Annotated in this window: 53 protein-coding genes, 2 tRNA genes and 1 pseudogene (2 of these 56 cut by a window edge); 40 read left to right on the forward strand and 16 right to left on the reverse strand. The window is 71.6% G+C overall.

The features are described 5' to 3' along the window. The 3 genes in view from ACSUPV_RS33430 to ACSUPV_RS33440 are tightly spaced (at most 58 nt apart) and all read left to right on the forward strand, a layout consistent with a single transcriptional unit that may run on beyond the window. On the forward strand, positions 1-15 hold the final stretch of the coding sequence (locus ACSUPV_RS33430; RefSeq protein ID WP_031114766.1) for a chorismate-binding protein. The gene continues 1,029 nt to the left of window position 1, outside the view; the window shows 15 of its 1,044 coding nt (coding positions 1,030-1,044); its start codon lies off the left edge, out of view; the stop codon is at positions 13-15. Next, positions 12-833: an aminotransferase class IV gene (locus tag ACSUPV_RS33435; protein WP_031114768.1), complete on the forward strand. Its 822-nt coding sequence runs from the start codon at positions 12-14 to the stop codon at positions 831-833. Before ACSUPV_RS33430 ends, ACSUPV_RS33435 begins: the two co-directional genes overlap by 4 nt. 58 nt (positions 834-891) lie before the next feature. Beyond that, positions 892-1,716, forward strand: a complete 825-nt coding sequence (locus ACSUPV_RS33440) for a GNAT family N-acetyltransferase (RefSeq protein ID WP_031114769.1) — start codon at positions 892-894, stop codon at positions 1,714-1,716. Positions 1,717-1,754: 38 nt separating this feature from the next. On the opposite strand, the gene ACSUPV_RS33445 is transcribed toward ACSUPV_RS33440, so the two are convergent. Beyond that, positions 1,755-2,279 carry a DsbA family protein gene (locus tag ACSUPV_RS33445; RefSeq protein WP_031114770.1) on the reverse strand — a complete coding sequence of 175 codons (525 nt, stop codon included), beginning with the start codon at positions 2,277-2,279 and terminating at the stop codon, positions 1,755-1,757. 232 nt (positions 2,280-2,511) lie between these two features. On the opposite strand from ACSUPV_RS33445, the gene ACSUPV_RS33450 reads away from it, so the two are divergent. After that, positions 2,512-2,952: a hypothetical protein gene (locus ACSUPV_RS33450; protein ID WP_359794889.1), complete on the forward strand. Its 441-nt coding sequence runs from the start codon at positions 2,512-2,514 to the stop codon at positions 2,950-2,952. 152 nt (positions 2,953-3,104) lie between these two features. Further along, on the forward strand, positions 3,105-3,281 hold the full coding sequence (locus ACSUPV_RS33455) for a hypothetical protein (protein WP_198678102.1): 177 nt from the start codon (positions 3,105-3,107) through the stop codon (positions 3,279-3,281). Between the two features lie 73 nt (positions 3,282-3,354). On the opposite strand, the gene ACSUPV_RS33460 is transcribed toward ACSUPV_RS33455, so the two are convergent. Both ACSUPV_RS33460 and ACSUPV_RS33465 read right to left on the reverse strand, forming a co-directional pair. After that, on the reverse strand, positions 3,355-3,915 hold the full coding sequence (locus ACSUPV_RS33460) for a CGNR zinc finger domain-containing protein (protein WP_359794891.1): 561 nt from the start codon (positions 3,913-3,915) through the stop codon (positions 3,355-3,357). A 287-nt stretch (positions 3,916-4,202) separates the two neighbouring features. Then, positions 4,203-4,616 carry an SsgA family sporulation/cell division regulator gene (locus ACSUPV_RS33465; protein ID WP_004002642.1) on the reverse strand — a complete coding sequence of 138 codons (414 nt, stop codon included), beginning with the start codon at positions 4,614-4,616 and terminating at the stop codon, positions 4,203-4,205. Between the two features lie 191 nt (positions 4,617-4,807). Between ACSUPV_RS33465 and ACSUPV_RS33470 the strand changes: the two genes are divergently transcribed. The 7 genes from ACSUPV_RS33470 (at position 4,808) to ACSUPV_RS33500 (ending at position 12,705) form a co-directional block, all read left to right on the forward strand. After that, positions 4,808-5,266, forward strand: a complete 459-nt coding sequence (locus tag ACSUPV_RS33470; RefSeq protein WP_031114774.1) for a TIGR02611 family protein — start codon at positions 4,808-4,810, stop codon at positions 5,264-5,266. Between the two features lie 67 nt (positions 5,267-5,333). Continuing rightward, a tRNA-Val gene (locus ACSUPV_RS33475) sits at positions 5,334-5,405 on the forward strand. 643 nt (positions 5,406-6,048) lie between these two features. Beyond that, a complete protein-coding gene (locus ACSUPV_RS33480) occupies positions 6,049-7,338 on the forward strand; it encodes an ABC transporter substrate-binding protein (RefSeq protein WP_436949122.1) in 1,290 nt (429 codons plus the stop codon). Then, entirely contained in the window at positions 7,338-8,339 is a 1,002-nt protein-coding gene (locus ACSUPV_RS33485; protein ID WP_031114778.1) for a carbohydrate ABC transporter permease, read from the forward strand. Before ACSUPV_RS33480 ends, ACSUPV_RS33485 begins: the two co-directional genes overlap by 1 nt. Further along, a complete protein-coding gene (locus ACSUPV_RS33490) occupies positions 8,336-9,217 on the forward strand; it encodes a carbohydrate ABC transporter permease (RefSeq protein ID WP_031114779.1) in 882 nt (293 codons plus the stop codon). The genes ACSUPV_RS33485 and ACSUPV_RS33490 overlap by 4 nt, the downstream gene beginning before the upstream one ends. Before the next feature lie 7 nt (positions 9,218-9,224). Further along, complete coding sequence (locus ACSUPV_RS33495; RefSeq protein WP_031114780.1) at positions 9,225-9,854, forward strand: hypothetical protein; 630 nt, start codon at positions 9,225-9,227, stop codon at positions 9,852-9,854. 115 nt (positions 9,855-9,969) lie between these two features. After that, positions 9,970-12,705 (forward strand): hypothetical protein, encoded by a 2,736-nt coding sequence (locus ACSUPV_RS33500; protein ID WP_037769065.1) that lies wholly within the window; start codon positions 9,970-9,972, stop codon positions 12,703-12,705. A gap of 98 nt (positions 12,706-12,803) precedes the next feature. Here the strand turns inward: ACSUPV_RS33500 and ACSUPV_RS33505 are convergent, their stop codons facing one another. The 4 genes from ACSUPV_RS33505 to ACSUPV_RS33520 form a co-directional block, all read right to left on the reverse strand. Next, positions 12,804-13,010, reverse strand: coding sequence for a hypothetical protein (locus tag ACSUPV_RS33505; protein ID WP_051649384.1), 207 nt, complete (start codon positions 13,008-13,010; stop codon positions 12,804-12,806). A gap of 11 nt (positions 13,011-13,021) precedes the next feature. Then, positions 13,022-14,374, reverse strand: a complete 1,353-nt coding sequence (locus ACSUPV_RS33510) for a diaminopimelate decarboxylase (protein WP_382617530.1) — start codon at positions 14,372-14,374, stop codon at positions 13,022-13,024. A 246-nt stretch (positions 14,375-14,620) separates the two neighbouring features. Further along, positions 14,621-16,282, reverse strand: coding sequence for a helix-turn-helix domain-containing protein (locus ACSUPV_RS33515; protein ID WP_382617532.1), 1,662 nt, complete (start codon positions 16,280-16,282; stop codon positions 14,621-14,623). 95 nt (positions 16,283-16,377) lie between these two features. After that, positions 16,378-18,798, reverse strand: a complete 2,421-nt coding sequence (locus tag ACSUPV_RS33520) for an SCO7613 C-terminal domain-containing membrane protein (RefSeq protein ID WP_436949123.1) — start codon at positions 18,796-18,798, stop codon at positions 16,378-16,380. 61 nt (positions 18,799-18,859) lie between these two features. On the opposite strand from ACSUPV_RS33520, the pseudogene ACSUPV_RS33525 reads away from it, so the two are divergent. Next, positions 18,860-19,305: pseudogene (locus ACSUPV_RS33525) on the forward strand (SRPBCC family protein). A 39-nt stretch (positions 19,306-19,344) separates the two neighbouring features. Further along, positions 19,345-19,416: transfer RNA gene (locus ACSUPV_RS33530), tRNA-Val, on the forward strand. Positions 19,417-19,474: 58 nt separating this feature from the next. On the opposite strand, the gene ACSUPV_RS33535 is transcribed toward ACSUPV_RS33530, so the two are convergent. Further along, positions 19,475-20,203: a 3'-5' exonuclease gene (locus ACSUPV_RS33535; RefSeq protein ID WP_359795125.1), complete on the reverse strand. Its 729-nt coding sequence runs from the start codon at positions 20,201-20,203 to the stop codon at positions 19,475-19,477. Between the two features lie 169 nt (positions 20,204-20,372). Here ACSUPV_RS33535 and ACSUPV_RS33540 point away from each other — a divergent pair, with 169 nt between their 5' ends. The 4 genes from ACSUPV_RS33540 (at position 20,373) to ACSUPV_RS33555 (ending at position 24,856) form a co-directional block, all read left to right on the forward strand. Then, entirely contained in the window at positions 20,373-20,939 is a 567-nt protein-coding gene (locus tag ACSUPV_RS33540; protein ID WP_436949124.1) for a DUF4365 domain-containing protein, read from the forward strand. Then, on the forward strand, positions 20,936-22,162 hold the full coding sequence (locus tag ACSUPV_RS33545) for a hypothetical protein (RefSeq protein WP_436949125.1): 1,227 nt from the start codon (positions 20,936-20,938) through the stop codon (positions 22,160-22,162). The genes ACSUPV_RS33540 and ACSUPV_RS33545 overlap by 4 nt, the downstream gene beginning before the upstream one ends. A gap of 94 nt (positions 22,163-22,256) precedes the next feature. Further along, positions 22,257-24,233: a threonine--tRNA ligase gene (thrS, locus tag ACSUPV_RS33550; protein WP_436949126.1), complete on the forward strand. Its 1,977-nt coding sequence runs from the start codon at positions 22,257-22,259 to the stop codon at positions 24,231-24,233. A gap of 65 nt (positions 24,234-24,298) precedes the next feature. Beyond that, positions 24,299-24,856 carry an HIT family protein gene (locus tag ACSUPV_RS33555; RefSeq protein ID WP_031116577.1) on the forward strand — a complete coding sequence of 186 codons (558 nt, stop codon included), beginning with the start codon at positions 24,299-24,301 and terminating at the stop codon, positions 24,854-24,856. Positions 24,857-24,947: 91 nt separating this feature from the next. Here ACSUPV_RS33555 and ACSUPV_RS33560 read toward each other — a convergent pair whose 3' ends face one another. Together ACSUPV_RS33560 and ACSUPV_RS33565 are read right to left on the reverse strand one after the other, a co-directional pair. Beyond that, positions 24,948-26,615: a hypothetical protein gene (locus ACSUPV_RS33560; RefSeq protein WP_037769080.1), complete on the reverse strand. Its 1,668-nt coding sequence runs from the start codon at positions 26,613-26,615 to the stop codon at positions 24,948-24,950. Positions 26,616-26,785: 170 nt separating this feature from the next. Further along, a complete protein-coding gene (locus ACSUPV_RS33565) occupies positions 26,786-28,984 on the reverse strand; it encodes an elongation factor G-like protein EF-G2 (RefSeq protein WP_037769083.1) in 2,199 nt (732 codons plus the stop codon). 217 nt (positions 28,985-29,201) lie between these two features. Between ACSUPV_RS33565 and pgsA the strand changes: the two genes are divergently transcribed. The 19 genes from pgsA (at position 29,202) to relA (ending at position 47,493) form a co-directional block, all read left to right on the forward strand. Further along, on the forward strand, positions 29,202-29,975 hold the full coding sequence (gene pgsA, locus ACSUPV_RS33570; protein ID WP_078651119.1) for a phosphatidylinositol phosphate synthase: 774 nt from the start codon (positions 29,202-29,204) through the stop codon (positions 29,973-29,975). Beyond that, positions 29,972-30,880 (forward strand): phosphatidylinositol mannoside acyltransferase, encoded by a 909-nt coding sequence (locus ACSUPV_RS33575; protein WP_037769086.1) that lies wholly within the window; start codon positions 29,972-29,974, stop codon positions 30,878-30,880. Before pgsA ends, ACSUPV_RS33575 begins: the two co-directional genes overlap by 4 nt. Beyond that, positions 30,877-32,088, forward strand: coding sequence for a glycosyltransferase family 4 protein (locus ACSUPV_RS33580; RefSeq protein WP_436949127.1), 1,212 nt, complete (start codon positions 30,877-30,879; stop codon positions 32,086-32,088). The genes ACSUPV_RS33575 and ACSUPV_RS33580 overlap by 4 nt, the downstream gene beginning before the upstream one ends. Positions 32,089-32,298: 210 nt before the next feature. Next, entirely contained in the window at positions 32,299-32,439 is a 141-nt protein-coding gene (locus tag ACSUPV_RS33585; RefSeq protein ID WP_359792544.1) for a lasso RiPP family leader peptide-containing protein, read from the forward strand. A 34-nt stretch (positions 32,440-32,473) separates the two neighbouring features. Then, positions 32,474-34,309 carry a lasso peptide isopeptide bond-forming cyclase gene (locus ACSUPV_RS33590; protein ID WP_382617550.1) on the forward strand — a complete coding sequence of 612 codons (1,836 nt, stop codon included), beginning with the start codon at positions 32,474-32,476 and terminating at the stop codon, positions 34,307-34,309. Between the two features lies 1 nt (position 34,310). Further along, complete coding sequence (locus ACSUPV_RS33595; protein WP_382617553.1) at positions 34,311-34,544, forward strand: lasso peptide biosynthesis PqqD family chaperone; 234 nt, start codon at positions 34,311-34,313, stop codon at positions 34,542-34,544. Then, entirely contained in the window at positions 34,541-34,972 is a 432-nt protein-coding gene (locus ACSUPV_RS33600; protein ID WP_031116586.1) for a lasso peptide biosynthesis B2 protein, read from the forward strand. The genes ACSUPV_RS33595 and ACSUPV_RS33600 overlap by 4 nt, the downstream gene beginning before the upstream one ends. Before the next feature lie 79 nt (positions 34,973-35,051). Then, entirely contained in the window at positions 35,052-35,594 is a 543-nt protein-coding gene (locus ACSUPV_RS33605; RefSeq protein WP_031116587.1) for a membrane protein, read from the forward strand. A gap of 139 nt (positions 35,595-35,733) precedes the next feature. Further along, positions 35,734-36,639, forward strand: coding sequence for a pyridoxal 5'-phosphate synthase lyase subunit PdxS (gene pdxS, locus ACSUPV_RS33610; RefSeq protein WP_030243693.1), 906 nt, complete (start codon positions 35,734-35,736; stop codon positions 36,637-36,639). 13 nt (positions 36,640-36,652) lie between these two features. Beyond that, positions 36,653-37,261, forward strand: coding sequence for a pyridoxal 5'-phosphate synthase glutaminase subunit PdxT (pdxT, locus tag ACSUPV_RS33615; protein WP_031116588.1), 609 nt, complete (start codon positions 36,653-36,655; stop codon positions 37,259-37,261). Between the two features lie 48 nt (positions 37,262-37,309). After that, positions 37,310-38,062, forward strand: coding sequence for a YebC/PmpR family DNA-binding transcriptional regulator (locus ACSUPV_RS33620; RefSeq protein WP_031116589.1), 753 nt, complete (start codon positions 37,310-37,312; stop codon positions 38,060-38,062). 199 nt (positions 38,063-38,261) lie between these two features. After that, positions 38,262-38,801: a crossover junction endodeoxyribonuclease RuvC gene (gene ruvC / locus ACSUPV_RS33625; protein WP_031116590.1), complete on the forward strand. Its 540-nt coding sequence runs from the start codon at positions 38,262-38,264 to the stop codon at positions 38,799-38,801. Beyond that, positions 38,798-39,403 carry a Holliday junction branch migration protein RuvA gene (gene ruvA, locus ACSUPV_RS33630; RefSeq protein ID WP_031116591.1) on the forward strand — a complete coding sequence of 202 codons (606 nt, stop codon included), beginning with the start codon at positions 38,798-38,800 and terminating at the stop codon, positions 39,401-39,403. Before ruvC ends, ruvA begins: the two co-directional genes overlap by 4 nt. A gap of 43 nt (positions 39,404-39,446) precedes the next feature. Beyond that, positions 39,447-40,541: a Holliday junction branch migration DNA helicase RuvB gene (ruvB, locus tag ACSUPV_RS33635; RefSeq protein ID WP_031116592.1), complete on the forward strand. Its 1,095-nt coding sequence runs from the start codon at positions 39,447-39,449 to the stop codon at positions 40,539-40,541. Positions 40,542-40,726: 185 nt separating this feature from the next. Beyond that, positions 40,727-41,224, forward strand: coding sequence for a preprotein translocase subunit YajC (yajC, locus tag ACSUPV_RS33640; protein ID WP_031116593.1), 498 nt, complete (start codon positions 40,727-40,729; stop codon positions 41,222-41,224). 133 nt (positions 41,225-41,357) lie between these two features. Continuing rightward, positions 41,358-43,124 carry a protein translocase subunit SecD gene (gene secD, locus ACSUPV_RS33645; protein ID WP_436949128.1) on the forward strand — a complete coding sequence of 589 codons (1,767 nt, stop codon included), beginning with the start codon at positions 41,358-41,360 and terminating at the stop codon, positions 43,122-43,124. 1 nt (position 43,125) lies between these two features. Continuing rightward, the gene (gene secF / locus ACSUPV_RS33650) at positions 43,126-44,247 is read left to right on the forward strand and encodes a protein translocase subunit SecF (protein ID WP_031116595.1); all 1,122 of its coding nucleotides are present in this window, start codon (positions 43,126-43,128) and stop codon (positions 44,245-44,247) included. Beyond that, complete coding sequence (locus ACSUPV_RS33655; protein ID WP_037769099.1) at positions 44,244-44,783, forward strand: adenine phosphoribosyltransferase; 540 nt, start codon at positions 44,244-44,246, stop codon at positions 44,781-44,783. The genes secF and ACSUPV_RS33655 overlap by 4 nt, the downstream gene beginning before the upstream one ends. Before the next feature lie 193 nt (positions 44,784-44,976). Next, complete coding sequence (gene relA / locus ACSUPV_RS33660) at positions 44,977-47,493, forward strand: GTP pyrophosphokinase (protein ID WP_037769102.1); 2,517 nt, start codon at positions 44,977-44,979, stop codon at positions 47,491-47,493. A gap of 79 nt (positions 47,494-47,572) precedes the next feature. On the opposite strand, the gene ACSUPV_RS33665 is transcribed toward relA, so the two are convergent. Together ACSUPV_RS33665 and ACSUPV_RS33670 are read right to left on the reverse strand one after the other, a co-directional pair. After that, positions 47,573-48,802 (reverse strand): DUF349 domain-containing protein, encoded by a 1,230-nt coding sequence (locus tag ACSUPV_RS33665; RefSeq protein ID WP_031116598.1) that lies wholly within the window; start codon positions 48,800-48,802, stop codon positions 47,573-47,575. 136 nt (positions 48,803-48,938) lie between these two features. Further along, positions 48,939-49,784: a peptidylprolyl isomerase gene (locus ACSUPV_RS33670; RefSeq protein WP_037769104.1), complete on the reverse strand. Its 846-nt coding sequence runs from the start codon at positions 49,782-49,784 to the stop codon at positions 48,939-48,941. Positions 49,785-49,951: 167 nt separating this feature from the next. Between ACSUPV_RS33670 and ACSUPV_RS33675 the strand changes: the two genes are divergently transcribed. Then, positions 49,952-50,659 carry an MBL fold metallo-hydrolase gene (locus ACSUPV_RS33675; protein WP_436949129.1) on the forward strand — a complete coding sequence of 236 codons (708 nt, stop codon included), beginning with the start codon at positions 49,952-49,954 and terminating at the stop codon, positions 50,657-50,659. Positions 50,660-50,670: 11 nt separating this feature from the next. Next, on the forward strand, positions 50,671-51,933 hold the full coding sequence (gene hisS, locus ACSUPV_RS33680) for a histidine--tRNA ligase (RefSeq protein WP_037769106.1): 1,263 nt from the start codon (positions 50,671-50,673) through the stop codon (positions 51,931-51,933). 70 nt (positions 51,934-52,003) lie between these two features. On the opposite strand, the gene ACSUPV_RS33685 is transcribed toward hisS, so the two are convergent. From ACSUPV_RS33685 to ACSUPV_RS33700, 4 genes are read right to left on the reverse strand one after another with little or no spacing between them, the layout of a single operon-like run. Continuing rightward, a complete protein-coding gene (locus tag ACSUPV_RS33685) occupies positions 52,004-52,630 on the reverse strand; it encodes a response regulator transcription factor (protein ID WP_359792526.1) in 627 nt (208 codons plus the stop codon). Beyond that, positions 52,627-53,814, reverse strand: coding sequence for a sensor histidine kinase (locus ACSUPV_RS33690; protein ID WP_037769110.1), 1,188 nt, complete (start codon positions 53,812-53,814; stop codon positions 52,627-52,629). Before ACSUPV_RS33690 ends, ACSUPV_RS33685 begins: the two co-directional genes overlap by 4 nt. Continuing rightward, complete coding sequence (locus tag ACSUPV_RS33695; protein ID WP_436949130.1) at positions 53,811-54,656, reverse strand: ABC transporter permease; 846 nt, start codon at positions 54,654-54,656, stop codon at positions 53,811-53,813. The genes ACSUPV_RS33690 and ACSUPV_RS33695 overlap by 4 nt, the downstream gene beginning before the upstream one ends. Continuing rightward, positions 54,653-55,519 carry an ATP-binding cassette domain-containing protein gene (locus ACSUPV_RS33700; RefSeq protein WP_436949131.1) on the reverse strand — a complete coding sequence of 289 codons (867 nt, stop codon included), beginning with the start codon at positions 55,517-55,519 and terminating at the stop codon, positions 54,653-54,655. The genes ACSUPV_RS33695 and ACSUPV_RS33700 overlap by 4 nt, the downstream gene beginning before the upstream one ends. A 143-nt stretch (positions 55,520-55,662) precedes the next feature. Here ACSUPV_RS33700 and ACSUPV_RS33705 point away from each other — a divergent pair, with 143 nt between their 5' ends. Next, positions 55,663-55,789: the 5' end (the start) of a vitamin K epoxide reductase family protein gene (locus tag ACSUPV_RS33705; RefSeq protein ID WP_031116605.1), read on the forward strand. The gene runs 530 nt beyond the window's last position; only the first 127 of its 657 coding nucleotides appear in the window; the start codon lies at positions 55,663-55,665; its stop codon lies off the right edge, out of view.

Genomic DNA, 55,789 nt, shown 5'->3' on the forward strand with positions numbered 1-55,789 from the left:
GAGGACCTGACGTGAAGATCTGGCTCGACGGCGGGCTGCAGGACATCGAGTCCGCCCGCGTCTCCGTCTTCGACCACGGACTGACCGTGGGCGACGGCATCTTCGAGACGGTGAAGGCCGTGGACGGCCGGGCGTTCGCGCTCACGCGCCACCTCGACCGGCTCACCCGCTCCGCGCGCGGCCTCGGCCTGCCCGATCCGGACCACGACGAGGTGCGCCGCGCCTGTGCCGCCGTCCTCCAGGCCAACCCCGTGCCCCTCGGCCGCCTCCGCATCACCTACACCGGCGGCCACGGCCCGCTCGGCTCCGACCGCGGCGACCACGGCCCGACCCTCGTCGTCGCCCTCGGCGAGACGACCCGCCGCCCCGACTCCACCGCCGTGATCACGGTCCCCTGGACCCGCAACGAGCGCGGCGCGCTCACCGGCCTGAAGACCACCTCGTACGCCGAGAACGTCGTCGCCCTGGCCCGCGCCCGCGAACAGGGCGCCTCCGAGGCCCTGTTCGCCAACACGGTGGGGCAGCTCTGCGAGGGCACCGGGTCGAACGTCTTCGTCGTCCTCGACGGCGAGATCCACACCCCGCCGCTCGCCTCGGGCTGCCTCGCGGGCATCACGCGGGCGCTCGCGATCGAATGGACCGGGGCCGGAGAGACCGATCTGCCGCTGGACGTGCTGGAACGGGCCGAGGAGGTCTTCCTGACGTCCACCCTGCGCGACGTACAGGCCGTGCACCGCGTCGACGACCGTGAGCTGCCCGGCGCGCCGGGCCCCGTGACCGCCAAGGCCATGCGGATCTTCGAGGAGCGGTCCGCGGACGACCTGGACCCCTGACACACAGCCCGCGCTTATTGGGCTGAACAGGGTCGCGGTTGCGGGTAGAACACCCCTGATGACCACGACCCTGCGGCCGACCGAGCCGCTTCAGCAGAACGCCGACGGGACGCGCTCACGCCGCTACCAGGTGTGTGTGAACAGCCGTCCCGTGGGGGCGATACACCTCGGCACGCATCCCGTGTTCGGCGACGCGGTGGCCCGCGTCATGAACCTGCGCATCGAGGAGCCCGACCGCGGACGCGGCCGTGGCACGGTGGCCGCGCTCGCCGCGGAGGAGGTGGCCCGCGGGTGGGGCTGCCGCCGCATCGAGGCGTCGGTGCCCGCCGAGGCCGAGACGGCGTTCCGCCTTGCCACCGCGCTCGGTTACGTCGTCCGCAACCGCCTCATGGAGAAGCCGCTCGGCGACACCCCGCCGGACCTGCCCGAGGGCAGCCGTGCCCGGCCCATGACCGAGGCGGAGTTCGTCCCCTGGCTGGAGAAGGGCAAGGAGGACTACGCGCGGAGCTGGATCGAGCGGGGCGTTCCGGAGGCCGAGGCCCGGGCCAAGTCCGAGCGGGACCACGCCACCTTGCTGCCCGACGGCCTCGCCACCCGCGGCACCCTCATCAGCGTCGTCGAACATCTGGGGACGCCGGTGGGCGCGCTGTGGCTCGCGCTGCGCGAGGACGCCGCCTTCGTCTACGACGTCGAGGCCGATGCCGCCCACCGGGGGAAGGGACACGGCCGCACCCTCATGCTGCTGGCCGAGGCCCAGACGATCGCCGAGGGCAGGCGGACCATCGGCCTCAACGTCTTCGCCGGCAACACCCCGGCCGAACGGCTCTACGCGTCCCTGGGCTACGAGACCAAGAGGTACGTCATGTACAAGCCGCTGCTGTAGCCGCCCGGACCCGGGGGAGAGGGGCCGGGCGGCGACGGTCAGCTCTCCTGCCCGGCCAGCAGCCGGTCCGCGATCTCCTCGATCCGCTCGCGCAAGCCCTCCTGGCTCTTGCCCCCGTCGAGCCGTTCACCGCCGATGACGTACGTCGGGGTGCCGGTCACGCCGATCGCCTTGCCCTCGGCCTGGTCGGCATCCACGATCAGGATGTGCCGGCCGTCGATCAGCGCGGTGTCGAACTCCTCGGCGTCCAGACCCAGTTCCCGGGCCACGTCGACCAGGAAGGGTTCCCCCTTACGGCCCAGCTCCTCGACCCGCCCCAGCACGGCCTCGACGTACGGCCATCCCTGCCCCTGCTCCCACGCCTCCTCGGCGGCCTGCGCGGCGGCGAAGGCGTGCTTGTGCTTCTCCAGCGGGAAGTGCCGCAGCCGCAGCTCCAGACGATCGCCGTAGCGGGCGCGCAGGGCGCGGAGATCGTCCAGCGCGGTGCGGCAGTCCGGGCACTGCAGCTCGCACCACACCTCGAGGACGGCAACGGAGGGACGGTCGGGGGAGGAGTCGCTCATGCCGACAGTCTCCCAGCAGCTCCGCCCTCCGCCCCAATCGGAGGCCTCACTCGCCGGGACCGCCGCAGGGCGTGCCGCGCTCCAGGGGTGGAGCCCCCACCGGCACCTGTGGAGGAGGCGACCCGGAGATGTCCCTGATGTCGGGCCGGAGCATGGCCCGGCGGGGTGCGGCGGGTGCAGGATGGAAGGGACGAAGTGCCCGTGCTCGACCGCGCCACGCCTGGAGGACCGGATGATTGCCGAGACCGTCTGCTCCGCCGTGTCCGCGGCAGGCCTGGGCATCGCGGCCATCACGGCGTACCGCAGGCGTTTCCTTACGGCGACGCGGATCGCCGCGTACGCACTCGTGCCGATCGGCCTGGTGATGACAGGTGTCGTCGAGTGGCTGGCCGACACCGCCTTCAGCCCGACGGCCTGGGCCGGCTTCGGCGTGCTCGGCGTCGCGTGGGTGCTGTTCACGACCACGCGTGTCGTGGAGCGCCGCCGCGGCGGCACCCGCAAGGAGCGCAGGGCGGCCCGCGCCGCGGCTCAGCCCGAGGCGGTGGCCCCCGGGGCCTCGGCGCCCTCCCTGGGACAGGGCTCCAGCCCGGCGGCCCGGCCCGCGGCGGCGGCGCCCCGGGGTGACGAGGACTTCAGCGACATCGAGGCCATCCTCAAGAAGCACGGGATATGACGCCCGCGCGCCGGACGAATCGTCACAGTGGGTCCGCGGGCGCGCGGAAGTGATCACAACCTGAACCGGACCTCACGCAATCGGCCCACTCCCGCACGGAACGAGGGCGCTGATCGCGTTCGGCGCGGCGACTGCGTCATCATCGCCGCGAGATGCTGGACACGACGAAACAGAGCGACCCCGCTCCGCCGCAGGACAAGCCACGCCCCCCGCGGGACGAGCCACGTGGTTGCCTCTTCGCCCTTTCCCAGCCACCGCTGATGATCTTCCTGGCGGTGATCGGGTGTCTGCTGCTCATGGCCTCGTTGCACGATCTGCTGTTGCTGTGAGCCGTACCCGCGGTACCCGGCGCCACCCGCCGGGACCGCGTCGGCATCGAACACTCGCCCGGGGGCTCTCCCGTCAGCCCGCGGCTTCCTTCCGGCGCGCCCGGTACGCGGCCACGTGCAGCCGGTTTCCGCAGGTACGGCTGTCGCAGTAGCGCCGCGAGCGGTTGCGGGACAGATCGACGAAGGCCCGCCGGCAGTCGGGCGCCTCACACCGCCGTAGTCGCTCCTGCTCTCCGGCGACCACGAAGAAGGCCAGCGCCATCCCGCAGTCGGCGGCCAGGTGGTCGGCCACCGAGGCACCGGGCGCGAAGTAGTGGACATGCCAGTCGTAGCCGTCGTGGTCCGTGAGCCGGGGCGTGGTGCCGGCGGCCGCGACCAGCTCGTTGATCAGGCCTGCGGCCGTCCGGGCGTCGGGGGCCGAGAAGACGGCGGCGAACCGGCCGCGGATCTTCCGGACCGCGGAGAGGTCGAAGTCCGAGAGCACCCCGACATCGCTGATCTCGTGGTTCCGCACGAAGTCCGCGAGGGCCGCCACGTCCGGCAGCCCGTCCGCCGCCGTGTCGTCCTCCGGCGCGGTGTTCACCAGATCCACCACGGTGTCGAGGGCGCACCGGGTGTCATGGGTGATCAGCACGATTCGCTCCCTGGCCTGGGGGTCGGGCAGGCGCCCGCGGATGCTGGCCGATGGTAACGGCTCCACCACCGCAGGAAGCCCCGCATGCCCGCACATGGCTTCGAATACAACGCTCGCCGGGCCCGCCATGGTTCCCGCCCGCCCGCAGGCGGCCCCAGGTCATACGCGAACCGGCGCCGACCCGCGTGAGCCGCGGTGCCGGCGCCGGTGTGTCCCGTATGCAGTTGTCCTGGCCCGAGCCGTCTCCCCGAGTCGACGGCGCCGGGCGGCTTTGTGGGGGCCTCGCCCTAGCTTTCCGCCAGGATGTGCGAGAGCTCCTGATCGAGATCGAAATGCCGGTGCTCCGTGCCGGGCGGCACGGCCGCGTCGGTCCGCTTCAGGAAGGATTCCAGGGCCCGTGCCGGGGCCTCGAGCAGGGCCTCGCCCTCCGGCGAGCTCAGGGCGATGCACACGACGCCCTGACCGTGGCTGCGCGACGGCCAGACGCGGACGTCGCCGGTGCCCGTAGGGCGGTGAAGTCCCTCGGCGAGGAGGTCGCGGGCGAACACCCACTCGACGGTCTCCTCGGCTCCGGTGTGGAAGGTGGCGTGCACGGCGTAGGGGTCGGCCGTGTCGTACCGCAGGCCTGCGGGGACAGGCAGGGAGGACTCGCTCGACACAACGAGGCGCAGGTGCAGCTCGCAGCTGACCGTGGTGTTCATAAGCGCCAGGGCCTTTCGCTCAGTGTGCGCTCGGGGATTCGCACGTCGGCGAAATCGACATGCCACCTACGGTGCCGTTGTAAACCCCTCTGAGTGTTTTGCGTGCCTTTACGTAACTCTTCCGGCCGAGAGATCGTTCGCGTCGTGCGTCCATTCCGGTGACTGGTTTCGCTCGGGTAGTGTTTGGCCGTATGAATACGGGGAGTGACGAGCCGGGCGAGGTGGCCGTGGCGTCCGACGAGACGGGGACGGAAGAGGTGCACGGCGAGCAGGAGCGTGGGCTCGGCTCGCGGGCGCCGGAATTCATCAAAGCGCGCCGCCTGCTGCACGTGAGCTGGCAGGTCGGCGTCTTCATCATCGGGCTCGCGGTCGTCGTGGCGGGCATCATCATGCTGCCCCTGCCCGGGCCGGGCTGGGTCGTGATCTTCGGCGGCATGGCGATCTGGGCGACGGAGTTCGTGTGGGCGCAGCTGGTGCTCCGCTGGACCAAGCGGAAGGTCACCGAGGCGGCACAGCGGGCCCTCGACCCCAAGGTGCGGCGCCGCAACATCATCCTGACGTCCATCGGGGTGGTGGTCGTGGCCGTACTGGTCGGTATCTACGTGTGGAAGTTCGGCATCGTGATGCCGTGGAAGATCGAGAACCAGTGAGCGGCGCCGGGGTGCCGGTGCTGGTCACAGGCACCCCCTGACATGGGGTAATGTTCTTCCTGCGTCCGGGCGATTAGCTCAGTGGGAGAGCGCTTCGTTCACACCGAAGAGGTCACTGGTTCGAACCCAGTATCGCCCACCCGGATCGGCCGCCCACCTGCGACTACGCAGGTGGGCCGCTGTGGTTATGTGTGGCTGTGGCTGTGGCTGTGGCTGTGGCTGTGGCTGTCTCGGTGTCGTGTCGGCTTGGCATGGCTTCGACATCGGTGAGGGCGACAACACCATCGTTCACGTCGCCCAGTCCCGTCACTGTCCGTTCGTACCTCGGCACCTCGGCGTCCCGCGCGGAGTCGCTTCCCCCGTCCCGTCGGCACGCTGACTCACCGTCCGCCCGCCGCCCGCCGCCGGCCCCGGCCACCTGCCACCACACCCCGCCACCCGGCACCACGCCCCGCCGCCCCCCACCCGACCGCCACCTGGCCGGAACCCGCCCCCACCACCACCGCCACGCCCCTCCACCCCACCGACGTCTTTCGGTCGCGCCCGAAACCCATACATCCGGCCACGCCTCGTCCGGCCCGTCGGTCACCCTCGCCTCACCAGGGACGTCACCCCGCCCGGCCCTCGACGTCGGCGCCCGCCCCTGCCCCGCCCCCACCCCCTTCGGTAAGAAATTCTTGTCCGAATCATTGACGCACCCTCAGCCCCTCCGTAACTTGTGCCAGCAAGCGCTTACTTGAAACGATTCATGCGAGCGGGACGACGTGCGGGGAGGTCCAACCGTGGTGAACGGCAGGAATGTTGAGAGACGGACGATCCTGAAGGCGGCCGGGGCCACGGCAGCCACCCTGGGGATGGCCGCGACGACCGGTTGCGGTGGTGACGGAGGGGCGTCCGCGGACGGGACGGTGACGATCCGTTACGCGTGGTGGGGTGCGGAGGACCGCGCCGAGAGAATCAAGAAGACCATCGCGCTCTTCGAGAAGAAGTACCCGAAGATCAAGGTGAAAACGGACTTCCAGCCTTATCTCGACTTCTGGAAGAAGTTCAACACGCAGGCTTCCGGCGGAAATCCGCCGGACGTCTTCCAGAATGCCGTCGGCTTCCTCCGCAAATACGACGCGAAGAACGTGCTGCTCGATCTCAGCGAGCAGGCCGAGGCCGGCAACCTCCGACTGGAGGGATTCCGGGCGGGCCTGGAGAAGTTCGGCGAGATCGACGGCAAGCTCCTCGGCGTCCCCGTCGGTTCCAACTCGATGGCGCTGGTCATCGACAAGCCCGTCTACACCCGGGCCGGCGTCAAGCCCGAGCAGGGCTGGACCTGGGACGAGTTCGACGCGGGCATGAAGAAGATCCGCGACAAGACGGGCCGCGCCGGTGACAGTGGCATGTACGGCGTCATGTACCTCTACGACCTCTACCTGCGCCAGAACGGCAAGGCGTTCTTCACCGAGGACGGACTCGGCTTCACCGAGGCGGATCTGACGGAGTGGTGGACGAAGGCCGAGAAGGGCGTCAAGGAGGGCGTCTACGCCGACCCCAAGAAGGTCGTCCAGATCAAGCCCAAGTCGGCCCTCGCCGGTGAACTCGCGGCCGGCGAGTTCACGTGGGACAACTTCACCGTGCGCTACAGCGCCGAGGGCAAGAGCGAGTACGCCCTGGCGCCGATCCCGACCACGGACGGCAAGAAGACCGGCCAGTACCTCGGCTCGCTCATGCTGAGCGCCTCCAAGCGCACCCAGCACCCCAAGGAGGTCGCCCAGTTCATCAACTTCATGGTGCACGAGCCCGAGGTCGCCAAGATCATGGGATACGACCGCGGTGTGCCGGCGACGCAGGCGCAGTACGACGCCTTCAAGCCGACCGACCCGGTCAACAAGGCGATCGCCGCCTACGAGGAGTCCCTCGTGGAGGCCGGCGTCCTGGAACCCATCACCCCGCATCCGAGCGGCGCCGACATCTGTGAGTCCGCGTTCCTGCGCATCGCCGAGGAACTCGGCCTGGGCAAGAGGTCGGTGGACGACGCCGTCAAGCAGTTCTTCACCGAGTCGAAGACGGCTCTCGGCACCTGATGGGAACCACCGTGACACACGCCCCTGCGATGGAGGGCCTGTCCCAGGACTCCGAGCCGCGGCACGGTCCGGTGAAGCCCGTGCGCCCCGCCGCCCTCAAGCGGCGGCGGCGCCGGGAGAACCTGGCCGGCTATCTCTTCATGTCCCCGTGGATCGCCGGGTTCCTGCTGCTGACAGCGGGCCCGATGGTCGCCTCGCTGTACTTCGCCTTCACCGACTACAACCTGTTCGACCCGCCCAAGTGGATCGGCCTCGACAACTTCTCCGAGATGTTCGGCGATCCGCGCTGGCGCCACTCGGTGCAGGTGACGATGTGGTACGTCGTCGTGGGCACGCCGCTCAAGCTGCTCGCGGCTCTGGGGGTGGCGCTGCTGCTCGCCCAGAAGCGGCGCGGGCAGGCCTTCTACCGGGCCGCGTTCTACGCGCCGTCCCTGGTCGGGGCCAGCGTGTCCGTCGCGATCGTGTGGCGGGCGATCTTCTCGGACGACGCGGTCGTCGACCGTACGCAGCAGCTGTTCGGGATCGACGTCGGCGGCTGGACCGGCGACCCGGACCTGATCATCTACGCGCTGGTGGCGCTCACCGTCTGGCAGTTCGGCGCTCCCATGGTCATCTTCCTCGCCGGTCTCAAGCAGGTCCCGAGGGAGCTGTACGAGGCGGCCGAGGTCGACGGCGCCGGCACGCTGCGGCGGTTCTGGAACATCACCCTGCCGATGATCTCGCCGGTCCTCTTCTTCAACGTCCTGCTGGAGACGATCCACTCCTTCCAGATCTTCAGCTCGGCCTACATCGTCGGCGGCGGCGCCGGAGGCAGCGCCTGCGGTCCGGCCGACGGCTCGATGGTCTACACCTGCTACCTCTACGTCCAGGGCTTCGAGAACAGCCGGATGGGCATGGCCTCCGCGATGGCCTGGCTGCTGCTGATCGCGGTCGCCCTGGTGACGGCGGTCCTGTTCTGGTCCCAGAAACGCTGGGTGCACTACGAGGAGGGCGCCCGATGAGCGCACCGGCCACCGATCTCAAGCCCTCCGCCGGGGCGTTCCGCCAGAAGCTCCCCGGGTCCGTCGCCTGGCACATCGGCTCCCTGCTGATCCTCGCGGTGATCCTCTACCCTGTGGTCTGGGTCATCGGCGCGTCGTTCAAGGAGAGCCAGGACATCGTCGGCAGCCTGGACCTGTTCCCGGGCGACCCGATCACCTCGAACTACTCGCGGCTCAGCGAGGGCATCGCGGACATCCCCATCTCCACCTTCTTCCTCAACTCCCTGCTCCTCGGGGTGGGTTCCGTGGTGGGGATCCTGGTGTCCTGCTCGCTGACCGCGTACGCCTTCGCGAAGATCAGGTTCGCGGGCCGGAACCTGCTGTTCACGCTGATGATCGGCACGCTCCTGTTGCCGTACCACGTGCTGCTCATCCCGCAGTACGTGCTGTTCCGCAACATGGAGATGATCAACACCTACACCCCGCTGCTGCTGGGGAAGTACCTGGCCACGGAGGCGTTCTTCGTCTTCCTGATGGTGCAGTTCATGCGCAACCTGCCCAAGGAGCTCGACGAGGCCGCCCGGCTCGACGGCTGCGGGCACCTGCGCATCTACTGGTCGATCGTGCTGCCGCTGTGCCGTCCGGCCCTGATCACCAGCGCCATCTTCACGTTCATCAACGCGTGGAACGACTTCATGGGACCGCTGATCTATCTCAACGAGCCCGACAAGTACACGGTCTCGCTGGGGCTGAAGATGTTCGTGGACCAGGACGCCGTGGCCAACTACGGCGGCATGATCGCCATGTCGCTGGTCGCGCTGCTGCCGGTGCTGGCGTTCTTCCTGGCCTTCCAGCGCTACCTCATCGACGGCATGGCCACATCGGGTCTGAAGGGCTGAGGCGAGCATGGCCGGGACACGGGTGACGGCACACGGTGAGGCGGCGCCGGCCGATGAGGCGCCCCCTGCTCGCACCGAGTCGAGAGCTTGGGGCCGATTCGCGGTGTTCGCCGAGTCGTTGCTGACCGGTGTGTGGATCGCGGTGGCCTCGCTGGGCGTGGTGACGTACCCGGCGGCCTTCGCCGCCGGGGCACGGCATCTGCGGCGCAGCATCGCCCATGAGGGCGGCGGCCTGCGGGAGTTCGTCGCCGACTTCCGGTCGGCCCTGCGCGGCGGGTGGCTCGCCGGGCTCGCCGGGTGGGTGGCGGTGGCCGCGGTCTGGGTGGACGTGCAGGCGGCCCGGGCGGGGATTCCCGGCGGGCCGCTGGTCGGCGCCGTCGGGGTCGTCGCACTGATCGGGCTCGTCGTGGCCGGGCTCCGCGCGGCGGCGGTGTGGGAGCCGGGCGCCCGCTGGCGCACGCTGCTCGCGCAGGCCGGACGCCGCACGGTGCTCGACCCGGCCGGGTCCTTCCTGCTCATGGCCGGACCGGCCGTCGCGGCCGTGTCCGCCTGGTTCGCCGCGCCGCTCGCGATCCCGGTCCTCGGGGCCGTCGCGGCGGCGGCCGTCGCCGTGGAGGAGCGGTACCGGCACCGCTGACGGCGGTGCCTCCTCTTTCCAGGTCGGCGCCTCCGGGCGCCGCCCCTCTCTCTGTCATGCCCCTGACCAGCGTATGGATGCGCATCCGCACGGACGAGGAAAGGCAGCAACCCCTATGTCTCCCATCCCCCGCAGATCCCTCCTGAAGGCGGCCGCCGTCGCCGGAGCCGCCGCCCAGTTCAGCTGGGCGCTGGGCACGCAGGACGCCCAGGCCGCGCCCGTGGCCGCACCCGCCGACGCCGACCCGGTGACCCTGGACTGGCTGGAGGACGGCGGCCTCGGCGCGGCCCCCGGCTCCACCGTCGGCGTCCCCTGGCCCAAGGGCGCCTACCAGGAAAACCAGACCTTCGCGCTCACGGACGCGGACGGCAAGGCCGTACCCGTGCAGTCCTGGCCGATCGCCTACTGGCCCGACGGCTCCCTCAAGTGGACCGCGCACGCGGTCGCTTCGGGCAACGGCAAGCTCACCCTCGCGGCCGGCACGCCCGCCGCACCCGAGAAGAAGGTCACCGTCGACAAGAGCGGCGGCACCATCACCGTCTCGACCGGTGTCATCACCGCCAGGATCGGCAAGTCCGGTTCCACGATCGTCAAGTCGGTCACCCGGGGCTCGACGGAGATCGCCAAGAACGGCCGCCTGGTGCTGATCCGCCAGCCGGAGTTCGAGGACGGCGACCAGGGCACGGTCAGGACCGAGCGCTTCGACGGCGTCATCTCCAAGGCCGAGGTCGAGCAGGAGGGCCCCGTCCGGGCCGTCGTCCGCGTCGACGGCAAGCACCGCAAGGGCGACCGGAGCTGGCTGCCCTTCTCCATCCGCCTCTACTTCTTCGCGGGCGCCGACTCCTTCCGCATGGTGCACACCATCACCTACGACGGAAAGCAGGAGCCCGGAAAGGCGAGCGGCGACTTCGTCCGCGGGCTCGGCGTGCGCTTCCAGGTCCCGATGCGGGACGAGTCGTACGACCGGCACATCCGCATCGGCGGCGACGGCACCGGCCTGCTGCGCGAGGCCGTCAAGGGCATCACCGGCCTGCGGCGGGATCCGGGCGCGGCCGTGCAGGCGGCGCAGTACGAAGGAAAGAAGCTGCCCGACCCGGCCACCTGGGACCAGCGGGTCACCACCCGCCTGCAGTACATCCCCGAGTGGGGCGACTACACCCTCTCCCAGCTCTCCGCGGACGGCTTCGCTCTGCGCAAGCGCACCAAGAAGGGCTACGGCTGGATCGGCGCGGGCGGCGGCCGGCGCGCCTCCGGCTTCGGGTACGTCGGCGGGGTGAGCGGCGGACTCTCCTTCGGCCTGCGCGACTTCTGGGAGAAGTTCCCCGCCCAGCTCGACATCCGGAACGCCCACACCGACGAGGCCGAGGTCACCCTCTGGCTCTGGTCGCCCGAGGCGCAGCCGATGGACATGCGCTTCTACCACGACGGCATGGGCCAGGACACCTTCCCCGAGCAGCTCGAAGGCCTCAACATCACCTACGAGGACTACGAGCCCGAGTTCGGCACCCCCTACGGCATCGCCCGCACCTCCGAGCTGCTGTTCTGGGCCAACGCCTCCACCCCGAGCGCCGAGACGCTCGCCGAGCAGGTCGAGGCCGTCCGGGTCCTCCCGCAGCTCGCCGCCCCGCCGAAACAGCTCATCAGGGCGGGCGTCTTCGGCAAGGGCCTGTTCGCCGAACCCGACCGCTCCACCCCGGCCAAGGCGAAGATCGAGGACCACCTCGACTTCCTCTTCACCTACTACAAGGACCAGGTGGAGATGCGCCGGTGGTACGGCTTCTGGGACTACGGCGACATCATGCACACCTACGACACCGTCCGGCACCAGTGGCGCTACGACGTCGGCGGCTACGCCTGGGACAACTCCGAGCTGTCGCCGGACCTCTGGCTCTGGTACGCCTACCTGCGCTCCGGTCGCGCCGACATCTTCCGCTTCGCCGAGGCCATGACCCGGCACACCGGCGAGGTCGACGTCTACCACCTGGGCAAGTGGGCGGGCCTCGGCACCCGGCACGGCGTGCAGCACTGGGCGGACAGCGCCAAGCAGCAGCGCATCGCCAACACCACGTACCGGCGCTACTACTACTTCCTCACGGCGGACGAACGCGTCGGGGACCTCATGCACGCCAACGTCGACTCCGACGAGACGTTCCTCGTCCTCGACCCGATCCGCAAGATCCGCACCGAGCCGTACACGCCCGACCGGCACGCCCTGTCGATCGGCTTCGGCACCGACTGGAGCGGCCTGGTCTCGGCGTGGCTGACCGAGTGGGAGCGCAAGGGCCCCAAGTGGGAGAAGGCCAGGGCGCGCGTGCTGTCCACGATGGAGACCATCGCCGCCCAGCCCAACGGCTTCGTGCAGGGCAGCGGCCTGTACGACCTGGACACCGGCAGGTTCGCCGTCGCCGACAAGCCCAAGGTCGAGGTCTCGCACCTGTCGGCCGTCTTCGGCCTCAACGAGCTGTGCGCCGAGCTCATCGACCTCGTCGACATGCCGAAGTTCAAGGAGGCCTACCTCGACTACTGCCGCTACTTCAACGCCACCAAGGCCGAACAGGCGGCCCGCTACGGCAGCAACTTCGGCTCCCTGATCCTCTTCCAGGGCCACTCGCGCCTCGACGCCTACGCCGCCGTCCAGAGCGGCGACGAGAAACTCGCCAAGCGCGCCTGGGACAAGTTCTACAACTCCGACGGCTACAAGGAGTCCGCGCCCTGGAAGACCGAGAAGCTGAGCGGCCCGCTCACGCTGGTGCCGGGCAGCGAGGCGCCCTGGGTCTCCACCAACGACACCTCGCTGTACGGCCTCGCCGCGATCGAGAACCTGGCCCTGCTGGGCGACAGGATGCCGTGACGGACGACTGGGCGGGCGGATCCCCTGACACGGCATCGGGATCCGCCCGCCCAGGGCCTGCCGCGAGAGCGGCGACTGCCGCGGGGGTGCCGGTCCGCCTAGTCGATGATCTGGTTGAAGAACAGGACGGCCGGGGCCACCACCCCGCCTCCGACGCTCACCGCGACCGGCCACACCTGGCCGGCCAGCGCCGCCAGGACAGTGGCACCGATGCCGACCAGGGCCGCCAGCAGGAAGACGATCGCGGCGCGCTGACTGAGGAGCGGTCCCTCCCGGCCGGGCCCTCGACGGTTGGCCTGGGCCACCTCGGCGCTCCTTACCCGACGCCGTGCACGGGCTCGTGCGCCCGGTGCCGCAGGGGCGCACCGGGGCCGCCCGGGCCCGGCACGTCCCACGGGTCCTGCGCGGGACGCAGCAGTTCGAAGCGGACACGGCCGTCAGCGCCTGCCCGGACCCCGTGCACGGCGGGTTCGGGCAGGCTGTTGTAGTGGAACGGCGTCGAGAAGTAGTAGGCGCCGGTGTCCGGGACGGCGATGATGTCGCCCGGTTCCAGGAACGGCAACGCGCGGTCGCGCGCCAGCAGGTCCCCGGCGAAGCAGGCGGGGCCGGCGATGTCCTGGCGGACCGGTCCGCCCCGCTTGGCCCTCCCGCTCCGGTCGTGCGCCTCGATCCGCAGGGGCCAGGCGTCGGGATGGAACACGGTCCGGGTGGCCACCTGCACTCCGGCGTGGGTGACCGCGATCGGCCGGCCGCCCGTGCTCTTCGTGTACTCGACGTACGCGGCGGTGAACCCGTTCTTGGCGAGGACGGAACGCCCGAACTCGGTGACGATCTCGTACCCGCCCGAGAACAGCGCGGGCGCCTGGGCGCGCAGCTGCCGGACGTACGTGTCGAAGGTCGGCGCCGTCTCGTCGTCGGCGAAGTTGACGGGCAGCCCACCGCCGATGTCGATGCCGACGACCTGGCGCCGTCCGAGCGAGGCGTTGACCTCCTCGGCGAACGCCACCGCCTGCGCGACCCCGTCGGCCATGAGGTCGAGCGGGCAGCCCTGTGAGCCGGTGTGCGTGTGCACCCAGGTCAGCCACGGGTGGTCGTGGAAGGCGCGCAGCAGCCGCCGCCGGCTCCCCGGGTCCGCCAGGGGGACGCCGAACTTCGAGGTGCTCGTCGCCGTGCTCATCGCGGCGATGCTGCCGGCGCCGAGCTGGGGGTTGACGCGCACCCCGATCCTCGACACCGGGGAGCGGCCGCCCAAAATACCGTCGATACGGTCCAGTTCCTGGTGGTTGTCGGCGTTGACGGTCACCCCCAGGTCCAGGGCACGCCGCAGTTCGGCCTCCGTCTTGGCCGGAGAGTCGAAGACGATCCGGTCCGGCGCGAATCCGGCGGCCAACGACCGGGCCAGTTCACCCGCGGTGGCCACCTCGCACCCCATGCCGAGCCGTCGCAGCTCCGCCAGCACCGGCACCAGGCAGTTCGCCTTGGCGGCGAACGCGTGCAGCACACGTGGCGCCGCGGGGAAGGCGCGGTGCAGGGAGTCGACCGTCGCCGCGACGCCGTCGAGGTCGACGAAGGCGGCCAGCTGGGACCGCTCGGCGTCCAGCAGCCCCTGCCGCACCGCTTCCTGGAGGATCCGTTCGCGCCGCTCGGCGGCGGCGCTCAGTCCGGTCATGGTGAGCCTTCCGGTGTCGTACGCACAGCGCCCGGGACCGCCCCGGGGTGGAGTACCAGACTGTTGTCCGCACCGGGCCGGCGTCTTCGTCGAGTCGTCAAAGGGCCGGGCCTCGCCCACGGCGGTCGAGCGCACCAACTCCCCGGCCACGCCGGGGCCTTGTGCGACACGACAAAAGAAAGGCGCTCTCATGGTGGCCGCGGCCGGCGGTGGACGGCACGCGGCCACACGCCCGCCCGGCCGCACTCAGGGGCGTGCGCCGTCGGCGTCGCGCCCCAGCCGTAACTGCAACTGCGCGAGCAGCCGGGCGTCGGGGTTCTCCAGGTCCAGCCCCGACACCTGCGTGATCCGGCGCAACCGGTAGCGCAGGCTGTTGGCATGCACACCCAGCGCGCGCGAAGCGGCGGACACGTCGCCGAAGTGGTCGAGGTAGGCGCGCAGGGACTCCACCAGGCAACTGCCGCTGTGCTCGGCGTCGAACTCCCTCAGCCGGGCCACCGAGGTCCGAGGTGGCAGCGCCACCTCACGCAGGGCCTCGACCACCTGGAGGATGCCCACCGTGTCCGCGACGTCCCCGCTCCGGGCGACGGCGCGTGGCCCGGCGGCCGCGATGAGCGCCTGGAGGGCCCGCTCGGCCGACCGGCGGGACGCGGGCGCCCCCGCCAGCCCGGGAACCACGTCCCCGAGCCCCACCCTCACCGACGAGCCGATCGTCGCCGACAGTTGTCCCGCCAGCGATTCGCCGAGCCGCCTCACCTGGTCGTCGGCCCGCCCCGGGTCGCGCTCCAGCCCGCTCAGCAGCACCAGGATCCCGCCCCCCGCCGGGACCACCACGACCCGGTGGCCCAGGGCCGCGCAGTGCAGGGTCAGCAGCCCGTGCACCACGGACGGGTCGTCGTCCCCGCGGCTGCCGGACCCGGTACCCACCGCCAGGACGGCACAGGGCTCCCGGGGCGGCAGCGAGGCCCGCTCCGCGAGCACCTCGACGGATCCGCGGTCCTCCAGCAGCGCCCGGGCCGCGTCCTCCAGCAAGCGGCTGTCCGAGCTGTGGGTACGGTGGTGCAACAGGTGGGCGGCGGCGGCCCGGACGGCGGCGCGCAGCGTCTCGGCGCCGTTCGGGGCCAGCGGGCGGCCGGCGATCGCCGCCACCCAGATGGACCCCAGCGCCTCTCCGCCCGCCCGCACGGCACCGACCAGACGCTCCGGGTCCTGGCCGTGGGCCGGCCGGTACAGCACGTCGCCCGCACCCCACAGCGCCTGGAAGAACCCGGCCTCCCGCATGGCCGCCACCCGCCAGGGCGGCACGCGACGACCGAGGATGGTCAGCCGTCGCATCTCGTCCACGTTCTCCTCGGTGGAGGAGTACGCCAGGACCCGGGACTCCGTGTCCTCGATGGTCACCGAGCCCCCCACCAGGGCCGCCACCGCGTCGGCCAGCGAGTCCAGATCGCCCAGGCGCACGCCGCTGGTCACGGACATCGGGGGAACGCCCGCCGCCGCCAGCCCCGCCCGCAGCACCCCCACGAGCTGGGCCCAGGTGCACCAGGCGGTACGGAAGAGCACCGCAGTGCCGCCCTCCTCCGCGGCTGCCTGCAACGCCCGCGCGGTGGGCTCCGGTCGCCCCGGGCCGAACACGACCCCTGCCGCGCCCGCCTCACCGGCCCGGCGCACCACGTCGACCGCATGGGCCGACCGTGGGTCGACGCCGACCGCGAGCAGTAACTCCCGCGGTCTGATGACGGGTTCCAGCGCGTCCAGCACATGGACCCCGGTCACGCCCGCCCGCAGTCCCCGCGGGGCCGTGTGCAACTCCAGGGCTCCCGCCCCCACGACCGAGAGCAGGCGCTCCAGCGTCCCCCGGTCCTCGGCGCCCGTGCCAGGTCCTGCCGCTTCCTCCAGGTCCGCCATGATGCCTCCCCCCCTGGTTCCGCCCGCCGACGGCGGCCCATCGGAGAACGTATGACAGGGAACGTATGACAGGGAACGCAGTGCGGGGCCCCGGATTACCTCATTCTCCCCAGGACATCCCGCACCCGCCGGACGTCCTGGATCCGCTGCTCGTACGTCGCCCCGAGCGCGAGCAGCAGGAGTCCGGCGAGGGCGGGAGGCGCCCAGCGGGGGAGTGCTCCGGTCACCTGCACGACGTACGGGGCGAGTTCGTGCAGCGTGACCAGGGCCAGCACCGAACCGCCCAGCACCAGCGGCGCCTTCAGGTGGTGCCGGGCGCCCAGCAGGGTGACCAGCAGCGCCGCCGTGCCCAGCAGCAGCGGACGCGTCCAGTGCGGGTCTCCCCAGGCCGCGACCAGGCTCGGCAGCAGGGTGGCCGTCAGTCCGGCGCCGTACGCCGTCCAGGAGGAGGTCCGCGGGTCGCGGCGTCGGCGCAGGACGCCGACGAGCAGGGCCGGGACGGTGACCGGGAGCGTGTACGCCTCGGGCGTGGAGACGTCCCAGGCGGCCAGGCGCACCCATGTGGCCAGCACGAACAGGGCGGCGGCCGCGTAGCCGACGGGACGACGGCCGGGGCGCAGCGCGGTGCCCGTGGCGATCACGCCGCACAGGGCCAGCACCAGGGCGAGCAGCGGCTGGTCGGTCACGGCGAGGCCCACGGCGAGCAGGCCGGTGACGGCGGCCGTGATCTCCACCGCCACGACCGCCCGGGCCTCGACGAGACGCGCCGCGAGCAGGGCGCCGGCAGCGGGCACGGCCAGCACCAGCAGGGCCGTGCGGGCCGGCGGCCAGTCCGCCGCGGCACCCGTGGCCGAGGCCAGCGCGGCGGCGTGCACGAGCGCGGCGGGAGCCGTGAAGGGCGCGAGTCCCGTCCGCCACGAGAACGCGGTGAGCAGGGCCGTCAGCCCGGACAGCACGGCGAGGGTCGCGGGCTGGGAGGCCAGCGAGGCGAGGACCAGACCGAGAGCCGTGACCAGGGCGAGGACGAGGCCGGTGCACCGCGCCTCGGACGCCGTGGCCCGGCCGGCGTACAGCGCGGCCGCCGTCACGACTCCCAGGACCGCCAGCCCCGCCCCGTACGGGATCGCGAAGACCGCCGGGAGGATCAGCACCGCGCCCCAGAGCAGACCCAGGGCACCGAGCCGGGCCCGCGGACGCCACCGCTCCGCACGGACCGCCAGGGCGAGCACGGCCGCCACCACCAGGAGAACCAGGGGAGCCGTCGCCGCGTCCGGCGGCCAGGGCGTCTCGACGGCCACCGCGGCACGGGCGTCCGACGGCGCCCCGCCCCACACCCGCCCCAGCCACCCGGCGGGCCCCAGCACCACCACGGCGACGACGGGCAGCGCCCACAGCACCGACAGAGCCTGCACGGCACCGGACGCCCAGAGGAGACCCCGCCGCACCGCGTCGGGCAGACGGCTCACCCACACCGCCGCCAACAGGGCGACCCCGAAGACCAGATGAGTCGGCACCGCCCACTCCGACGGCACCCCGGAGCGGACCACTCCGCCGGGCGCCGCCACGGTGAGCAGCCCCGACGCGATCGCCAGGCCGAGGGCGTGCCGCACGCCCGGCACCCGCCAGGCCGCGCCCAGCGCGATCCCCGCCGCGAGAAGGAGCAGCGCCCCGGCCCGCGTGGCAGCCCCCGCGCCGCCGGCCGTCACGGACAGCCAGCCCGCGCCCAGGACGCCCCAGCCACCCACGGCATACGCGCCGACGACCGCCGTGATCCGCACGGAAGCGGTCGTCACCCGCAGCGCCACCATCGCGTCCAGCCCCGCCGTCACCAGCAGCGCCGCCGTGATCACATACGGCCCCGCGTCGACGGCCAGCGCCCACAGCAGCAGCGGGAACTGCGCCGCCGCCAGGGCGGTCGGCAGGGGCAGCCGCAGCGCGGCCGTGGCAGGCAGCAGACCGTACGCCGACCAGGCCACCGCCAGGACCGCCGCCGCGGCCGCCGCGTAGCCCGTCCCGTCCGTCCCGGCGAGGGCGGCCGCGTGCAGCGCGTAGGCGTCCAGGACCGTCAGCGCGAGCCCGAGCCCCGCCACGGACTCCGCCGTCGACCGCAGCCCGCGCCTCAGCAGGGGCACGGGGGCGGCGAGTGCGGCCAGTGTGACCGCGCCGAGGACCAGGGCCCGCCCGGTGATGCCCATGTGCCCCCAGCTGACCAGCGTGAACACCGCCGCCGCGAGCGTGAGCAGGACACCGCCGAGGACCAGGAGCACGTTCTGCACGCTGGGCGCGGCGGTCTCCGGGCGGGGCGGTGCGGCGGACGGCGTCCGCGGGTGCGTCCAGGGCCGCGACGGCTGCCCGGTCGGCTGCAGGGCCGCGATCAGCCAGGCGCGGCGCGTCAGCAACTGGGCCCGGCGGGCGTCCAGTTGTCGCAGTTCGGCGTCGAGGAGCCGCAGTTCCTCGGCCGGGGGCGGAAGGTGCGTCATGGCACGCAGTGTGGCCCGGGTCACCCCGCAGGGCATGAGCGCGGATACTCAGGCGCGTACTCAGTCGGACCCGCCCTCGAGTGGGCAGACTGCGGGCATGGACTGGAACCATTACCGCTTCCGCAGCCAGTGGCCCCTGCCCGCGCCGCCGCCGCCGTGTACGAGGTGCTGGAGCGGGCCGAGGACTACCCCGAGTGGTGGCGCGAGGTCCGGGAGGTGACCCGGCTCGACGACACCAGCGGGGTCGTCCGGGTCCGGTCCGTCCTGCCGTACGACATGACGTTCACGGCGCGGGAGGTGCGGCGCGACCCACGGGCCGGTGTGCTGGAGATCGCGCTGTCCGGCGACATGGAGGGCTGGGCCCGCTGGACCGTGACGCCGCTCGGGCCGGGCAGCCTCGTGCGGTACGACCAGGTCGTGAGCGTGACCAAGCCGCTGCTGCGGCGGTTCGCCGTACCGGGACGGCCCCTCTTCCGCGCCAACCACGCGCTGATGATGCGCTCCGGGCGGCGCGGACTGCTCAGGCACCTCGAAGCGGTTTGAAGGAAACGTGCCGGGACCTGTATGGTTCAGTGCGTTCCCGGGCGATTAGCTCAGTGGGAGAGCGCTTCGTTCACACCGAAGAGGTCACTGGTTCGAACCCAGTATCGCCCACCGGAAACAGCCGGTCCGTCACAGACGGACCGGTTTTTTCATACTCGGGGCCGCGCGCTCAGGCCGCTGCCGGCAGGTCGGGACGCAGCGGCCAGGCCGGATCCACCGCCTCCTCGACGCCGCTGCGCGCGAACCACGCCTGCAGACCCCGCGCTTGCGCCGCGTGCCACACCGCCTGCAGCGTGTGCAGCTCGCCGGGCGTGAGCCGCTCCAGCCGGGACGCGAAACGGCGGCCCACCGCCCGGGTGACCTCCAGCGCCGCCACGGCGTCGGCCGCCGCGTCGTGCGCGCCCTCCAGGGCGACGCCGTAGTGCGCGCACAGGTCGGTCAGCGTGCGGCGGCCCTTGCGGTAGCGGTCCAGGTGCTTGTCCAGGACCCGCGGGTCGAGCACGAGCAGCGGCGCCGACTCGAACCAGCGGCCCAGCGACGAGGCACGATGGCGCCGCAACTCCCGGTCCAGCAGGGTCAGATCGAACGGCGCGTTCATCACCACGACCGGGCGGCCGGCGTGGGCCTGCTCGGCCAGCGCCTCCGCTATCTCGTACATGACCGGCGACGGCCACCGGCCGTTGCGCTGGAGGTGCTCCTCCGTCAGCCCGTGCACCGCCGTCGCCTCGGCGGGCACCGTCACCCCCGGGTTCACCAGCCAGCGGCTCACCCGCGGCCGGACCCCCGGCGCGTCCTGGACGACGACGGCGGCCGACACGATCCGGTCGGTCTCGACGTCCACGCCCGTCGTCTCCGTGTCGAAGGCGGCCAGCGCCCCCTCGTACCAGCACGTCGTCATACCCACACAACCCCTCGTTCACCTTCGGCAGTTGACGCACCGTCCGCTGCCCGATCCGGTGATACCCGGGCTGTTTGCGCCGTACGCCGGAAGGAGACAACAGGAGTACGGGTCGTTGCAGTTCAGCGGCCCGCAGCGGGGAATCACTTGTTCTGGAAGGCTGTTGGCCATGGCCATAGCGCAGCCCGAACGGGGCGGGCTGCTGCCCGAGCGCACGGCTCCCTCTCGCGGCACTCTCGCCACCACCGCCTGCATGGAGACACTGCAGGTCGGCTATCTGCACGCCGTCGCGGCGGCCGCCGGCTGCTCGCTGTCCCAGCCCTTTCCCGACAACGGCATCGACTGGCACGTCAGCCACAGCGCCCCCGGGCACACGGTCGACGACGAGGTCACCATCAAGGTGCAGCTCAAGGCCACCTACCAGGTGCCGCCCAACCCACCGGGCCGCACCTTCGCCTTCACACTCGACAACGACCACCTGGCGAAGCTCGCCCGCACCCCCGTCTCCGTGCACAAGATCCTGGTGGTGATGCTGGTGCCGCGCTCCCAGGACGACTGGCTGCGCGCCGGCCACGACCGGCTCGACCTGAGGCACTGCTGCTACTGGGCCAATCTCGCCGGACAACCGATCACCGGCCGCCGCCGCACCACCGTGCGCATACCGACTTCACGCATCTTCGACGACCGGGCGCTGTGCGAGATCATGACGCGGGTCGGGACGGGAGGAAGACCGTGACGCACCGCCCGACCGAGGAGCCGGCCAGGCCCGCCCGGCCCCACCCCGTGGACCCCGCCTGGAGCGGCTCCCCGCCCGAGCCCGTCGACGTCGACCCCGCCGTGCTCAGCGCCCTGCTGCGCCGGCACGGCTGGCAGCGGCGCGGCGGCGCCCCCGGCCGCTACGGCCGCTGGACCCCGCCCGGCCCGGGCGGCAGCGGCACCAGCCTGCTGGTGCCGGAGAGCCGCGCCTTCCCCGACAGCGACGACCTGCTCGGCGAGGCCCTGCTCGCCCTGTCCCGCAGCGGCTCGCCCTCCGCCCTCGAGGTCCTCCTCTCCCTCGCCGTGCCCAGCGACGAGATCCGCTGGTGGCACGACGTCCCCGCCGGGCCCGGCGGGGCGGCGCCCTGGACCGTCGAGGACCGGCTGCGCACCGCCGCCCGCCGCATGCTGCTCGCCGCGGCCCTCGCCACCCGCGCGCGGGCCGGCTACCACGGCGCCCGCCACCGCCGCGCCGCCGCCGCGGCCCTGGAACACGTCCTCGTCGGCTCCGCCGCGCACGGCCGCCTCACCGCGTTCGTGCCCGTCGCCACCGGCCGCCCCCTGGCGGTCCGCCTCCACCAGGCCCTGCACGCCGCCCGCGAGGCCGTCGACTACCAGCGCGCCACCGGCGGCATGGACGCCTTCGACGCCGCCGTGGAGGCGGGCGTGAGCCACGAGCTCACCGAGGCGCTCGTCGCCCTCGTCCGGGGCACGGAAGGCGCCCGGATCGCCGTCGAGTGGGCCCCGGCGGCCGGTGTGCCCGAGGGCTGCGCGCCCTCCGCCGAGCCCGTCGAGTTCTCACCCGGCGACCTGCCCGTGCTGCGCGAGGCGGGCGCCCGCTACCGGCACGAGGAGCCCGCCGTGCCGGTGCGGATCACCGGAGCGGTGGTCCGGATGCGCAGGTCCGGGCCGCGCGGTGACGGCACCGTACGCCTGCGGGTGCTGGCCGGGGCCGATGTGCCGCACGTCCGGATCACCCTGGACGAGGAGGCGTACCGGATCGCCGGACACGCCCACCTCGTCGGGCTGCCGGTGCGGGTACAGGGACGGCTGGAGAGCCGGGGCGGGTTCCGCCGCCTCACCGGCGCGCACGGCGTCGTCCCGGTGCAGGTCGACGACGCCGAGCGGGACCGGCTGATGAAGGAGCTCCAGGAGAACCTCGACTTCTTCGAGGAGGCCTGCGGAGGGGACTGCGGGGACTGATTTCGCGGTGGGCGGTCCGGGGTCGGTACGATCCTTACTCGTGCGCGCGCTCCGGTATGGCGCACGCAACCCCACCTTCAGTCAGGAGAGACCGGTGTCAGACGTCCGTGTGATCATCCAGCGCGATTCCGAGCGGGAAGAACGCGTGGTGACGACGGGCACTACGGCCGCCGAGCTCTTCGCCGGCGAGCGTTCCATCGTCGCCGCGCGCGTGGCCGGCGAGCTCAAGGACCTGTCGTACGCCCTGTCCGACGGCGACGAGGTCGAAGGCGTCGAGATCTCCTCCGAGGACGGCCTGAACATCCTGCGCCACTCCACCGCGCACGTCATGGCGCAGGCCGTGCAGGAGCTCTTCCCCGAGGCCAAGCTGGGCATCGGCCCGCCCGTCAAGGACGGCTTCTACTACGACTTCGACGTCGAGAAGCCGTTCACCCCCGAGGATCTCAAGGCCATCGAGAAGAAGATGCAGGAGATCCAGAAGCGCGGGCAGAGGTTCGCCCGCCGCGTGGTCACCGACGAGGCCGCCCGCGAGGAGCTGGCGAACGAGCCGTACAAGCTGGAGCTGATCGGCCTCAAGGGCTCCGCCTCCAGCGACGACGGCGCGGACGTCGAGGTCGGCGCCGGCGAGCTGACGATCTACGACAACCTGGACGCCAAGACCGGCGAGCTGTGCTGGAAGGACCTCTGCCGCGGTCCCCACCTGCCGTCGACCCGCGCGATCCCGGCGTTCAAGCTGATGCGCAACGCGGGCGCCTACTGGCGCGGCAGCGAGAAGAACCCCATGCTGCAGCGCATCTACGGCACCGCCTGGCCCACCAAGGACGAGCTGAAGCAGTACCTGGAGTTCCTCGCCGAGGCCGAGAAGCGCGACCACCGCAAGCTCGGCAGCGAGCTCGACCTGTTCTCCATCCCGGAGCAGATCGGCTCCGGCCTCGCGGTCTTCCACCCCAAGGGCGGCATCATCCGCCGGGTCATGGAGGACTACTCCCGCAAGCGGCACGAAGAGGCGGGCTACGAGTTCGTCTACACCCCGCACGCGACGAAGGGGAAGCTCTTCGAGACCTCGGGCCACCTGGACTGGTACGCCGACGGCATGTACCCGCCCATGCAGCTCGACGAGGGCGTGGACTACTACCTCAAGCCCATGAACTGCCCGATGCACAACCTGATCTTCGACGCGCGCGGGCGCTCCTACCGTGAACTGCCGCTGCGCCTGTTCGAGTTCGGCACCGTGTACCGGTACGAGAAGTCGGGCGTCGTGCACGGCCTGACCCGCGCCCGCGGCTTCACCCAGGACGACGCGCACATCTACTGCACCCGCGAGCAGATGTCCGAGGAGCTCGACAAGCTCCTCACCTTCGTCCTGGAGCTGCTGCGCGACTACGGCCTGAACGACTTCTACCTGGAGCTCTCCACCAAGGACCCGGAGAAGTTCGTCGGCTCGGACGAGGCCTGGGAGGAGGCCACCGAGACGCTGCGCCAGGTCGCCGAGAAGCAGGGCCTCCCGCTCGTCCCCGACCCGGGCGGCGCCGCCTTCTACGGCCCGAAGATCTCCGTCCAGGCCAAGGACGCCATCGGCCGCACCTGGCAGATGTCGACCATCCAGCTCGACTTCAACCTGCCCGAGCGCTTCGACCTGGAGTACACCTCCGCCGACGGCTCCAAGCAGCGCCCGGTCATGATCCACCGCGCGCTGTTCGGCTCGATCGAGCGCTTCTTCGCGGTGCTCCTGGAGCACTACGCGGGCGCCTTCCCGGCCTGGCTGGCCCCGGTCCAGGCGGTCGGCATCCCGATCGGCGACGCGCACGTCGAGTACCTGGAGAAGTTCGCGGCGGCCGCGAAGAGGAAGGGCCTGCGGGTCGAGGTCGACGCCTCCTCCGACCGCATGCAGAAGAAGATCCGCAACGCCCAGAAGCAGAAGGTGCCCTTCATGGTCATCGCCGGCGACGAGGACATGTCCCACGAGTCGGTGTCCTTCCGCTACCGCGACGGCTCGCAGGAGAACGGCATCCCCTTCGACGAGGCCATCGAGAAGATCGTGAAGGTCGTCGAGGAGCGGGCGCAGGTCTGATCCCGCTGCGCGAAGGCCCCCGGGAGATCCCGGGGGCCTTTTCCGTACCCCCAGCTCGACGCCATATGCTGCACTGCATGACGAGTGAGCCGGAGCAGCAGCTGGGAGTAGGGACGCAGGACGCGTTCCAGCGTCTGTGGACACCCCACCGGATGGCCTACATCCAGGGCGAGAACAAGCCGACCGGCCCGGGCGCCGGCGACGGCTGCCCCTTCTGCTCGATCCCGGCCAAGTCCGACGAGGACGGGCTGGTCGTCCGGCGCGGCGAGCAGGTCTACGCCGTGCTCAACCTGTACCCGTACAACGGCGGTCACCTGATGACCGTGCCCTACCGCCACGTCGCCGACTACACGGACCTCACGGCGGGGGAGACCGCCGAGCTCGGCGAACTCACCAAGCAGGCGATGACGGCCCTGCGCACCGCCTCCGGCGCCCACGGCTTCAACATCGGCATGAACCAGGGCTCCGTCGCCGGCGCGGGCATCGCGGCCCACCTGCACCAGCACATCGTGCCGCGGTGGGGTGGCGACACGAACTTCATGCCGGTGGTGGGGCACACGCGGGTGCTGCCGCAGCTGCTCGCCGACACCCGGAAGATGCTGGCGGAGGCCTGGCCCTCGTAACCGCGATCAATCGCGGACGGGTGGGCGCGGCGGCGCCTCGCAGCGCCGAGTCGCGCCCCCGCCCCAGCCGCGACGCCGGGCGCCTCACCGACTAGGCGTCGTACACATCCGCCTTCTTCGGCGAAGCCTCCTGCACCGCCCCACTGAGCGCCGCCGAACGCGCCCCGAACTTCTCCACGTTCACGCCGTTCTCCTTCAGCACCTTCAACGCCGCCGCGTGCACCACACGCAGCACGGGAGTAGCCGCACGCAACGCGTCGTCCGCCATGAACCGGTGCCGCCACGGCTGGTCCGCCCACGCGTGCCGCAGGCCGAACGGCTCCGGCAGCGTGAGACCGCCGCCGAGCCACTTCAGCAGCGGCGGGTACCAGGTCAGCGGGGCCCGCGCGGCCAGCCGTACCACCTCGTCGGCGTCGATCAGGGGGAGCTTCACGGAGCGGGTCTCCCAGAACCGCAAGGCCTTCTGGACCGTCTTCTCCTTGGCCGCGGGCTTCTCGTTGAACAGGGAGTGCACCGGTCCCAGGGCGTGGCCGGTGACCTCGATGCGCAGGGTGTCGTGCAGCACGGTCACCGTGATCAGCATCGTGATCACCAGGTGGCCGTCCCAGAGGGTCCACTGCACGCCCAGGTAGTGCCGGTCGCCGCTGCCGAACTGCTGCTTGTTGCAGATGTCCTGCACGGCGTGCGTCCGGATCGTGTACGCCTCGACGTCCGTGCCGCTCGGCCGGGACACCTCCGTCGCCTTCTCGCCGATCGGGGTGACGATCCAGTGCGTGATGCTCGGCTTGGGGAAGCCGCCGGTGTTGATGGACGTGCGCTCCAGCATGCCCAGGCCGCCCTGGATCGCCACGATGACGTCCCAGCTGCGGAAGGGGTGGAAGTCCTTGCCCGGCTCGGCGGAGACCAGCTCCTCGGCCAGCTGCCAGCTGCCCCACCGCGTGCCCATGCCGAGTATGCCCTTGGGGCCGGCGTAGAAGACCGAGTTGGACCGCTGCTCGGCGGCCAGGCGGGCCAGTTCCTTGCGGACCTGCTCGGCCGCGTCGCCGGGGTTGCCCGGGACAGCCTCGGGGATCTTGGCGCCGACACCGCCGCCGGACAGCAGGCTCGACCAGCGCTCCCGCAGGTCACGGGCGGTGCGCTCGCAGATCTGCTTGGCCCAGAACCAGCCGACGACCGGCATGATGATCGCCGCGCGCCCGTACCAGGCCCAGAAGCCCGTGAACGGCATGCGGATCAGGAACAGCACGGCGAGCGCGCCCACGGCGACCAGCAGCGTCGTGGCGAGGGCGCCCGCGCGCTTGTCCTCGCGCTTGGCCATGGTGGTGCGCAGCGTGAACACCAGCAGCCACACGAGGAAGCCCGGCAGGAAGAGCACCCCGCAGATCACCGTGATCGCCGAGAGCCAGTTGTCGCGGTCGCGGCGGATGCGGTGGGCGGCCAGGCAGTGCTCCACGACGACCTGGGGCTCGATGCCGAAGGACTGGATGACCGGCTTGCGCCCGGCCCCCAGCATGCGGTCGATGATCGCGCGGGAGAACGCCTCACCGAACCGCGGACGGAAGATCTTCGCCCAGGGGCGCGGCGGGGTCACCTTCGACTGGTGCCACTCGTTGTCGGCGTTCAGGATCTTGGAGACCTCGTCGTCCCGGTACGCCGCCGCGGCGAGCGCATAGGTCGCCGCCGTCTGGCCGCTCGCACCCGCCAGAGGCACCTGGGCCCCGGGACTGAAGTCAAATCCGTCCGTCACTGCCGCCCCCATCGCTGCCGCATCCGCATCTGCGGCCTTCCCGACTTCCGCGCTCCGCACACCTGTTGATCAGGTCATCAGCGTATCCGTCCGCACGACGTCCGTCGGCGGGCGGCCCGTCAAGCCGCCCGCCGACGCGGAGGGGAGCCCTCATGAGGGCACTTGGAGGCGCCGGGCGCCCACTACGAGGCCTTGCGCTCCTCTCCGCGCACCCGTTCCGCGACCTGCGCCGGCATCGGCTCGTGCCGCGCGTAACGGCGGCTGAAGCGGGCCGTGCCGTGCGTCATCGAGCGCAGGTCGACCGCGTACCGGCCGATCTCGATCTCGGGCACCTCGGCCCGGATCAGGGTGCGCCCGCCGGGTGTCTGCTCGGTGCCGAGCAGCCGGCCGCGCCGGCCGGACAGGTCGCTCATCACGCTGCCCACGTAGTCGTCGCCGACCAGCACCGACACCTCGGCCACCGGCTCCAGCAGATGGATCTTCGCGTCGGCCGCGGCCTCCCGCAGCGCGAGCGCGCCGGCCGTCTGGAACGCGGCGTCGGAGGAGTCCACCGAGTGCGCCTTGCCGTCCAGGAGCGTCACGCGCACGTCGATGAGCGGATACCCGGCGGCGACCCCCTTCGCGGCCTGGGCCCGGACGCCCTTTTCCACGGACGGGATGAACTGCCGGGGCACCGCGCCGCCGACGACCTTGTCCACGAACTCGATCCCGGAGCCGCCCGGCAGCGGCTCGACCTCGATCTCGCAGATGGCGAACTGCCCGTGCCCGCCGGACTGCTTGACGTGCCGGCCGCGCCCGGCCGATTTGGTCGCGAACGTCTCGCGCAGGGACACCTTGTGCGGGACGACGTCGACCTGGACGCCGTACCGGCTGCGCAGCCGCTCCAGGGCGACGTCCGCGTGCGCCTCGCCCAGGCACCACAGGACCACCTGGTGGGTGTCCTGGTTCTGCTCCAGCCGCATCGTCGGGTCCTCGGCGACCAGCCGGGCGAGGCCCTGCGACAGCTTGTCCTCGTCCGGTTTGCTGTGCGCCTGGATGGCCAGCGGCAGCAGCGGGTCGGGCATCTGCCACGGCTCCATGAGCAGCGGGTCGTCCTTGGCGGACAGGGTGTCGCCGGTCTCGGCGCGGCTGAGCTTGGCCACGCAGGCCAGGTCACCGGCGATCACGTGCGACACCGGGCGCTGCTGTTTCCCGAACGGCGTGGACAGGGCGCCGATCCGCTCGTCGACGTCGTGGTCCTCGTGCCCGCGGTCGGCCAGCCCGTGCCCGGAGACGTGGACCGTCTGGTCGGCGCGCAGGGTGCCGGAGAAGACGCGGATCAGCGACAGCCGGCCCACGTACGGGTCCGAGGACGTCTTCACGACCTCGGCGACCAGCGGGGCGTCCGGATCGCACGGCTTCAGCTCGCGCGGCTTGCCGTCGATCGTCGTGACCCGCACCGTCTCGTGCTCCAGCGGCGTCGGGAAGCCGCGCGTGACCAGCTCCAGCAGCTCCACCGTGCCGAGCCCCTGCCGGGCGCCCTCGGCCGCGGGGGCGGCGGCCAGGACGGGGAAGAAGACCCCGCGCGCGACGGCCCGTTCCAGGTCGTCGATCAGCGTCTTGACGTCGACCGGCTCCCCGCCGAGGTAGCGGTCCATGAGGGTCTCGTCCTCGCTCTCCGAGATGATCCCCTCGATCAGCCGGTTGCGGGCCTCCTCGATCAGCGGCAGCTGGTCCTCGCCCGGCTCCGACTCCTTGCGCTCGCCGGTCGAGTAGTCGAAGAGCTTCTGCGACAGCAGCCCGATCAGCCCGGTCACGGGCGCGTGCCCGTCCGGCGCCTGCGGGCCGTGCAGCGGCAGGTAGAGCGGCAGGACCGCGTCCGGGTCGTCCGCGCCGAAGGCCTCCGCGCAGATCCGCGTCATCTCCTCGAAGTCGGCGCGCGCCGCCTCCAGGTGCGTGACGACGATCGCCCGGGGCATCCCCACGGCCGCGCACTCCTCCCACACCATGCGCGTCGAGCCGTCCACGCCGTCCGAGGCCGAGACGACGAAGAGGGCCGCGTCCGCCGCGCGCAGACCGGCCCTGAGCTCACCGACGAAGTCGGCGTATCCGGGGGTGTCGAGAAGGTTGACCTTGATGCCGTCCCACTCGACGGGCACCAGGGAGAGCTGCACCGAGCGCTGCTGCCGGTGCTCGATCTCGTCGTAGTCGGAGACGGTGCCGCCGTCCTCCACGCGGCCCGCCCGGTTCACGGCCCCCGCCGTCAGCGCGAGGGCTTCCACCAACGTGGTCTTGCCCGATCCGGAGTGGCCGACCAGCACCACATTCCGTACGGACTGGGGGTGGTCGGCCGCCTGTGCCCTGCCGGCGGCTCCGGGGTGTGTCTGTGCCTTGTCGCCCATGATCCTGCCTCCCGTGCACGGTGAGGTCACTGTGGGCGCGGACACGCGGGATCCGCGTGCGGTGCGGCTCCGGCGACGCCCGCGGTTCTTCGACCTTCCCACTCCCGTCACGGCGCGTCCATACGAACGACGCCGTCGCGACTCCCACCAGCCGCTCGACGGTTCAGCCGACGGGGTCCGGGTGCCCGGCCCTCGCCCGCACGCGCGCGTGGCTACGATGGGCCAGCCGGTGGCCAGCAGGGGCCAGACGGCGACACCGACCCTCGGGAAGGCCATGCTGAACAAGTACGCGCGTGCATTCTTCACGCGTGTCCTCACACCGTTCGCCGCGTTTCTGATCCGCCGGGGCGTCAGCCCCGACACCGTCACGCTCATCGGCACCGCCGGGGTGGTCGCGGGCGCGCTGGTCTTCTACCCCATGGGCGAGTTCTTCTGGGGCACGGTCGTGATCACGCTGTTCGTGTTCTCCGACCTCGTCGACGGCAACATGGCCCGCCAGCTCGGCCGCTCCAGCCGCTGGGGCGCCTTCCTGGACTCCACGCTCGACCGGGTCGCCGACGGCGCGATCTTCGGCGGCTTCATCCTCTGGTACGCGGGCGGCGGCGACGACCTGGTGCTGTGCGCCGTGTCGATCTTCTGCCTCGCCAGCGGCCAGGTGGTGTCGTACACCAAGGCCCGCGGCGAGTCGATCGGACTGCCGGTCGCGGTCAACGGCCTCGTCGAGCGGGCCGAGCGGCTGGTGATCTCGCTGGTCGCGGCCGGGCTCTCGGGTCTGCACGCGTTCGGTGTCCCGGGCATCCAGTACCTGCTGCCGGTTGCCCTGTGGATCGTCGCCGTGGGCAGCCTGGTCACGCTGATCCAGCGGGTCGTCACGGTCCGCCGGGAGTCCGCCGAGGCCGAGGAGGCGGCGGCCGCGCAGGACCGTGCCGGCGCGCAGGACAATGGGGGCGAGCAGCACAACGCCTCCCACGGGAGCGAGGCGGCCACGTGAGCGCCCAGGACCGGTTGACGGACGCGCTGTACGGACTCGGCTGGAGCACCGTCAAGAAGCTCCCCGAGCCGGTCGCCGTACGGCTCGGGCACACCATCGCCGACCTCGCCTGGAAGCAGCGCGGCAAGGGCGTGCGGCGGATGGAGAGCAACTACGCGCGCGTCGTGCCCGGCGCCAGCCCCGAACGCCTCGCCGAGCTGTCCCGCGCGGGCATGCGCTCCTACCTGCGCTACTGGATGGAGTCCTTCCGTCTCCCGGCCTGGAGCAAGGAGCGCGTCAAGGCCGGCTTCGACCCCAAGGACGTGCACTACCTCACGGAGGGCCTGGCCGCGGGCAAGGGCGTCATACTCGCCCTGCCGCACCTGGCCAACTGGGACCTCGCCGGCGCCTGGGTCACCACGCAGCTCGGCATCCCCTTCACCACGGTCGCCGAACGCCTGAAGCCCGAGACGCTCTACGACCGGTTCGTCGCTTACCGCGAGGGCCTCGGCATGGAGGTCCTGCCGCACAGCGGCGGCACCGCCTTCGGCACCCTGGCCCGACGGCTCCGCGACGGCGGCCTGGTCTGCCTGGTCGCCGACCGCGACCTGTCCGCCTCGGGCGTCGAGGTCGACTTCTTCGGCGACACGGCCCGCATGCCGGCCGGACCGGCCCTGCTCGCCCAGCAGACGGGCGCCCTGCTGCTGCCCGTCACGCTCTGGTACGACGACACGCCCGTGATGCGGGGCCGTGTCCACCCGCCGGTCGAGGTGCCCGAGTCAGGCACGCGCGCCGAGAAGACGTCCGTCATGACACAGGCGCTGGCCGACGCCTTCGCCACCGGGATCGCCGACCATCCGGAGGACTGGCACATGCTGCAGCGCCTGTGGCTCGCCGACCTCGACCCCGAGAAGGGGCGCCCGTGAGAATCGGCATCGTCTGCCCGTACTCCTGGGATGTACCGGGCGGGGTCCAGTTCCACATCCGCGACCTCGCCGAGTACTTCATCCGTCTCGGCCACGAGGTGTCGGTCCTCGCCCCGGCCGACGACGACACCCCGCTGCCGCCGTACGTCGTCTCGGCCGGGCGCGCGGTGCCGGTCCCGTACAACGGCTCGGTGGCCCGGCTGAACTTCGGGTTCCTCAGCGCCGCCCGCGTGCGCCGCTGGCTGCACGAGGGCGCGTTCGACGTGATCCACATCCACGAGCCGACCTCGCCGTCGCTGGGCCTGCTGACCTGCTGGGCCGCCCAGGGCCCGATCGTCGCCACGTTCCACACCTCCAACCCCCGCTCCCGGGCCATGATCGCCGCGTACTCGATCCTCCAGGCCGCCCTGGAGAAGATCAGCGCCCGGATCGCGGTGAGCGAGTACGCCCGCCGCACCCTGGTGGAGCACCTCGGCGGGGACGCGGTGGTGATCCCGAACGGCGTCGACGTCGACTTCTTCGCCAAGGCCGAGCCCAAGGCCGAGTGGCAATCAGACGAGGCGCGAAGCTCCGTTGACGGCGGTGGCGGGAGACGGGCGGGCGGCACGATCGGCTTCATCGGGCGCATCGACGAGCCCCGCAAGGGCCTGCCGGTGCTCATGAGGGCCCTGCCGAAGATCCTCGCCGCCCGGCCGCAGACGCGGCTGCTGGTCGCCGGGCGCGGCGACGAGGAGGAGGCCGTGGAGACCCTGCCGGCCGAGCTGCGCCCCCGCGTGGAGTTCCTCGGCATGATCAGCGACGAGGACAAGGCCCGCTTCCTGCGCAGCGTCGACCTGTACGTCGCGCCCAACACCGGCGGCGAGAGCTTCGGCATCATTCTCGTCGAGGCCATGTCCGCAGGAGCCCCCGTCCTCGCCTCCGACCTGGACGCCTTCGCCCAGGTCCTGGACCGGGGGGCGGCCGGGGAACTGTTCCCGAACGAGGACGCCGACGCCCTGGCCGACGCGGCCGTACGGCTCCTGGCGGACCCGGAGCGCCGCGCCGAGCTGCGCGAGCGGGGCAGCGCCCACGTCCGCCGCTTCGACTGGTCGACCGTCGGCGCGGACATCCTGTCCGTGTACGAGACGGTGACGGCGGGAGCGGCGGCGGTGGCCGAGGACGAGCGGACGACCGGGCTGTGGGGCCGGCTGGGGCTCGCGCGGGACTGATTCCGGCCACGCGGAAGAGGCCTTCGCACAGGTCTCCGTCCGGCCGTCCCATGATCGATCCCGCTGATCACAGGCGATCTTGACCTCTCGCTCGCGTGTGCGAAGTGGCCCCTGTGACTTGAGTGAAAATCCGATGGATCATGGCCGCTGCCCGAATGTACGGTGCAACGGGTAGCCGCCCGGCTGCCCTTCGTAACCGTGGAGGATGCCATGGACGAGCAGACCGAGTTCTCGACCACCGAGCCGTACGCGCCGCCGACGCTGACCGAGGTCGGCGAGTTCAACGAGGACACCCTCGGCTTCATCGGCTGGGGCGACGACATCTTCGGCCACTACTCCGGCGACTTCTGATCGTCGGCGCGTCGGCTCCCGGAGACATGAGCAGATGAGCAGCACCGGGTTCGTGGTCCTGCCGGACACGGCAGCCGCGGCCGATGCGCGCGCGGCGGTGCCCTGGGCGTCGCCGCGGGAGTTCGCGCACGCCTCGGGACGACCGTGGCTGGTGGGCCGGTGGGCCCCCGGCGACATCACGGTCGTCACGGCGGGCCCGGTGCGGGTGGCGGTGGCCGGGGTCTGCCCGGTCCCCGCCGCCCGGCTCACCCGACTCGCCGCCCGCGTCCGGACCGTGTCCGACGCGGACGAACTCGCGGCGGAGCTGCCCGGCTCCTGCCACCTGGTGGTCTCGGCCCACGGAGACGTGCGCTTCCAGGGCAGCGCGACCGGACTCCGCCGGGTCTTCCGCACCCGGACACACGGGGTCGAGATCGCGGCGGACCGCGCCGACGTGCTCGCCGCGATGACGGGCGCCGGCATCGACGAACGGGCGCTGGCCCTCCGCGTGGCCACGGGCGGGTTCCTCCCGCCCCCGCTCGGCGACCACACCCTGTGGTCCGGGATCACCCCGCTGGCGCCGGACCACTGCCTCATGTGGGAGCGCGACCGGCTGCGCGAGACGCGCTGGTGGCAGCCACCCGCTCCCGAACTGTCCCTGCGGGCAGGCGCCGAGAAGCTCCGGGACACCCTCGCCACGGCCCTCGGCGACCGTGCCCCTGGCCAGGGCCGGCTGAGCTCCGACCTCTCCGGCGGCATGGACTCCACGTCCCTGTGCTTCCTCGCCGCCCGGGACACCCCCGACCTGCTGACGTTCCGCTGGGGAGAGGCCGAGGCGGGCAACGACGATGCCGCCTTCGCCGCCCACGCCATGGGCTCCCTCGACCGGGCCGAGCACCTCGTGGTGCCCCCCGGCGACCTCCCGCCCCTGTTCACCGACGCGGACGCACCGGTGGACACCGAGGAGCCCTATCCGTTCGTCCGCACCCTCGCCCGGACCCGCCACACCGCCCGGCTGCTGTCCGGCAGCGGATCGCGCCGGCACCTCGCCGGACACGGCGGCGACGAACTGTTCACCCCGTTCCCCGGCTACCTCCACGCCCTGCTCCGGCGCCGTCCGCTGACCGCCCTGCGCCACGTCCGCGGATACGGCGCGCTGAAGCGCTGGCCCCTGCTGCCCACCCTCGCCGCGCTGACCCGCCCCGGGGACGAGGCCGACTGGTGGCGAGCCCAGGCCGACCGGCTCACCGACCCGTCCCCGCCGAAACGCCGCCCCGCCCTCGGGTGGGGGCTGTGGACGCTGCGAGCACCGTCGTGGGCCACCGGCGACGCGATCGACGCCGCCCGGGAGGCCCTGCGGGACACCGCGGCCCACGTGCGGCCGCTCTCCGCCGACCTGGCCCAGCACCAGTCACTGCTCGCCGTGCGCACCAGCGCCCCGTGGTACCGGCTGCTGGCCCGCGTCTTCGCGGACGACGGCGTCCAGCTCGACTCCCCGTTCTTCGACGACCGCGTGGTGGAAGCGGTCCTCGCGGTCCGGGCCCACGAACACGCCGGCCCCTGGCGGTACAAGCCCCTGCTCGCCGAGGCGATGCGCGGCATCGTGCCGGAGCCGGTGCTGGGCCGCTCCACCAAGGGCGAGTTCAGCGACGAGGCCAACAGCGGACTGCGCCGCAACCTGCCCGCCGTCCTGGAGCTGTTCGAGGACTCCGCCCTGGCCGCCCACGGCCTGATCGACCCCGGCGAACTGCGCACCCGGCTGCTCGCGCCCCAGCCGGACAACTCCACGCGGATCGCCCTGGAGCCCCTGATCGGCTGCGAGACCTGGCTGCGCTCCGCCACCCGCCCCGCCCCTGCTTGGAGGTTCGACGCCCGTGCGTCTGCATCCTGACGTGAGCACCACCGACACCGACGACGGCACGGTCCTGCTCAACGAACGCACCGGCCGGTACTGGCAGTTGAACAACACCGGAGCCCATGTGCTGCGCCGGCTGCTCGGCGGACAGGAGCCCGCCGGCATCGCCGCCGACCTCGCGAACCGGTACGGCATCGCCCCCGAGCAGGCCGAACGCGATGTGGCCGCCGTGATCGAGCGGCTGCGCGGCTCGGAACTGGTGATCTCATGAGCATGTCCGTCGCGCTGGCCGAACGGCGCCGCCTCCCCCCGCACCGCCGCGTGCTGCCCCTGCTGGTCGTCGGTGCCGCCCGGCTGCTGGCCAGGGCCAAACCCGCCCGGCTGCGCACCGTCCTGGAGTTCGCCCGCCGCGGCGCGGCACCGGCCACGGCCGCCCAGGCGCTCCGGGCCCGCGAGGAGGTCGTGTCCGTCAGCCTGCGCTGCGCCGGGCAGGGCTGCCTGCAACGCTCCATCGCCACCGCCCTGCTCTGCCGGGTGCGCGGCGTCTGGCCCACCTGGTGCACCGGAGTGCGCACCCACCCGTTCGCCGCCCACGCCTGGGTCGAGGCCGAGGACCAGCTCGTCGGCGAGGGACACCCCAAGGGGCACTTCAAGACACTGATGTCCATCCCGCCGGTGCCGGACGAACGGAACCGGTGACCGATCCAGGCAGCACGGGGCAGGACAGGGCAGGGCGGGGTGAACCGACACCTCCCGCCTGCCGCTAGCCTTGCCGCCCGTGACCACCACTCTCATCTGGATCGCCGTGGCCCTGGTCGCGGTCGGGCTCTATCTGAGCTGGACCGCCGGCCGCCTCGACCGCCTCCACGCCCGGATCGACGCCACCCGGGCCGCCCTGGACGCGCAGTTGCTGCGCCGGGCCTCGGTGGCGCAGGAACTGGCGACGTCGGGGGTACTGGATCCGGCCGCCTCGATCGTGCTGTACGAGGCCGCGCACGCCGCCCGGCAGGCGGAAGAGGAGCAGCGGGAGGTCGCCGAGAGCGAACTGAGCCAGGCGCTGCGGGCCGTCTTCGGGGAGGCGCAGCAGGTGGAGGCGGTGCGCGAGGCGCCCGGGGGTGAGGAGGCCGCCGAGGAACTCGCGCAGGCGGTGCGGCGCGTCCCCATGGCCCGTCGCTTCCACAACGACGCCGTACGAGCCGCGCGTGCCCTGCGCCGCCACCGCAAGGTCCGCTGGTTCCGCCTGGCGGGCCACGCCCCGTTCCCGATGGCCTTCGAGATGGACGACGAGCCACCGGAGGCCCTCGCGGCCCGGGCCGCCTGAACCCCCGTTCACGCACCGTTACCCGGCCGTCTGCCGAAAAAGGATCCACAGCGTTCCCATTGGCCCTTGCTGTGGCCTGGTCCCCTCGCGTTTCCTCGGTGCTGCAGAAAACCCTCTTTACCCACCAGCGAGGTCATCCGTGTCCATCTCCGAGAACCAGGCCCCCGAGACCGGCACCGCCCGCGTGAAGCGCGGCATGGCCGAGCAGCTCAAGGGCGGCGTCATCATGGACGTCGTCACGCCGGAGCAGGCGAAGATCGCCGAGGACGCGGGCGCCGTCGCCGTCATGGCCCTCGAGCGGGTCCCGGCCGACATCCGCAAGGACGGCGGCGTGGCCCGCATGTCCGACCCGGACATGATCGAGGGCATCATCGAGGCCGTCTCCATCCCGGTCATGGCCAAGTCCCGCATCGGCCACTTCGTCGAGGCCCAGGTGCTGCAGTCCCTCGGCGTCGACTACATCGACGAGTCCGAGGTCCTCACCCCGGCCGACGAGGTCAACCACTCCGACAAGTGGGCCTTCACCACGCCGTTCGTCTGCGGGGCCACCAACCTGGGCGAGGCCCTGCGCCGCATCGCCGAGGGCGCCGCGATGATCCGCTCCAAGGGCGAGGCCGGCACCGGCAACGTCGTCGAGGCCGTCCGCCACCTGCGCCAGATCAAGAACGAGATCGCCAAGCTCCGCGGCTTCGACAACCACGAGCTGTACGCCGCCGCCAAGGAGCTGCGCGCCCCGTACGAGCTGGTCAAGGAGGTCGCCGAACTCGGCAAGCTCCCCGTGGTGCTGTTCTCCGCCGGCGGCGTGGCCACCCCGGCCGACGCCGCGCTGATGCGCCAGCTCGGCGCCGAGGGCGTCTTCGTCGGCTCCGGCATCTTCAAGTCCGGCGACCCGGCCAAGCGCGCCGCCGCCATCGTCAAGGCCACCACCTTCTACGACGACCCGAAGATCATCGCGGACGCGTCCCGCAACCTCGGCGAGGCCATGGTCGGCATCAACTGCGACACCCTCCCCGAGGCCGAGCGCTACGCCAACCGCGGCTGGTAAGGCACAGGAACCCATGAGCGACACCCCCGTCATAGGCGTCCTGGCCCTCCAGGGCGACGTACGGGAGCACCTCGTCGCCCTGGCCGCGGCCGACGCCGTGGCCAGGCCGGTGCGGCGCCCCGAGGAACTCGCCGAGGTGGACGGCCTCGTCCTCCCCGGCGGCGAGTCCACCACCATCTCCAAGCTGGCCATCCTGTTCGGCGTGATGGAGCCCCTCCGCGCGCGCGTGCGGGACGGCATGCCCGTCTACGGCACCTGCGCCGGCATGATCATGCTCGCGGACAAGATCCTGGACCCGCGCTCGGGCCAGGAGACCGTCGGCGGCATCGACATGATCGTCCGCCGCAACGCCTTCGGACGGCAGAACGAGTCCTTCGAGGCGGCCGTCGCCGTCAAGGGCGTCGAGGGCGACCCCGTGGAGGGCGTCTTCATCCGCGCCCCCTGGGTCGAGTCCGTCGGCGCCGGGGCCGAGGTGCTCGCCGAGCACGACGGCCACATCGTCGCGGTGCGCCAGGGCAACGCGCTGGCCACGTCGTTCCACCCGGAACTGACCGGTGACCACCGCGTGCACGCCCTGTTCGTCGACATGGTGCGGGCGAACCGGACAGCCGAGTCCTTGTAGGATTCCTGCGTTCGTTGCTGAGATGGGTTACGCGAAGGAGACAGGCAGATGTCCGGCCACTCTAAATGGGCCACGACGAAGCACAAGAAGGCCGTCATCGATGCCAAGCGCGGCAAGCTCTTCGCGAAGCTGATCAAGAACATCGAGGTGGCGGCCCGGATGGGCGGCGCCGACCCCGAGGGCAACCCGACGCTCTACGACGCCATCCAGAAGGCCAAGAAGTCGTCGGTCCCCAACAAGAACATCGACTCCGCGGTCAAGCGCGGCGCGGGCCTGGAGGCCGGCGGCGCCGACTACGAGACGATCATGTACGAGGGCTACGGCCCGAACGGTGTCGCGGTGCTCATCGAGTGCCTCACCGACAACCGCAACCGCGCCGCCTCCGAGGTCCGCGTCGCCATGACCCGCAACGGCGGCTCCATGGCCGACCCGGGCTCGGTGTCGTACCTGTTCAACCGCAAGGGCGTCGTGATCGTCCCCAAGGGCGAGCTGACCGAGGACGACGTCCTCGGCGCCGTCCTGGACGCCGGCGCCGAGGAGGTCAACGACCTCGGCGAGACCTTCGAGGTCATCAGCGAGGCCACCGACCTGGTCGCGGTCCGCACCGCCCTCCAGGACGCCGGCATCGACTACGACTCCGCCGACGCCAACTTCGTCCCGACCATGCAGGTCGAGCTGGACGAGGAGGGCGCCAAGAAGATCTTCAAGCTGATCGACGCGCTGGAGGACAGCGACGACGTGCAGAACGTCTTCGCCAACTTCGACGTCAGCGACGAGGTCATGGAGAAGGTCGACGCGTAACGCTGCCGCGAATGCCGCGATCTCGGCGGGCCGGGGGACAGACGTCTTCCGGCCCGCTGTCGTTGTCGGCAGCAGCGGATAGCCTGGCGTAGTCAAAGATCACCGTCCACGGCCGCGACCACCAGTTGAGGAACCACGACGGTGCTCAGCCAGTTCCGCGAGAGCGGCGGCGGTTCAGCCGCAAAAAAGGGGAGGGCGCGTGCGCGTACTGGGGGTGGACCCGGGGCTGACCCGGTGCGGTGTCGGCGTGGTCGAGGGCGTCGCGGGACGGCCGCTCACCATGGTCGGCGTCGGCGTCGTCCGGACGCCCGCCGACGCCGACCTCGGCCACCGCCTCGTCGCCATCGAGCAGGGCATCGAGCAGTGGCTGGACCAGCACCGGCCGGAGTTCGTCGCCGTCGAGCGCGTCTTCAGCCAGCACAACGTCCGTACGGTGATGGGCACCGCCCAGGCCAGCGCCGTCGCCATGCTCTGCGCGGCCCGCCGCGGCATCCCCGTCGCCCTGCACACCCCCAGCGAGGTCAAGGCCGCCGTCACCGGCAGCGGCCGGGCCGACAAGGCACAGGTGGGCGCGATGGTGACCCGGCTGCTCCGGCTCGACGCACCGCCCAGGCCCGCCGACGCGGCCGACGCCCTCGCCCTCGCCATCTGCCACATCTGGCGCGCCCCCGCGCAGAACCGACTCCAGCAGGCCGTCGCCCTGCACACCGCCACAGCACCGAAAGGCCGTACGGCATGATCGCCTTCGTCAGCGGCACAGTGGCCGCACTCGCTCCGGACGCCGCGGTCGTCGAGGTCGGCGGCGTCGGCATGGCCGTCCAGTGCACGCCGAACACGCTGTCCACGCTCCGCCTGGGCCGACCCGCCAAGCTGCACACGTCCCTGGTCGTCCGCGAGGACTCCCTCACCCTGTACGGCTTCGCCGACGACGACGAGCGGCAGGTCTTCGAGCTGCTCCAGACCGCGAGCGGCGTGGGCCCGAGACTCGCCCAGGCGATGCTCGCCGTGCACACCCCTGACGCCCTGCGCCGGGCCGTCGCCACCGGCGACGAGAAGGCCCTCACGGCCGTCCCCGGCATCGGCAAGAAGGGCGCCCAGAAACTGCTGCTGGAGCTGAAGGACCGCCTCGGCGCACCCGTCGGCGCCCCGGCCGTCGGTGCGCCCGTCAGCACCGGCTGGCGCGACCAGCTGCACGCCGCCCTCATCGGCCTCGGATACGCGACCCGGGAGGCCGACGAGGCGGTGTCCGCCGTGGCCCCGCAGGCCGAGGCCGCCGAGGGCACACCCCAGGTGGGTCAGCTGCTGAAGGCGGCCCTGCAGACCCTGAACCGCGCCCGATAGTCCGCACCGAGACAGTCCGCACCGAGATCCCGAGGCACACTCCATGAACTGGGACGACACGACCGACGCCGATGCCGCCGAGCGGCTCGGCGGGCCCGCCGAGGAGCGGCTGGTGGACTCCGTCGCCGACCGTGACGACCAGGCCGTCGAGGCCGCCCTGCGCCCCAAGGACCTGGACGAGTTCATCGGCCAGGAGAAGGTCCGCGAACAGCTCGACCTCGTGCTGCGGGCGGCACGCGCGCGGGGCGCGACCGCCGACCACGTGCTGCTCTCCGGCGCCCCCGGCCTCGGCAAGACCACCCTGTCGATGATCATCGCGGCCGAGATGGGCGCCCCCATCCGCATCACGTCCGGCCCCGCCATCCAGCACGCCGGCGACCTCGCCGCGATCCTCTCCTCCCTCCAGGAGGGCGAGGTCCTCTTCCTCGACGAGATCCACCGCATGTCCCGGCCCGCCGAGGAGATGCTGTACATGGCGATGGAGGACTTCCGCGTCGACGTCATCGTCGGCAAGGGCCCCGGCGCCACCGCCATCCCGCTGGAGCTGCCCCCCTTCACCCTGGTCGGCGCCACCACCCGCGCGGGCCTGCTGCCGCCCCCGCTGCGCGACCGCTTCGGCTTCACCGCGCACATGGAGTTCTACGAACCGGCCGAACTGGAGCGGGTCATCCACCGCTCGGCGAACCTCCTGGAGGTCGAGATCGAGCCGGACGGCGCCGCCGAGATCGCCGGCCGCTCCCGCGGCACGCCCCGCATCGCCAACCGCCTGCTGCGCCGCGTCCGGGACTACGCCCAGGTCAAGGCCGACGGACTGATCACCAAGGACATCGCGGCGGCCGCCCTCGCCGTCTACGAGGTGGACGCGCGCGGCCTCGACCGCCTCGACCGGGGCGTCCTGGAAGCCCTGCTCAAGCTGTTCGGCGGCGGCCCCGTCGGCCTCTCCACGCTCGCGGTCGCGGTGGGGGAGGAGCGCGAGACCGTCGAGGAGGTCGCCGAGCCCTTCCTCGTCCGGGAGGGACTGCTGGCCCGCACCCCGCGCGGCCGGGTCGCCACCCCCGCCGCATGGGCACATCTCGGCCTCACCCCGCCCCGCTCCCAGACCGCAGGAAACGGACAACAGGACCTGTTCGGGGCGTGACGGCGCAGTCACCGCTCCACGACGGCGAGGACAGTGGCCGGAGCAGGAACCCCGGTGCCATGCTGAGCGTTGTTCCATGCGCGCGGACTCGCTTAGACTCCGCCGATGCCGCCTTTGTCGGCGGCGTACACACCCCCAACCATCTGGCCGCTCACAGCGCGGTCGTGTGAAGGAAGTACCGACCCGTGAGTCTCCTGACCCTCCTCCCGTTCATCGTGCTCATCGGGGCCATGTTCCTGATGACCCGGTCGGCCAAGAAGAAGCAGCAGCAGGCCGTGGAGATGCGGAACCAAATGCAGCCCGGCAGCGGTGTCCGCACCATCGGGGGCATGTACGCCACGGTCAAGGAGGTGAACGAGGACACCGTCCTCGTCGACGCCGGCCCCGGCGTCGAGCTCCTCTTCGCCAAGAACGCCATCGGTGCCGTCCTCACCGACGACGAGTACAACCGCATCGTCCACGGCATCGAGCACGACCTGAAGTCCGACACCGACATCGTCCCGGACGACGCCTCCTCCCTCACCGAGACCGGCGACTCCGCCGCCGACGCCCCCGCCGACGACAAGGCCGTCGACCTCGGCAAGAAGGACACGGCCGACGAACCGGCCGACGAGGCCCCGGCCGGCGAGGCGAAGACGGACGCGGAGCCGAAGAAGACCGACGGCGACTCCGAGGCGAAGTAGTCGTGTCCCGGGGTGCGCGGGCCCGTCCCGCGCGCCCCGGGACACGCCATAGCTCGCACGGAATCCCGACACCATGTCATGGCCGCCCGTCCGCCGATCCGGAGCGAGGCGGCCCGAGAGGGAGTACGAGAAGGTGGCCACACCTAAAAAGGGCCGGAACGCGAGCGCCCAGAGCAAGCCGTGGCGCTCGCTGGCCCTGATCCTGATCGCCATCGCGGCGCTCACCGGTGGAATGTTCGCCTCGGGGCACACGACCCCGCGTCTCGGCATCGACCTGGCCGGCGGCACGAGCATCACGCTCCGCGCGGTTCCCGAGGCCGGCAACGAGTCGGCGATCAACAAGACCAACATGGACACCGCCGTCTCCATCATGGAGCGCCGTGTCAATGGTCTGGGCGTCTCGGAGGCCGAGGTCCAGACGCAGGGCCGCGACAACATCGTCGTGAACATCCCCAAGGGGACGAACTCCGAGCAGGCCCGCAAGCAGGTAGGCACCACCGCCAAGCTCTACTTCCGCCCGGTCATCGCCACCGAGGTCTCCGGCGGCAGCGGCACGGCCAGCCCCTCCCCGAGCCCCACCGGCAGCCCCTCGGGCGAGCCCTCGGGCAAGGCCAGCGACAAGCCCGAGGCCACCGACAAGAACTCGGCGTCCCCGTCCGCGAGCCCCACCACGCAGGGCCGCGCCGTCACCGACGCGCTGAAGGCCGACGCGACCCCGTCCGCGAGCGCCTCGGACAAGGCGAAGGCCAGCCCCTCCCCGTCCGCCTCCGGCGGCACCTCCGGCGACGACCCGAGCAAGCTCCAGGAGCAGTACGCCGCACTGGACTGCACCGACACCAAGACCCGCTCCACGGTCGGTGACGGCGCCAAGGCCAGCGAGTCGACCCTGGCCTGCGGCCAGAACGCGCAGGGCCAGTGGCAGAAGTACATCCTCGGCCCCGCCGAGGTCGACGGCACCGACGTCGACAAGGCCCAGGCCGTTCTGAACACCCAGACCGGTGCCGGCTGGACCGTCCAGATGGACTTCACCGACGGCGGTGCCAAGAAGTTCGCCGCCATCACCGGCAAGCTGGCGCAGAACCAGTCCCCGCAGAACCAGTTCGCGATCGTCCTCGACGGCGACGTGGTCTCCGACCCGTACGTCCGCCAGGCCCTGACCGGCGGCAACGCGGAGATCTCCGGCAACTTCAACCAGCAGTCCGCCCAGGAACTCTCCAACATGCTGACCTACGGTGCGCTGCCGCTCACCTTCAAGGTCGACAGCATGACGACCGTGACCGCCGCGCTGGGCGGTGACCAGCTGGAGGCCGGTCTGATCGCCGGCGCGATCGGTCTCGCCCTGGTCGTCCTGTACCTGCTGGTCTACTACCGCGGTCTGTCGTTCGTCGCGATCCTCTCGCTGCTGGTCTCCGCCGCCCTCACCTACACGATCATGTCGCTGCTCGGCCCGACCATCGGCTTCGCGCTGAACCTGCCGGCCGTCTGCGGTGCCATCGTCGCCATCGGCATCACGGCGGACTCGTTCATCGTCTACTTCGAACGCGTCCGAGACGAGATCCGCGAGGGCCGTACGCTGCGCCCCGCCGTCGAGCGGGCCTGGCCGCGTGCCCGGCGCACCATCCTGGTCTCCGACTTCGTGTCGTTCCTCGCCGCCGCGGTGCTCTTCATCGTCACCGTCGGCAAGGTGCGCGGCTTCGCCTTCACGCTCGGCCTGACCACGCTGCTCGACGTGGTGGTCGTCTTCCTCTTCACCAAGCCGCTGCTGACCCTGCTGGCCCGCCGCACGTTCTTCGCGAGCGGCCACAAGTGGTCCGGCCTCGACCCGAAGAGCCTGGGTGCCCAGCCGCCGCTGCGCCGCACCCGCCGTCCCTCCGCCCCCGTCGAGACGAAGGAGGCGTGAGATGTCGAAACTCGGCAACCTCGGCGCCCGGCTGCACCGCGGCGAGATCGGCTACGACTTCGTCAAGAACCGCAAGATCTGGTACGGCCTGTCCATCCTGATCACCATCACGGCCATCGTCGGCCTGGCGGTGCGCGGCCTGAACATGGGCATCGAGTTCCAGGGCGGTGCCGTCTTCACCACCCCCAAGAACGTCAGCGTCTCGGTGTCCCAGGCCGAGGAGTACGCGGAGACGGCCTCCGGCCACGACGCGATCGTCCAGAAGCTCGGCGACGGCAGCCTGCGGATCCAGGTCGCGGGCATCGAGACCGACAAGGCCAACCAGATCAAGGCCCAGCTCTCGGACGACCTCAAGGTCGACGCGGAGCAGATCAACGCCGAACTGGTCGGTCCCAGCTGGGGCGAGCAGATCGCCAACAAGGCCTGGCAGGGCCTCGGCATCTTCCTGATCCTCGTGGTGATCTACCTGGCGATCGCCTTCGAGTGGCGCATGGCCGTCGCGGCGTTCGTCGCCCTGATCCACGACATCACCATCACGGTCGGCATCTACGCCCTCGTCGGCTTCGAGGTCACCCCGGGCACGGTGATCGGTCTGCTGACCATCCTCGGCTACTCGCTCTACGACACGGTCGTGGTCTTCGACAGCCTCAAGGAACAGACGAAGGACCTCACCAAGCAGACCCGCTGGACCTACAGTGACGTCGCCAACCGCTCGATCAACAGCACCCTGGTCCGCTCCATCAACACCACGGTGGTCGCGCTGCTGCCGGTGGCGGGCCTGCTCTTCATCGGCGGCGGTGTCCTCGGCGCCGGCATGCTCAACGACATCTCGCTGTCGCTGTTCGTCGGCCTCGCGGCCGGTGCGTACTCCTCGATCTTCATCGCCACGCCGCTCGTCGCCGACCTGAAGGAGCGCGAGCCGCAGATGAAGGCCCTGAAGAAGCGCGTCCTGGCCAAGCGGGCCCAGTCCGCCGCCAAGGGCGAGACCGCCCAGGCGGAGACCGCCGACGAGTCGTACGGCGACGAGCCCGAGGACGCCGCGCCCGCCGCGGTCGTCGGCCCGCGCAACCAGCCCGCGTCCCGCAGCCGCGGGCGCGGCCGCCCCTCGGGGAAGCGCCGATGACCGACATCAGGGAGCTGCTGCTCAGCCGCATCCGGGACGTGGCCGACTACCCGGAGCCGGGCGTGGTGTTCAAGGACATCACCCCGCTGCTGGCGGACCCGGCGGCGTTCACCGCGCTCACCGACGCCCTCGCCGAGATCGCCGAGCGCACCCGCGCCACCAAGGTCGTCGGCCTGGAGGCCCGCGGCTTCATCCTCGGCGCCCCGGTCGCCGTCCGCGCCGGCCTCGGCTTCATCCCCGTACGCAAGGCGGGCAAGCTCCCCGGAGCGACCCTCGCCCAGGCCTACGACCTGGAGTACGGCTCGGCCGAGATCGAGGTGCACGCCGAGGACCTGAGCCCCGACGACCGCATCCTGGTCATCGACGACGTCCTCGCCACCGGCGGCACCGCCGAGGCCTCGCTCCAGCTCATCCGCCGGGCCGGCGCCGAGGTCGCGGGTCTCGCGGTCCTCATGGAACTCGGCTTCCTGAACGGCCGCGCCCGCCTGGAACCGGCGCTGAACGGTGCCCCGCTGGAGGCGCTGCTCACGGTCTAGCCACCCCTGAGCGGCCCGGTGGACACCGGCACGACACCGCACGGGCGGGCCCGGAACATCCGGCGCCCGCCTCGTGCGTTTCTCGGGTAGACGGTCCTCACATTGGCCTGAAGGCGATCCTGGGGCGCAGGATGGCTACCATGGGGTCTCCGGAGCCTGACCGGGGGACCCGGATCGCGCACGAGGAGCCCTCTTGCCAGACGAGGCCCAGCACCTGACCGCCGCCAAGCCCGAGTCCGCCTCGGCAGCCGCGGCCAAGCCCGCGCCGAACGCGCCCCACGCGAAGAACGACACCCGCGGGCCGGTCGAACACGCCCAGGCGGCGCCGGTCGACAAGCCCGCCGAGCAGTCGCGCCCCAAGCCGGCCCCGCCCGCGGTGCGCCAGAGCGCCGGCCAGCCGGCCCGCACGGGCTCCTCCAACCGCGTCCGCGCCCGTCTGGCCCGGCTCGGCGTGCAGCGCGCGAACCCCTACAACCCGGTGCTGGAGCCGTTGCTGCGGATAGTGCGCAGCAACGACCCGAAGATCGAGACCTCGACCCTCCGCCAGATCGAGCGGGCCTACCAGGTCGCCGAGCGCTGGCACCGCGGCCAGAAGCGCAAAAGCGGCGACCCGTACATCACGCACCCGCTCGCAGTGACGACCATCCTCGCCGAGCTGGGCATGGATCCGGCCACGCTGATGGCGGGCCTGCTGCACGACACGGTCGAGGACACCGAGTACGGCCTGGAGGACCTGCGTCGCGACTTCGGCGACGTCGTCACGCTGCTCGTCGACGGCGTCACCAAGCTCGACAAGGTGAAGTTCGGCGAGGCCGCGCAGGCCGAGACCGTACGCAAGATGGTCGTCGCCATGGCCAAGGACCCCCGCGTCCTGGTCATCAAGCTCGCCGACCGCCTGCACAACATGCGCACCATGCGCTACCTCAAGCGCGAGAAGCAGGAGAAGAAGGCGCGCGAGACCCTGGAGATCTACGCGCCGCTCGCCCACCGCCTCGGCATGAACACCATCAAGTGGGAACTGGAGGACCTCGCCTTCGCGATCCTCTACCCCAAGATGTACGACGAGATCGTACGGCTGGTGGCCGAGCGGGCACCCAAGCGTGACGAGTACCTGGCCATCGTCACCGACGAGGTCCAGCAGGACCTGCGGGCCGCCCGCATCAAGGCGACCGTCACCGGCCGCCCCAAGCACTACTACAGCGTCTACCAGAAGATGATCGTCCGCGGCCGGGACTTCGCGGAGATCTACGACCTGGTGGGCATCCGCGTCCTCGTGGACACCGTCCGCGACTGCTACGCGGCCCTCGGCACGGTGCACGCGCGATGGAACCCGGTCCCCGGCCGGTTCAAGGACTACATCGCGATGCCCAAGTTCAACATGTACCAGTCGCTCCACACGACGGTCATCGGCCCCGGCGGCAAGCCGGTCGAGCTGCAGATCCGCACCTTCGACATGCACCGCCGCGCCGAGTACGGCATCGCCGCGCACTGGAAGTACAAGCAGGAGGCCGTCGCCGGCGCCTCCAAGGTGCGCACCGACGCGCCCAAGTCCTCCGGCAAGGACAAGGACGCCATCAACGACATGGCGTGGCTGCGGCAGCTGCTGGACTGGCAGAAGGAGACCGAGGACCCGGGCGAGTTCCTGGAGTCACTGCGCTTCGACCTGTCCCGCAACGAGGTCTTCGTCTTCACCCCCAAGGGCGACGTCATAGCGCTCCCCGCGGGTGCCACGCCCGTCGACTTCGCGTACGCCGTCCACACCGAGGTCGGCCACCGCACCATAGGCGCCCGCGTCAACGGCCGGCTGGTCCCGCTGGAGTCCACCCTCGACAACGGCGACCTGGTGGAGGTCTTCACCTCCAAGGCACCCGGCGCCGGCCCCTCCCGCGACTGGCTCGGCTTCGTCAAGTCACCGCGGGCCCGCAACAAGATCCGCGCCTGGTTCTCCAAGGAACGCCGCGACGAGGCCATCGAGCAGGGCAAGGACGCCATCGTCCGCGCCATGCGCAAGCAGAACCTGCCGATCCAGCGCATCCTGACCGGCGACTCCCTGGTGACCCTCGCCCATGAGATGCGCTACGCCGACATCTCCGCGCTGTACGCGGCGATCGGCGAGGGCCACGTCTCCGCGCAGAACATCGTGCAGAAGCTGGTGCAGGCCCTCGGCGGCGAGGAGGCGGCCACCGAGGAGATCGACGAGACGGTCCCGCCGGCCCGCGGCCGCAGCCGCAAGCGCCGCTCCAGCGCCGACCCGGGCGTCGTCGTCAAGGGCGTCGAGGACGTGTGGGTCAAGCTGGCCCGCTGCTGCACACCCGTCCCGGGCGACCCCATCATCGGGTTCGTCACCCGCGGCAGTGGCGTATCGGTTCACCGCAGCGACTGCGTCAACGTCGACTCGCTGTCCCGCGAGCCCGAGCGCATCCTGGACGTCGAGTGGGCGCCCACCCAGTCCTCGGTCTTCCTGGTCGCCATCCAGGTCGAGGCCCTGGACCGCTCCCGGCTCCTCTCGGACGTCACACGGGTGCTGTCCGACCAGCACGTCAACATCCTCTCGGCGGCCGTCCAGACCTCCCGCGACCGCGTCGCCACCTCCCGCTTCACCTTCGAGATGGGCGACCCGAAGCACCTCGGCCATGTCCTGAAGGCGGTCCGGGGCGTGGAGGGCGTCTACGACGTGTACCGGGTGACCTCGGCGCGCAGCAGGTCGTAACCGCCCGTAGCGACCACACGAAAGGGGCTCCCGTACGACGTGTACGGGAGCCCCTTTCGGCCGACGGGAACGGATCCGATCAGCCGCCGAACTCCTGCAGGCCCTTCAGTGCCTGGTCCAGCAGCGCCTGGCGGCCCTCCAGCTCACGCTGGAGCTTGTCGGCCTTGGCGTTGTTGCCCTGCGCGCGGGCCTGTTCGATCTGGCCACGCAGCTTGTCCACCGCGGCCTGGAGCTGCCCGGTCAGACCCTCGGCACGCGCACGTGCCTCCGGGTTCGTCCGGCGCCACTCGGCCTCCTCGGCCTCCTGGATGGCCCGCTCGACGGCGTGCATGCGGCCCTCGACCTTCGGCCGGGCGTCGCGCGGCACGTGGCCGATGGCCTCCCAGCGCTCGTTCACGTTCCGGAACGCGGCCCGGGCCGCCTTCAGGTCCGTGATCGGCAGGAGCTTCTCGGCCTCCTCGGCCAGCTCCTCCTTGAGCTTGAGGTTCTCCGCCTGCTCGGCGTCCCGCTCGGCGAAGACCGAGCTGCGCGCGGCGAAGAAGACGTCCTGGGCGCCGCGGAAGCGGTTCCACAGATCGTCCTCGTGCTCGCGCTGGGCGCGGCCGGCGGCCTTCCACTCGGCCATCAGCTCGCGGTAACGGGCCGCCGTCGCACCCCAGTCCGTCGAGTTCGACAGCGCCTCGGCCTCGGCGACCAGCCGCTCCTTGGTCTTACGGGCCTCCTCGCGCTGCGCGTCGAGCTGCGCGAAGTGCTGCTTGCGCCGCTTGGAGAACGCCGACCGGGCGTGCGAGAACCGGTGCCACAGCTCGTCGTCGGACTTGCGGTCCAGCCGCGGCAGGCCCTTCCAGGTGTCCACCAGGGCCCGCAGCCGCTCGCCGGCCGCCCGCCACTGGTCGGACTGCGCCAGCTGCTCGGCCTCGGCGACCAGTTCCTCCTTGGCCTTGCGCGCCTCGTCGGACTGCTTCGCCCGCTGCGCCTTGCGCTGCTCCCGGCGCGCCTCCACCAGCTCCACGAGCTTGTCCAGCCGGACCCGCAGGGCGTCCAGATCGCCCACCGCGTGGTGCGCGTCGACCTGCTCCCGGATGTGGTCGATGGCGGCCTGGGCGTCCTTCGCCGACAGGTCGGTGGTCTTCACTCGCTTCTCGAGGAGGCCGATCTCGACAACCAGGCCCTCGTACTTGCGCTCGAAATAGGCCAGCGCCTCCTCGGGGGAGCCCGCCTGCCAGGAACCGACGACCTGCTCGCCGTCGGCCGTACGCACGTACACGGTCCCCGTCTCGTCGACGCGGCCCCACGGGTCGCTGCTCACAGCGCCTCCTCCACATGATGCCTGCGAGGGGCCTGAAGCTCCCCCGGGCATCGTCCACAGTTTCGTCACGGCCAACATAGGCGACCGGCGGGGGGCCTGTCCGCATCCCGCGCGACCGAAATTTCGCAGTTGAGGGTCAGGATTTCGTGACCGTGGCCTTGTTGATCACGACCGTCGCGTTGGGCGCGGTGTTGCCCGTCTGAGGGTCGGGGGCCTGGGCCCCGGCGTCGGCGATCTTCTTCAGGACCTTCATGCCCGCCTCGGACACCGTACCGAACGGTGTGTAGTCGGGCGGCAGCTGGCTGTCCTGGTAGACGAGGAAGAACTGGCTGCCGCCGCTGTCGCGGCCCTGCTTCGTCTGGGCGTTGTACTGGTTCGCCATCGCGACCGTGCCCGCCGGGTAGATCCCGCCCTTGAGGCTCTTGTCCTTGAGGTTCTCGTCCGGGATGGTGTAGCCCGGTCCGCCCATGCCGGTGCCCTGCGGGTCGCCGCACTGCAGGACGTAGATGCCCCGGTCGGTGAGCCGGTGGCACTTGGTGTGGTCCAGGTAGCCCTTGCCGAGAAGGAAGTTGAACGAGTTGACGGTGTGCGGCGCGGCCGACGCCTTCAGCGCGATGTCTATCTCGCCGCAGGTCGTGTCCAGTTTCATCGTGTACTTCGCCGACTCGTCGATGGTCATCGCCGGTTCCTTCTTCCAGGTCTCCGACTTGACCTTGCCCGGGGCGGGCTTCTCGCAGGGGTCCGGGGCCTTGCTGGGCGAGGCGCTCGGGGTGACCTCCGCGTTCGCGTTCTCCGACGCGCCGTCGTCCTCGAACGGCTTGGTCAGCACGGCCGCCACGACGAGCACCACCGTCACGCCGAGAACGGAGGCGATCACGGAGTTGCGGATCCGGGCCTTGCGTCGCGCGTCGGTGCGTCGCTGCTGCTGCCGCAAGTACTTCTCACGGGCGAGCTGTCGCCGCCGCTGTTCCTGGCTGACCACCGGATTCTCTCCTCATGCGTCTGATACGTCGACCGGTACGCGTGGGGCCTGTGCGCCGACCGCCTGCGTGTGCCCCGTACCGTATATGGGTTCGCTGAGGAATCGGCAGCGCCGGTAGGCTCTGACGACAGCCGCAGCCGCCCGTACCGACACAACGAAGGACGATCGTGCTCATTGCCGGGTTCCCCGCCGGGGCCTGGGGGACGAACTGCTACCTCGTCGCCCCCGCCGCCGGTGAGGAGTGCGTGATCATCGACCCCGGCCATCAGGCCGCCGACGGCGTCGAGGAAGCGATCAGGAAGCATCGGCTCAAGCCCGTCGCCGTCGTCCTCACCCACGGCCACCTCGACCACGTGGCCTCGGTCGTCCCGGTGTGCGGCGCGCACGACGTGCCGGCCTGGATCCACCCCGACGACCGGTACATGATGAGCGACCCGGAGAAGGCGCTCGGCCGTTCCATCGGGATGCCGCTGCTGGGCGAGCTGACCATCGGGGAGCCGGATGACGTCAAGGAGCTGGCCGACGGGGCGAAGCTGGAGCTGGCGGGCCTGGAGCTGTCCGTCGCGCACGCGCCGGGCCATACCAAGGGGTCGGTGACCTTCGGCATGCCCGAGGCGGCGGACATCCCGCCGATCCTGTTCTCGGGCGACCTGCTGTTCGCCGGCTCCATCGGACGCACCGACCTGCCCGGCGGTGACATGGCCGAGATGCTCGACTCGCTGGCCCGCGTGTGCCTGCCGCTCGACGACTCGACCGTGGTGCTGTCCGGCCACGGCCCCCAGACGACCATCGGCCGGGAGCGCGCCACCAACCCGTATCTGCGGCAGGTGGCGGCCGGCCAGGGAGCACAGCCCGCTCCCCGACGAGGAATGTGACGAGACCTTCCGTGAGCACCTTCAAGGCCCCCAAGGGCACGTACGACCTGATCCCGCCGGACTCCGCGACGTACCTCGCGGTCCGCGAGGCGATCGCCGCGCCGCTGCGCAACTCCGGCTACGGCTACATCGAGACGCCCGGCTTCGAGAACGTGGAGCTCTTCGCGCGCGGCGTCGGTGAGTCCACCGACATCGTCACGAAGGAGATGTACGCCTTCGAGACCAAGGGCGGCGACCGGCTCGCCCTGCGCCCCGAGGGCACGGCCTCGGTGCTGCGCGCCGCACTGGAGGCCAACCTGCACAAGGCGGGCAACCTCCCCGTCAAGCTCTGGTACTCCGGCTCGTACTACCGCTACGAGCGTCCCCAGAAGGGCCGCTACCGGCACTTCTCGCAGGTCGGCGCCGAGGCGATCGGCGCGGAGGACCCGGCGCTCGACGCCGAGCTGATCATCCTGGCCGACCAGGCGTACCGCTCGCTGGGCCTGCGGAACTTCCGGATCCTGCTCAACAGCCTCGGCGACAAGGAGTGCCGCCCGGTGTACCGGACGGCGCTGCAGGAGTTCCTGCGCGGCCTGGAGCTGGACGAGGACACCCTGCGCCGCGCGGACATCAACCCGCTGCGCGTCCTCGACGACAAGCGTCCGGAGGTCCAGAAGCAGCTGACCGACGCCCCGCTGCTGCGCGACTACCTGTGCGATGCCTGCAAGGCGTACCACGAGGAGGTCCGCGAGCTGATCACGGCGGCGGGCGTGGCCTTCGAGGACGACCCGAAGCTGGTGCGCGGCCTGGACTACTACACGCGCACGACGTTCGAGTTCGTCCACGACGGCCTCGGCTCGCAGTCCGCCGTGGGCGGCGGCGGCCGCTACGACGGCCTGTCCGAGATGATCGGCGGCCCCGCGCTGCCGTCCGTCGGCTGGGCCCTCGGCGTCGACCGCACGGTCCTCGCGCTGGAGGCCGAGGGCGTCGAGCTCGAACTGCCCGCCACCACCAGCGTGTTCGCCGTCCCGCTGGGGGAGGAGGCCCGCCGCGTGCTGTTCGCCAAGGTCACGGAGCTGCGCAAGAACGGCATCGCGGCCGACTTCTCCTACGGCGGCAAGGGCCTCAAGGGCGCGATGAAGAACGCCAACCGCAGCGGCGCCCGCTTCACGATCGTCGCCGGCGAACGCGACCTGGCCGAGGGCGTCGTCCAGCTCAAGGACATGGAGTCCGGCGAGCAGACGGCGGTGGGCGTGAACGAGATCGTGGCGGAACTGGAAGCCCGCCTGGGCTGAGGCACGTCGAAGGCGCCGGGCCGCGACGGCCGACCCGCTGCTCGTCCGCCGCGGTCTCCCGGCGCCTTCCTCACTGCTCCAGCAACCCGTACCGCAGCGCGCTCGTGACGGCCGCCGTCCGGTCGGCCACGCCCAGCTTGCCGAAGATCCGCAGCAGGTACGTCTTCACCGTCGACTCGCCGATGAACAGCCGGCGGCCGATCTCCGCGTTGGTGCAGCCCTCGGCGACCAGGCGCAGCACGGCCGTCTCCCGCTCCGACAGGCGCGGGCGCTCCGGCCTCGTCCGCAACTGGTCCACCAGCCGCGCCGCCACGGAGGGAGCCAGCACGGTCTCACCGCGCGCCGCCGCCCGGACGGCCTCCGCCAGCTCCGCACGCGGCAGGTCCTTCAGCAGATAGCCCGCCGCCCCGGCCTCCACCGCCCTCAGGATGTCCCGGTCGGTCTCGTACGTCGTCAGCACGACCACCCGGCACGGCAGCCCGGCCGCCGCCATCCGCACGATCGAGTCCACGCCCCCACCGCCCGGCATGCGCAGGTCCATCAGCACGATGTCGGGCCGCAGCCGGGCCGCCAGCGCCTCGGCCTGCGGACCGTCGGACGCGTCGGCGACGACCTCCAGGTCGGGCTCCGCACTGAGCATCGCCCGCAGCCCCTCCCGTACGACGGGATGGTCGTCGGCCAGCACGATGCGGATCACGGCGTCTCCCTCCTCAGGACCGGCAGCCGGACGGTCACGGCCGTGCCGTCGCCCGGGGCGCTGCGCACCTCGGCCGTACCGCCCACTTCGACGGCCCGGGCCCGCAGGCCCGCCAGACCGTACCCGCCCCGCACGGCGGCCGGGTCGAAGCCGCAGCCGTCGTCCCGCACGGACACCGTCAGCAGGTCGTCGGCGTACGCCACCGACACCCCCACCGTCACCGAACTCCCCGCGTGCTTGCGGGCGTTGGCCAGCGCCTCCTGGCAGGCCCGCAGCGCGACCACCTCGGGCCCGGCGGGCAGCGTGCGCACCGGGCCGGACACCTCCAGCGCCGCGTCATGGCGCGCGGCGAGCCGCCGCAGCGCGTCCGGCAGGGACGCGCCGTCCAGGTCGGCCGGCGCGCCCCCGGCGACCAGGGCCCGGGCCTCGGCGAGGTTCTGCCGGGCCGTCTCGTCCATCAGCCGCAGATGGCGCCGCGCCGCGGGCAGGTCGTGCTCCAGCTCCGCCTCGACCGCCTGGACCAGCATCACCAGACTCGTGAAACCCTGCGCGAGCGTGTCGTGGATCTCCCGGGCCAGCCGCTCCCGCTCGGCCAATGCCCCGTGCGCCTCGGACAGCCGCCCGATCTCATGGCGGCTCGCGTCCAGTTCCGCGATCAACTCGGCCCGCTCCTGGCTCTGTTCGATGATCCGGATGATCCAGATGCCGACGGCGATCGAGAACACGAAACTGACCAGGGAGAACAACGCGTTGAAGGCCACGTCCCGGGCACCGGGCCGCCACAGCAGTGCCCAGCCCGCCACGGGCACGAGGTTCACCACGGCCACGGCCACCAGCGCCGACCGCAACCGCAGCGTCATGAAGCACTGCGGGATCAGCGCGAAGGCGAGCAGCCGCGTCTCGCCCACCAGGACCGCCGACGGCAGGACCAGGGCCAGCGCCGCCGCCAGGTAGCCGATCGCCTGCCGCTGGTCGGGCGGGTCGCCCCGGATCAGACGCCGCCCGGTCCGCACGTACAGCGGGACGAGCGGGACGAGCAGCGACGCCGCGACCACCCGGAGCGGCGGGCCGGGCTGTTCCGTGGCGAGCACGTAGGCCACCGTGGCCGCCCAGATCAGCGCGAAGTACGTGTCCCAGAGCCGGAACGAGCGCTCCCAGTGGTAGGCGCTCGCGGCATCGCTCATCCGGTGCGCCGGTCCTTCCAGCGGAACGTCAGCAGACACAGCGCCAATCCTCCGACGCACCACGACGCGAGCACCAGGGCCACGCGACCCAGCTCCCAACTCCCCGCCTGCTCCAGCACCTGAGCCGACTCCGGCAGGAACACCCCGCGCAGCCCCTGGCACATCCACTTCAGCGGGAACAGCGCCCCGACGGTCAGCATCCAGTCCGGGATCGTGCCGATGGCGATGTACACCCCGGAGATGAACTGCAGCACCAGGAAGGGCAGGACGACCACGGACGACGCGCTGTTCGCCGACCGCGGCACCGAACTGATCGCGATGCCCAGCAGGGCACACGCCGTGATCCCCAGCACGAAGATCCACGCCAGATCGAACCAACGGCCCGCGTCGGAGGGCAGGTCCACGTCGTACAGGGTCGTGCCGACGAGGAGCAGGACCGCCGTCTCCAGCAGACCGGTGAACAGAACCAGCCAGATCTTGCCGAGGAAGTACGCCGCCGACGGCATCGGCGTGCCCCGCAGCCGGCGCAGCACCTTCTCCTCCCGCTCGATCGCGATCGAGACCCCGAGCGCCTGGAAACTCGTCGACATGATCCCGGCCGCCATCATCGCCGGGACGTACAACTGCGACGCGGTGATGCCCGCGCCCTCCACGTCGTCCCGGAAGATCGACGCGAACAGGAACAGGAAGACCACCGGGAAGGCGAACGTGAACACCACCTGGTCGCGCTGCCGGAAGAACTGCGTGATCTCCAGGCGGCCCCGCCGCAGCCCCAGCCCCCACGCGCCGGGCAGCCGGTCCGCACCGACCGCCGTCCGGTCCTCCTCGACGGTCGCGGTCATGCCGGTGCCTCCTGTCCGGTCAGCCGGAGGTAGACGTCCTCCAGGGTGGGGCGGCTCACCGTCAGCCCCGGGATCTCGCCGTCGAAGCGGTGCGTGAGCCCGGCGATCGTCCTGGTCGGCGTCCCGGTGCGCTCCACGCGCGGCGTGCCGTCCGGCCCCGTCCAGGTGACGACGGCCTCGCTGCCGAACCGCTCCCGCAGCGCCCCCGGCTCGCCCTCGGCGACGACCCGGCCCCGGGCGACGATCGCCAGCCGCTGCGCGAGCGCCTCCGCCTCCTCCCGGTAGTGCGTGGTCAGCAGGATCGTCGTGCCGTCGTCGGCCAGGGCGCGGATCAGCGACCAGAACTGTCGCCGCGCCGCCGGGTCGAACCCGGTCGTCGGCTCGTCCAGGAGCAGCAGATCGGGACCGCCGATCACGCCGAGCGCCACGTCCAGGCGTCGGCGCTGACCGCCCGAGAGCGCCTTGATCCTGCTGTCCGCCTTCGCCTCCAGGCCGACCAGGCCGATGACCTCCTCCGGGTTCCGCGGCCGCGGGTAGTAGCGGGCGAAGTGCCGCACGGTTTCGCGGACCGTCAACTCCGCGGGCGCCGATTCGTCCTGCCAGACGATTCCGACACGTGAGCGCCACGCGCGCGTGCCGGTCGCCGGGTCCGCCCCGAGTACGGACACCTCGCCCGCGTCCCGGTCCCGGTTGCCCTGGAGGATCTCCACCGTGGTGCTCTTGCCCGCGCCGTTGGGCCCGAGCAGGCCGAACACCTCGCCCCGCCGGATGCCGAGATCGATGCCGTCGACGGCGGTCACGTCCCCGTAGCGCTTGCGCAGACCCCGCACCTCGACGGCGAGGTCGTACCCCTGTGCTGTCATGCGACGAGCATCCGGCCGGAACGCCCCCCTCAGGGACGACCGGGCGGACATCCTTATGTCCACTGAACGGTGGACACACAGGCCCGTGCGGCACAATGAACCTGCCCGAAGGTGTTCAGGTCTCAAGTGACGGAATCGGCGTGATGAGCAAGACGACAGTCAGGGACGTCTCCACTGAGCCCGAGCCGGAGCGCGCCGAGATCGCGCCCCGCACGGAGGGCGGCAGCCGGGCCTTCGCCCTGCTGCTGGTGATCACCGGCGCGGCCGGAC

The organism is Streptomyces sp. SudanB52_2052 (assembly GCF_964272415.1).
Taxonomy (GTDB): domain Bacteria; phylum Actinomycetota; class Actinomycetes; order Streptomycetales; family Streptomycetaceae; genus Streptomyces; species Streptomyces olindensis.

What these genes read in the sequence shown, in the direction of transcription:
- ACSUPV_RS33690 (WP_037769110.1), bottom strand. Translation starts at nt 53,814, where the DNA reads ATGAGCGATGCCGCGAGCGCCTACCACTGGGAGCGCTCGTTCCGGCTC.
- ACSUPV_RS33510 (WP_382617530.1), bottom strand. Translation starts at nt 14,374, where the DNA reads ATGACCGGACTGAGCGCCGCCGCCGAGCGGCGCGAACGGATCCTCCAG.
- ruvB (WP_031116592.1), top strand. Translation starts at nt 39,447, where the DNA reads ATGAACTGGGACGACACGACCGACGCCGATGCCGCCGAGCGGCTCGGC.
- ACSUPV_RS33470 (WP_031114774.1), top strand. Translation starts at nt 4,808, where the DNA reads ATGAATACGGGGAGTGACGAGCCGGGCGAGGTGGCCGTGGCGTCCGAC.
- ACSUPV_RS33540 (WP_436949124.1), top strand. Translation starts at nt 20,373, where the DNA reads ATGGCCATAGCGCAGCCCGAACGGGGCGGGCTGCTGCCCGAGCGCACG.
- ACSUPV_RS33655 (WP_037769099.1), top strand. Translation starts at nt 44,244, where the DNA reads ATGACCGACATCAGGGAGCTGCTGCTCAGCCGCATCCGGGACGTGGCC.
- ACSUPV_RS33500 (WP_037769065.1), top strand. Translation starts at nt 9,970, where the DNA reads ATGTCTCCCATCCCCCGCAGATCCCTCCTGAAGGCGGCCGCCGTCGCC.
- ACSUPV_RS33700 (WP_436949131.1), bottom strand. Translation starts at nt 55,519, where the DNA reads ATGACAGCACAGGGGTACGACCTCGCCGTCGAGGTGCGGGGTCTGCGC.
- ACSUPV_RS33490 (WP_031114779.1), top strand. Translation starts at nt 8,336, where the DNA reads ATGAGCGCACCGGCCACCGATCTCAAGCCCTCCGCCGGGGCGTTCCGC.
- ACSUPV_RS33465 (WP_004002642.1), bottom strand. Translation starts at nt 4,616, where the DNA reads ATGAACACCACGGTCAGCTGCGAGCTGCACCTGCGCCTCGTTGTGTCG.
- ACSUPV_RS33445 (WP_031114770.1), bottom strand. Translation starts at nt 2,279, where the DNA reads ATGAGCGACTCCTCCCCCGACCGTCCCTCCGTTGCCGTCCTCGAGGTG.
- ACSUPV_RS33515 (WP_382617532.1), bottom strand. Translation starts at nt 16,282, where the DNA reads ATGGCGGACCTGGAGGAAGCGGCAGGACCTGGCACGGGCGCCGAGGAC.
- ACSUPV_RS33555 (WP_031116577.1), top strand. Translation starts at nt 24,299, where the DNA reads ATGCTGCACTGCATGACGAGTGAGCCGGAGCAGCAGCTGGGAGTAGGG.
- ACSUPV_RS33560 (WP_037769080.1), bottom strand. Translation starts at nt 26,615, where the DNA reads ATGGGGGCGGCAGTGACGGACGGATTTGACTTCAGTCCCGGGGCCCAG.
- pgsA (WP_078651119.1), top strand. Translation starts at nt 29,202, where the DNA reads ATGGGCCAGCCGGTGGCCAGCAGGGGCCAGACGGCGACACCGACCCTC.
- ACSUPV_RS33585 (WP_359792544.1), top strand. Translation starts at nt 32,299, where the DNA reads ATGGACGAGCAGACCGAGTTCTCGACCACCGAGCCGTACGCGCCGCCG.
- ACSUPV_RS33455 (WP_198678102.1), top strand. Translation starts at nt 3,105, where the DNA reads ATGCTGGACACGACGAAACAGAGCGACCCCGCTCCGCCGCAGGACAAG.
- ACSUPV_RS33600 (WP_031116586.1), top strand. Translation starts at nt 34,541, where the DNA reads ATGAGCATGTCCGTCGCGCTGGCCGAACGGCGCCGCCTCCCCCCGCAC.
- pdxT (WP_031116588.1), top strand. Translation starts at nt 36,653, where the DNA reads ATGAGCGACACCCCCGTCATAGGCGTCCTGGCCCTCCAGGGCGACGTA.
- secF (WP_031116595.1), top strand. Translation starts at nt 43,126, where the DNA reads ATGTCGAAACTCGGCAACCTCGGCGCCCGGCTGCACCGCGGCGAGATC.
- ACSUPV_RS33695 (WP_436949130.1), bottom strand. Translation starts at nt 54,656, where the DNA reads ATGACCGCGACCGTCGAGGAGGACCGGACGGCGGTCGGTGCGGACCGG.
- ACSUPV_RS33440 (WP_031114769.1), top strand. Translation starts at nt 892, where the DNA reads ATGACCACGACCCTGCGGCCGACCGAGCCGCTTCAGCAGAACGCCGAC.
- ACSUPV_RS33485 (WP_031114778.1), top strand. Translation starts at nt 7,338, where the DNA reads ATGGGAACCACCGTGACACACGCCCCTGCGATGGAGGGCCTGTCCCAG.
- ACSUPV_RS33495 (WP_031114780.1), top strand. Translation starts at nt 9,225, where the DNA reads ATGGCCGGGACACGGGTGACGGCACACGGTGAGGCGGCGCCGGCCGAT.
- ACSUPV_RS33450 (WP_359794889.1), top strand. Translation starts at nt 2,512, where the DNA reads ATGATTGCCGAGACCGTCTGCTCCGCCGTGTCCGCGGCAGGCCTGGGC.
- ruvA (WP_031116591.1), top strand. Translation starts at nt 38,798, where the DNA reads ATGATCGCCTTCGTCAGCGGCACAGTGGCCGCACTCGCTCCGGACGCC.
- ACSUPV_RS33565 (WP_037769083.1), bottom strand. Translation starts at nt 28,984, where the DNA reads ATGGGCGACAAGGCACAGACACACCCCGGAGCCGCCGGCAGGGCACAG.
- ACSUPV_RS33590 (WP_382617550.1), top strand. Translation starts at nt 32,474, where the DNA reads ATGAGCAGCACCGGGTTCGTGGTCCTGCCGGACACGGCAGCCGCGGCC.
- ACSUPV_RS33520 (WP_436949123.1), bottom strand. Translation starts at nt 18,798, where the DNA reads ATGCCCTGCGGGGTGACCCGGGCCACACTGCGTGCCATGACGCACCTT.
- ACSUPV_RS33535 (WP_359795125.1), bottom strand. Translation starts at nt 20,203, where the DNA reads ATGACGACGTGCTGGTACGAGGGGGCGCTGGCCGCCTTCGACACGGAG.
- ACSUPV_RS33620 (WP_031116589.1), top strand. Translation starts at nt 37,310, where the DNA reads ATGTCCGGCCACTCTAAATGGGCCACGACGAAGCACAAGAAGGCCGTC.